Consider the following 57,671-nt stretch of genomic DNA (forward strand, 5'->3'; position numbering starts at 1 on the left):
GCAGTCAACTATAAAGGCTCTGTCCGGCTGACGAAGGAAGATGCGGAAGGCAAGAAGCTTGAAGGTGCAGTCTTCAAAATCGTCGACCGTGATGGAAAAACGGTTAAAGAAGATCTGGTTTCAGATAAGGACGGAAAAGTAGAAACATCCGGTCTTACACCGGGTCATTACGCCTTCATTGAAACGAAAGCACCCGACGGTTATGTGTTAAATACGGAGAAAAAAGAGTTTACCATCTCAGAAACAGCGGAAGGAAAGCCGGAGTCAACTGACGCAGGAACGGCAGTCAACTATAAAGGCTCTGTCCAGCTGATCAAGAAGGATCAAGACGGAAACGTTTTAGACGGTGCAGAATTTAAAATCATTGACAGTGATGGAAAAACCGTAAGAGACGATCTGATGACAAAAGAAGGCGGCAAAATTGACGCCGGCGGTTTGGCGCCCGGAAACTATCAATTTGTTGAAACAAAAGCGCCGGATGGTTATCTGCTGTCAACAACCCCTGTGCCGTTTACGATTAAGGCTGAGAACAGCGGAAAACCGAATCAGGCTGCCCTGACTGCAGTTAACATCAAGAACAGCGTTGTTCTCACAAAATTGGATCAAGGTGACAAACGGAAAGTCCTGCAAGGTGCGAAGTTTAATCTGACAGATGCAAACGGCAAAGTACTGACAGAGGGTCTGACGACAGATGAGCACGGACAAATTATTGTACGGGGACTGAAAGCGGGCGAATATCAATTTATCGAAACAAAAGCGCCTGAACTTTACAGTTTGGATCAAACGCCAATATCATTCAAGATCACAAATACCGACATAAAACCAGTCGAAATCAGTGCGGAGAATACACTGACGCCTGGTGATGTCACACTGACAAAAGTGGATCATGACGATAAAAATAAGGTGCTGGAAGGTGCTGAATTCAAGATCACGGATTCTGCCGGACATCCGGTAAACACTGGCGGCAGCAAAGAACGGCCGGCGGTAAGGAAGACGGATCAAAAGGGCCGGTTTACGGTGAAAGGATTAGCGCCCGGGCAGTATCGATTTATCGAAACAAAAGCGCCTGACGGCTATCAGCTGAACGAAAAACCAATTGAATTCACAATTGAAAAAGGACAGTTAAAAGCCGTTGAGGTCGTCGTTTCTAATAAGAAATTAAAAAATCCCGCACCTGGGAAAGACACACCGAATCATCAAACGAATCAAGGCGGGCATCATCCTGATACCAATGGTAAAACCAATCACTCGGATACAGGCAAAAACCTGCCGAAAACCGGTGATACGGACGGTATGATGCCGGTCACGGCCGGTATTCTGCTGCTATTAGCCGGCGGAGCCGCGGCTGTTGTATCAAGAAAGAAGAAAGCAAGGAATAGATAGACGTTATCGCACCTGATCATGTAAGAATCGATCAGGTGCTTTTTTAAAAAGAGAATCATTTCTCACCAAATACTCACCGCATGACGTACAAGAAAGGAATTTTCTTCATGGTTAAAAAAATGATCATTGCCGTTCTTATTTTGTCCGGGCTGCTTCTCATTTCCTCACCTCTCATGAAAGGCTGTTTGATCGCGTACCTCAGTAAAAGCCAAATTGAATCGGAATTAACCGCAGAACAAGCGCGGAAAAATAACATGAAAAAAGCGGACTATGATTTTGAATCCATTCATCCGCCCGGTTTCAGGGAAACAGTTCAGTCAAGTTTTAATCGCAAACCAAAACCGATAATCGGACGGATAACCATCAGCAGCATCGATTTAGACCTTCCGATTTTAAAAGGCACAACCAATGAAAACCTGCTGATCGGCGCGGCAACTATGCGTCCGGATCAGAAAATGGGCGAGGGAAACTACCCGTTGGCAGGCCACCATCTGAAGCAGGAGAACCTATTGTTCGGCCCTCTTTTACACATAAAAAAAGGCGCGCAAATCGTGATGACCGACTTTAGAAAAGACTATATTTATTCTGTAACATCAAAAACCATGATTTCAGAAATAGAAGCAAACGCAATTCAGGAGACAAAAGATAAAGAGATTACATTAATCACATGCGACAAGGCGATAAGAACCGAAGGACGCCTGGCCGTCAAAGGAAAATTGATTGATATTTCCGGTCATTCAAATGTATCTCGGCCATCATAGAGAAACACTTTTTCAACTGAATATACGTCCGCTGTTAAACATCCCGAGACTGGCTTCTGTCAGTCTTTTTTTGCGCAGCGATTATAAAAAGTTATCCTTCTTATCTCTCTTGAGGGAAATTATACCAGACTGCACTTTTTGAAAGAAATGACAAGAGAAAAAGATCACGAAAATTCTCAAAAATGAGAAATAAAGATTTAAAAAATGGTATGATTTTAGGAGGAAAGGACGGCTGGTGCTGTGTTGGAAGTGAAGCGGTTTTATGTCTCTCTGCAAATGAAAATCGCCGGATTAATTGCGGCTTTATTAATACTTGTCATCGGAACGCTCACAGTTATATTTGCCTTTCAGCAATTAAAGGAAGGCCAGAAGCAGGCTGAACAGCTGGCGGTGCAAACGGCAAAAACCATTTCATATATGCCTCCCGTAAAAGAGGCGTTCCGGCTTGCGGATCAAGAGGCTTTTACAAAGTTAGACGTCATTGAACAAATGAAAGAACAGGCAGGCGCGCACGCCGTCTACATCACTGATCAAAAAGGGCATGTTGCATTTCATTCGGCCCGAAGCAGTATTCCGAAAGAAAATCAAAATTTGCAAAATAAAACCGTCATGTTCGGCGGGTCACCGGTTTCCGACGGAATGAAGGCTGTCCGGGGGAGCGCCCCGGTTATTTTGGAGGAAAAAAATCATAACGAAGTCGTCGGAACGGTGACAGTCGAGTTTTTACAAGATGAGATAGAAAAAGATATGAAAGCGCATCTGCGGCATTTAGGCTATTTTGCATGTTTGGTGTTTCTTATCGGCATCGGGGGAGCGGCGGCGCTCGCAAAAAGCATTCGTAAAGATACACTCGGCCTTGAACCGCATGAAATTGCAGCACTGTACAGGGAGCGCAATGCGATGCTCCTTGCGATGAAAGAAGGGATTATCGCCGTAAACAAAGAAGGCGCGGTAACCATGATGAATTTATCTGCGGCTGATATGCTGAATCTGCCGGAACCGATGATCGGAAGGCATATAAAAGAAATCATGCCGGGCGCAAATCTCATGCCGGTGTTGGCAGGGGGAGAATTACCGCCGAACGTGGAGGTGCGTGCCGGAGATAAAGTATTTATCTTAAACGTGAAAGAAATGAAGCAGACCGGACAAGTATACGGAGCGGTGATCAGCTTCCGGGAGAAAACAGAGCTCAAGAAACTGATTAACAAGCTGACTGAAATGAAAAAATACTCAGAGGATCTTCGGGCGCAAACGCATGAATTCTCGAATAAGCTTTACGCGATCCTCGGTCTGTTAGAGCTGGGAGAATATAATGAAGCCATTGAACTGATAAAAGAAGAGTACGCCATCCAGAATGAACAGCATGAAATCCTCTTTCAAAACATTCATTCACAGCGGGTTCAGGCCATACTATTAGGAAAAATGGGAAAGGCGTCTGAGAAGAAAGTGAAGCTTTCAATAGATGAAAACAGCTTTTTAGAATCGCTGCCGGAGCATGTGGGTTCATCCCAGCTCATTACGATCATCGGAAATCTTATTGATAACGCTTTCGAAGCCGTCGCCGAAAAAGAGAAAAAAGAGGTCGCCTTTTTTATGACCGATATCGGCAGGGATATCGTCATCGAAGTGGCGGACTCAGGAGACGGCGTGCCTCAGGAAAAAACAAAAACCATATTTGAAAAGGGCTACTCTTCAAAGGGGACGAGGAGAGGATACGGCTTAGCCAATCTGAAAGAAGCCGTCAGTGAATTGCAGGGATCGATAGAGATTTCGCAGCAAAAGAGCGGCGGTGCCGTATTTACGGTGTTTATACCGAAAGAAACGCCAAAGGGGGAATCGGTGTGATTAACATCGCGATTGCAGAGGACGACTTTCGAATAGCGCAAATTCACGAAAAATTTATCGAACCTCTTGATGGATTCAATGTCATCGGCAAAGCAATCAATGCCAAAGACACCATATCGCTGCTTGAGAAACGGCAGCCTGATCTGCTGCTTTTGGATATTTATATGCCGGATGAGCTGGGAACAGATCTGCTTCCCCTTATCCGCGGCCGTTTTCCTTCTGTTGATATCATCATTATTACGGCTTCTGCCGAAACAAGACTGCTGCAGGAAGCGCTCAGATCAGGCGTTTCCCACTATGTCATAAAGCCGGTGTCGGCACATAAATTTACAGAAGTGCTTTTGCAGTACCGTGAAAAAAGAGAATGGCTGCGCTCACAGCCGGAGCTGAGCCAGTCCGTTATCGACATGTTTTTCGGAAGCGGTCAGAAAGAACAAAAACAGCTCAATGATCTGCCGACCGGGATTAATTCGATTACACTTCAAAAAATCAAAAACGCGCTCAGGGCAGCCCAAAAAGGGATGACGGCCGAAGAACTGGGCGAAAAAATGGGCGCCTCCAGAACAACGGCGCGGCGCTACGCCGAGTTTCTCGTTTCTCAGGAAGAAGCGCTCGCTGAATTAGAGTACGGCATTATCGGCAGGCCGGAACGGAAATATTATTTAGCACATGAATAAGGGATGGGAGAAATGAAGCGGTTGGGAGTGCTTCTTGTCATGCTGGCGGCGCTGGTTTCTTTTGACGGACGGCAGATGACGGGCATCCGTTCAGCCGAAGGGCCGGTTGAAATTGTCGTCCCGGCAGCGCCTCAAGGGGGCTGGGACGTAACGGCAAAAGCTTTGCAATCGGTAATAGAGCGGAAGCAAATATTAGGCCGGCCCGTAAAGATCGTCTATAAACCCGGCGGAGGCGGAGACAGCGGCTGGAAATATGTAAACGAACGAAAAACGGATGTCATCAGTATGAATTCAAGCCTGCTGTTAAGCAATGAAATTTTGGGACAAAGCCGGCTGAAGGCAGCTGATTTTACGCCTTTGGCCATTATCGCAAAAGAGTGGCAGACCGTCGCTCTTCCGAAGGATTCAAAGATAAAAAGCGGAAAGCGGCTGCTCGGCGATATTAAAGCACATCCGGGCGGCATAAAAATCGGATTTGCGCCCGGCCTCGGAAATGATGACCAGCTCTCCTTTGCGAGAGCGGCGGAAATGGCCGGAATTTCTCCGTTTGATATCCGCTTTTTTCAATACGGGAGCAGCAATGAAGTCATTGAAGCTCTTATCAGCCACGAGATAGACGCCGCCTCAATGACCATTTCAGAAGCGAGAGACGCCTATCGGAAAGGGAAAATCACATTGGCGGCCGTTACGTCGGACAAAAGGCTCTCCGGCTTCAGCGATGTGCCGACATGGAAAGAGCAGGGGGTGCCGTTTGTCTTTGCGCACTGGAGAGGCATCATGGGGCCGAAAGACATGACCGAAGGCGAGATCGCCTATTGGGATCAGGCTTTGAAACAGATTACCTCATCCGCGGAGTGGAAGCAAATGTTGAAAAAACGGGATTGGGAGAGCTTTTATAAAAACAGCAGCGGCGCAAAACGCTTTTTAGAAGAGCAGACCGAGTTTTATAAAGAGATGATGAGCAGCGAAAAATAAGCCTTCCGCATATTTGCGGGAGGCTTTTTATTTATAAATGAACAAAATGAACGAAAAGGTTATAAAAAATTAAAAATCTTTAAAATCCAAAATATTTACTTCAATATCCAATTCTCATAAGATAGCAAAAAGGCGGATAAAGGGGATCGGGCCTTTAAAATGTAAGCGTATTCATGATAAGGGGGACATACTGTGTTAGCAATCTTAGGCTTTCTTATGATGCTTGTTTTTATGGTACTGATTATGACAAAACGGCTTTCAGTGTTAACGGCGCTCGTATTAACGCCGATCGTGTTTGCGCTGTTTGCCGGGTTTTCTTTTAACCGGGTCGGCGAGATGATGATTTCCGGGATTGAACAGGTGGCGCCGATTGCAGTCATGATTATGTTTGCGATTCTTTATTTCGGCATTATGATTGATACCGGTTTATTTGATCCGATGGTGTCGCGTATTTTAAAGCTGGTTAAAGGCGACCCGCTCAAAATTGTAGTCGGAACAGCCGTTTTGACCATGCTTGTCGCACTGGACGGAGACGGCTCAACGACGTATATGATTACGACAAGCGCAATGCTGCCTTTGTATATCATGCTCGGAATCCGTCCGATTATTTTAGCGGGAATCGCCGGTGTCGGCATGGGCATCATGAACACGATACCATGGGGCGGCGCGACGCCGCGTGCGGCGAGTGCGCTCGGCGTTGACCCGGCAGAGCTGACGGGGCCGATGCTGCCTGTCATTGCCAGCGGAATGGTGTGTATGATTGTGGTCGCTTATGTACTCGGAAGGATGGAAAGGAAACGGCTCGGGGTGATCGAATTAAAGCAGCCGTCCCATACAAATGAAACGGCTGCGGCTGCGGAAGATGAATGGAGGCGGCCGAAACTGTGGTGGTTCAATTTACTGTTAACGCTTTCTTTAGTGGGATTTTTAGTGTCAGGAAAAGTGAATTTAACCGTGCTGTTCATCATTGCGTTTTGTATCGCGCTGATTGTCAACTATCCGAAGCTTAACGATCAAAGGGAGCGTATTTCAGCCCATTCGAGCAATGTGCTTGCGATCGGTTCGATGATTTTTGCCGCAGGCGTGTTTACCGGAATTTTAACGGGGACGAAGATGGTTGATGAAATGGCCATTTCCCTCGTATCGCTTATTCCGGAACAGATGGGAGGTTTTATTCCGGCGATTGTTGCCTTAACGAGCGGTATCTTTACGTTTCTGATGCCTAATGACGCCTATTTTTACGGCGTGCTGCCCATTTTATCCGAGACCGCCGTGGCGTACGGTGTAGATAAGGTGGAAATCGCCCGCGCTTCGATTATCGGCCAGCCGATTCATATGTTAAGCCCGCTCGTGCCGTCGACGCATTTATTAGTCGGGCTTGCCGGGGTCACCATTGATGAACACCAGAAATTTGCGATGAAATGGGCGGTTCTTGCCGTTATCGTCATGACGGCCTTTGCGCTCATCATCGGCGCAATCACGATTTTTTAACATAAAACACCCGGTTCGTCGCACACTAAAGGCATCAGAGGAGGTGCCATGATGAGTGATCCGTTTATGCCGCTTTTTTCAGTGAGAAGCGGCGCCGGTTTTAAAGCGGCGGACGGCGTTTACGGACTGACCGTGCAGATTGCGAATGTTTACTTTATCGAAAATCCCTCAGCTCCGCGGGAAATCATTCTGGTTGACGCGGGAATGCCTCAATCGGCGGAGATGATAACAGAAGAAATGAAACGCCGATTCAAAGAGGGGTATCAGCTGAAGGCGGTCATTTTGACACACGGCCATTTTGATCATGTCGGTGCGATTGAAGAGCTGCTTGAGCTTTGGGATGTGCCGGTTTACATTCATGAAAAGGAGCTCCCGTACGTCACGGGGAAAGCGGATTATCCGCCTGCCAGGCCCGATGCGAAAAAAGGGCTTGTCGCAAAGCTGTCACCGCTGTTTCCGCGCCATACGATCCGCATTCCGTCCGTTCAGGCACTGCCTTCAGACGGTACCGTTCCGTTTCTTGAAGAATGGAGATGGGTGCATACGCCCGGCCACACACCCGGCCATATTTCATTATTCCGGGATAAAGACCGCGTTCTGCTTGCCGGTGATGCCGTGATCACTGTTGAACAGGAATCGCTTGCGGACGTTGTCATTCAAAAGCAAGAGCTTCACGGGCCGCCCGCTTATTTTACAGCGGATACGCAGACGGCGGCCGCATCCGTTCAGAAACTGGCCGAACTGGAGCCGGAAGCGCTTTTGACGGGTCACGGAATTCCGATGACGGGAAAAAACTACCGTGAGGATTTGCTTACACTGGCTGAAAAACTGCATTCCGTTTTGTAAAACACCTGCGAACATCACAGGTGTTTTTTCTTTGCAGTTTCCAGTATGATACAAAAAAACCATTGTGTTCACTCCTAAAAACGATACAATGGGAAACAGATGTAAATTGAAGGAGAGAGTTTTTTGAAACATACGGAAATACTTTGGGATGAGGCGAAGGATTTTATTGATGTCTGCTATCAGGAACTCGGAATGGAATCGCAAATCAACGCTCGTCTACACGCGATAAAAGATGAGATAGATCGGACGGGAAGTTACGTCCATACGGCGGAAGAGCTTGAACACGGGGCGAAAATGGCGTGGCGCAACAGCAACCGCTGTATCGGGCGTCTGTTCTGGCAATCGCTGAACGTCATTGACCGGCGCGGTGTGAACACGAAAGAAGAGGTGCGCGACGCATTATTTGAACATATCGAAATCGCCACGAACGGCGGAAAAATTAAACCGACGATTACGATTTTCCCCCCTGAGAAGAATGGGGAGAAACAAGTGGAAATCTGGAATCACCAGCTCATCCGCTATGCGGGATATAAGACTGAAAAAGGAAGAGTCGGTGATCCGGCATCATATGAGCTGACGGCTGTCTGCGAAAAACTCGGCTGGCGCGGGAAGCGGACCGATTTTGATATTCTGCCGCTGCTTTTCCGGATGAAAGGGGACGGGCAGCCGGTCTGGTATGACCTGCCTCAGACGCTCGTGAAAGAAGTGCCGATCACCCATCCGGATATTGAAGAGTTTGCCGATTTAAATCTCAGATGGTACGGGGTTCCGATTATCGCCGATATGAGGCTTGAAATCGGCGGGCTGTCGTACAACGCGGCGCCTTTTAACGGATGGTATATGGGAACCGAAATCGGCGCAAGGAACCTTGCTGACGAAAAACGGTATGATATGCTCAAAAAAGCCGCTGCGGTCATGGGGATTTCCGCCAGCCTGAATACCGACCTGTGGAAAGATCAGGTGCTGGTGGAACTGAATAAGGCAGTGCTCTATTCATACAAAAAACACGGTGTCAGCATTGTCGATCACCATACGGCGGCGAATCAATTTAAACGCTTTGAAGAACAGGAACAAGACGCGGGCAGAAAGCTGACGGGCGACTGGACCTGGCTGATTCCGCCGATCTCGCCGGCTTCCACCCACATTTTCCATAAATCATATGACAATACGATTGTGAAGCCGAATTATTATTATCAGGACAAGCCTTATCAGTAACTGATGGTAAAAGTGCGGTACCCTTTCAGACGGTGTGATTCTTCGATGGTTACGCCTGTGACATTTGAGAAGGGGCTGCCTTTTCTGACTGCTTCGGCAAATTGTTTTAACGACTCTTCAGGACCTTCGGCAAGGATTTCCACCCGGCTGTCATCACGGTTTTTTACCCAGCCGGCTACCTTATGTCTGTCGGCTTCCATCTGGACGAAGTAGCGAAAACCTACGCCCTGAACCCGGCCGTCTGCAATCATATGATATTGAAGCATGGAAAAACCACCTTTTTCTTACTATGATAAAGGAAAGATATGAGATTTCGCAAAGGATGTGAACGAGGTGACGCAAGACTATTCTGTCTTATCTATCAATCTCGGAAAGCCCGCAATTCATGAATTTGCCGGCAGACAAATCAATTCCGGCATCATAAAGCGGCCCGCAGATTCTCCCGTCATGCTGTATAAAACCCATTTTGACGGGGACGGGCAAGCCGACTTGAAGCATCACGGAGGCCCCGATAAAGCGGTGTGCGTGTATCCCGCCGAGCATTATTCATATTGGGAAACAACGCTCGCGAGAAAACTTCCCGCCGCCGCGTTCGGGGAGAATGTAACGGTCAAAGGACTTGCCGAACAAGACGTGTGGATCGGAGACGTCTTTCAGCTGGGGGAAGCCGTCGTTCAAGTAAGCCAGCCGCGCCAGCCCTGCGTCAAACTCGCGCTCAAATATGGCATCAAAGATATGGTGCTCCGTGTACAGCAGACGGGATTTACCGGCTTTTATTTCAGGGTGCTTGAAGAAGGATATGTCGATCCGCGTCCCGTCCTCAAGCGTCTGTCGAGAGGAAAAGAAAGCATTTCCGTCTGGTATGCGAATGAAGTGAAATATCGTGATTCCGGCAATCTGTCAGCGATTGAAGAAATACTGCGGGAAGAAGCGCTGTCAGAAAGCTGGAGGGAGTCCTTCCTTAAAAAAAGAGACAGGCTCACTAATGTATAGAAAAAAAGCCGTGCTGCACTGACAGCACGGCTGATTTACGTTATGCTTGTTTTTTTGTTTCCAGCAGATTGGCAAGGAAGTACTTTTTGAAGCTTTGAAGCTTTCTTCCTTCATAGTGGGTAATTCCTTTTTTCTTTAACTCTTCTACATACCAGCCTTTACTGCCATAATGCATGTCAGAAAACTCCTTTCTCCGTTCTCCCGCTGGGGAGGTTTCTTCAGTTTTTGCCAAACTTTTGGCATTGTAACATCTATAAAAAGACGCTGAAAAGGGATAACGCAAAAACTGAGACTTTCGATTCAGAGATGTAAAGCTTTCTTACATATATATGTAAAGGGCGGTCTTTTCATGCTTAATGGCCGGTTAATTTTAACAGCACCGTTCCGAGTGTCATGATTCCGAAAACGACGCCGAAATAAATCAGCATCCCCTTCTTTTTCTTCACTCCGTAAACGGTGAGAATGATGCTTTCAATAAAGAAAATAAACCCGAAGATAATAAACCACATGTTGAAAAATGGCTCCTTTCACAGACATATGTCCAGTGTAGCACAACTCTTATAACGGAGCATAAAAAAGCCGGGCACTGTATCAGTGTCCGGCAAGTTTGACGAGAAGCTGGGCCAAATGCTGTTTTTCATTGTCATCCGCAATGTCCCACAGTTCTTGTAAGAGTTTTTCTTCCGCATTGCGGGGCTCCTCGTGTTTGGCGAGATAGTCCCCGAGGATGGCGGCGCTTTTGATGATTTTGCTGTCATCCAGACCCAGTTTTTTTCCGGCGGAAATTTTCTGATGAAGGTACGCCTTAAATTCCTCGAAATCCTCTAAAATCTGCTGTTTCGTTACGCCGTGCATGGCGTGTATTTCGTTTTCGATTTTGATTTTTTCTTTATCTTTTTTCATGCGTCTCCCTCCTTCGGGTTAGTTGTTGTATACCTGTTTGGAAGGGAGATGAAACATTACAATGCAGTTAAAATAATCGGTTTGTCTTTTGTGATCACGATGGTATGTTCCACTTGGGCGACAAGGCTTTTATCCGGCGTTTTAAACGTCCAGCCGTCTCCCGCTTCAACAATCGTTTCCGCTTTCGTGGAAATAAACGGCTCAAGCGCGATCACGGTTCCGTTTTTAAACAGCGCGTTATCAAACGGATCGTAGTAATTCATGATGTGGTTCGGCGCTTCATGGAGGTTTCTGCCGATTCCGTGGCCCGTCAGCGTTTTAATGACGGTAAATCCGTTGGAGCGGGCTTCATGGTAGACGGCTCTGCCGATCTGGTTTTGGCGTTTGCCGGCTTTTGCCTGATCCAATCCTTTCTGAAATGCCGATGCTGCGCAGTTACAAAGCTTTTGCAGACGTTCATCGCCTTCTCCGAGCACAAATGAAATTCCCGTATCGGAATAAAAACCGCCGAACTCCGCCGAAATATCGATATTTACAAGATCTCCGGCTTTTAAGATTTTAGAGGCGCTCGGAATGCCGTGAGCGACTTCGTCATTTACGCTGATGCATGTCACGCCCGGGAAATCGTATTCCTTCTCCGGAGCGGAAGCGGCTCCGTGCTCGTCAAGCACCGCCTTTCCGATCAGGTCAAGATCTTTCGTGCTCATGCCGGGCTCGGCTTTTTTCTTCATTTCTTCACGCGCCAGCGCGACGATTCTGCCGATTTTTTTAAGGCCTTCTAATTCTTGATCGTTCGTTACAATCATTGTCATTCCCGCTTTCTATTTTTAATCATCTGATTCAAGCTTACCACAACTGGTTTATAAATAGAAAACCAACAAGCCTTATGTGAATAAATGAAGGAAAATTGGTATAGATCACTAGATAACTTATGTGGTATATTTAAGAAAAAAGAAGGGGGATGGGTAAAATGCTTCAATTTTTGCAAAAACTCGGAAAATCATTTATGCTTCCGATTGCCGTTCTGCCCGCCGTTGGTATTATTTTGGCCATCGGCAGAGAGGACTTATTAAATATTCCGTTCATTTACGCGGCGGGGACCGCGGTATTTGATCATCTGCCGCTGATTTTCGCGATCGGAATCGCGATCGGGATTTCGAAAGACAGCAACGGGGCAGCCGCTCTGTCGGGAGCAATTTCTTATATCATGCTGGACGCGGCTGTAAAATCAATCAATTCGACAAATAATATGGCCGTGTTCGGAGGGATTATCGCGGGGTTAATTGCGGGATACACGTATAACCGCTTTAAGGATACGAAGCTGCCCGAATACCTCGGGTTTTTCAGCGGACGCAGGCTCGTTCCGATTGTAACGGCGCTGATTACCATTATTTTGGCGGGGATCTTCGGATTTGTGTGGCCGCCGATTCAGTCGGTGATTACGTCCTTTGGGGAATGGATGATCGGGCTTGGCGGGATCGGCGCGGGGATTTACGGAATTTTTAACCGGCTTTTGATTCCATTCGGTCTTCATCATGTGCTGAATAATATTTTTTGGTTCCAGTTTGGCGATTTTCACGGAAAAACGGGAGATCTGGCCCGCTTCTTTGCGAAGGATCCGACGGCGGGAACTTATATGACGGGATTCTTCCCGATTATGATGTTCGGGCTTCCGGCCGCATGTCTGGCAATGATTGCCGCGGCTAAGCCAAGTAAGCGCAAAGCGACGGCCGGAATGATGATCGGTCTCGCGCTGACGGCATTTATTACCGGAATTACAGAGCCGATTGAATTTGCATTTATGTTTTTATCACCGCTTTTGTACGGGGTTCATGCTATATTAACCGGGTTCTCTTTATTTTTCGTGAATGTTCTCGGAATCAGGTCAGGTTTTTCATTCTCGGCGGGGGCGATCGATTATCTCCTCAGCTACGGCATTGCCGAAAAACCGCTTTTGCTGCTCGTTGTCGGGCTTTGTTATGCGGTGATCTATTTTGTCGTCTTCTATATGCTCATCAAAACGTTAAACTTGAAAACGCCGGGACGGGAAGATGATGAGGAAGAGGAAGAAGTGCTTAGTGAAGATACGGCCGGTTCCGTCGAAGAACATGCCATGCTCAAGGGGCTCGGCGGCAGGCAAAACCTTGAAACGATTGATCACTGTGCGACCCGCCTCAGGCTGACCGTGCAGGATACGTCTCTCATTAATGAAGCGGCGCTTAAAAAAGCGGGAGCAAAAGGGGTTATCAAAACGGGGAATAAAACGGCGCAGGTCATTATCGGGCCGAACGTCGAATTTGTCGCGGAAGAGCTGAGAGAAGCCGTCCGCCGTGACGACCAGAAGCAGACTTGAAAAATCCGGATCACCTAGGTGATCCGGATTTTTTTTGAACATATATCAAGTTTCACATAATGTACAAAAAACAACGTTTTCTTCTATGTTAAGATTCATGTAGAACAAGTATGGAGATGATGTAAGGTGACATGGATTGCAGTTGTTTCAATTGTTGTCATAAGCCTGATTAAGATTGTGCTGACATGCCTTCCTACCGGAGCGGTGGAATGGATCCTCCGCAAGTTTGAAACCCATTCAAAGCTCAGTGACGCGTCCGCTGCCGTTTCCCTCGGCGGAAAACGTCTGGAAGGCGAAGACAAACGCCGGGTGATTGATGATTTTAACGAAGCCGTGTTTATCGAACGGCATTATATATACCCAGGGGATGAAGAGCGTTATCTTCATCCGCAAAACGGAGCCGATCCGCTTGTCATTAAGACGAGAAAAGGAAAAAAAGATATGACGGTGTTTGTATACAGCTACGAAGATCATGTAGATGTCGTCAAACAGCAGAAAAAGAAAGTCGTCGCTTATTCAGTTCTTTCCGGCAGCCTGCAAAAGCGCTCTCTGGCCGCCGCCGGGAGCTGAACATAAAAAAGCCAGATCATTGATATGATCTGGCTTTTGTTTATTCTTTTTGATCATCTGCTGAGGAATCTTCACGCTTCGTATAATCGAATTGTGAAGGGTCCACTTTCTTAAAGCCTTTCGGCTGATAGAAACGAAGCAGATCGCCGTTGATGATCTTATCAGACATTTCAAGCTCAGTCTTGACGAGAGAGTCTTCTTTTTTGTCGACTTCTGAATCATCTAAGAGTCTTCCGGTTTTCGTATCGTAATACTTGCCGGACACTTTCGTATAGTTCGGTGAGATGAAGTCTCCGTTACGGAACGGAATGACTTCTCTGTGCTCTTTCGATAAGATATCTGAACCTGACATGAGATAATCTTTCGTATCGACGCCGAGCAGATGAAGAACGGTCGGCGCGACATCGACTTCACCGGCAAATTTATGATTACGGCCGCCTTTCACGCCGGGAGCGTGGATAAAGAGCGGCACCCGCTGAAGCTGGGCATTGTCGTATTCAGTGATCTCATCTTTGCCGAGCACTTTCGCCATCGCTTTATTATGGTTTTCGGAGATGCCGTAGTGGTCTCCGTACATCACGATAATCGACTTATCGTACAGGCCGTCTTTTTTCAGGTCATGAAAGAACTGTTCAATTGATTCATCCAGATAGTTCGCGGACTGGAAGTAGTTATTGACGACTGAATCGCCAAAGTCTCCCGCCGGGAAGTCCGTGTCTTCTTTATCCATTCCGAACGGGAAGTGATTGGACAGCGTAATGAACTTCGTATAGAACGGCTGCGGCAGGCTCTTTAAGAGCGGCATGGATTCTTTGAAATACGGTTTGTCTTTCATGCCGTAGTTTTTCGTATTTTCTTCGCTCATGTCATAATAAGCGGAATCGAAAAACTTATCGATGCCTTCCGCTTTGTACATTTCGTTACGGTTCCAGAAAGTCTGCGTATTTCCGTGGAAAGCGGCAGACGTGTACTTTTTGCCTTTTAGGATCGCAGGAACGGACTGCAGCGTGTTTTGCGCTTTATTGACGAAAACCGAACCTTGCGAAAGCGGGTACAGAGAGTTCTCCATCATAAATTCCGCATCAGATGTTTTACCTTGTCCCGTTTGGTGGAAAAAGTTATCAAAGTAGAATGTTTGATTATCGTGCGCCAGTTTGTTTAAAAACGGCGTCACTTCCTTGCCGTTAATTTTGTAATCAATGATAAAGGACTGCAGAGACTCTAATGAGACGTAGATGACGTTTTTTCCTTCGGCTTTTCCGAAGTAGACGTTATTCGGCACGTCATAGTTGGCCTTCATATAGTTTTCCACATCCGTTACATCGCTTGAATCGGCAAGCGCGCGCTGGCTGTTTGATTTCACATTCTGCACGGCATCGTAAATCGTAAAGTTGTACGTGCCCAAGTATTTCACCAGATAGTTTCGGTCAAATGAGCGTGTCAAAAGCTCAGGACGGTCGGATTCCGCGACGGCGAGGTTGATCAGGAACATAAGCACGGCGGAAGCCAAAACGATTCTGAATGATTTCTTCGCCGGTTTTTCAGCCGGTTTTTTCATCTTAAGGGCCAAAATAATCAAAATGACGGTATCCAGGAAGTAGAAGGCGTCTGTCCATCTCATTAACGAGAACGCGCTGTCTCCGAGCTGGCCGCCGTTTGTCTTTGCCTGCATCATGACCGGGATGGTAATGAAATCATTAAAGAATCTATAATAGACGATGTTTGCAAAAAGCAAAAAAGACAATAAAAAATGAATCACAATAATGGCTGTCTGCTGTAATTTTTTCTTGAAAAGAAGCCCAAATCCAAGAAAGAACAAGCTGGAGCTCAGCGGATTCACAAAAAGCAATATTTTCTGGATCGTGTTGTCTATGCCGAGGTTAAAGTTTAAAATATAAGCGACATATGTTTTCACCCACAATAACACGACCGCTATCAAGAAGAAGGCAAGTCCTCTTTCTTTTATAAATGTTTTCATTGTTACACTCCTTTTTTCCGATCACGGTTTACACGGAACGATAGAAAAAACGAACGTAATCAATATACCATGAAACCAGCAAATAGAAAAGGTGGAAAAGGCTCATCGGAAAAAGGGCGAAAAACGCTGTCGCAACGGGGGTTGATCTGTTGAATGACAGCTTTAAAACATATAAATGGCACAAACTGGGCTTTGTGTTTCCCTTTAATCATACCCGGTTCTATTGAAAAAAGGAGGTGAACAGTGATGGATATCGCCCATATCGTGGCTGAAGATAAAATCAAGCGCGCCATTAAGGATGGAGAGTTCGCCGGCATCAACGGAATGGGAAAGCCCCTGCCGAAAGACGATGCCGCACATCTTCCGGAGTCGCTCAGAATGGGCTACCGCATATTAAAAAACGCCGGGATCGCCGAGGATGAGGGCGCGCTGAAGAAAGAGCTGATGACGCTCGATTATTTGATCGCCAAGTGCCGCAATGAACAGGAGCGGGATCACTTGCGGAACAAACGGACGGAAAAACAAGTCAGACTCGACAAACTGACGGAGGAGAAAGCCATGTTCTCAAAACCCGCATCTTCTCATTATAAGGAGAAAGTGTACAGACGGCTGGGCCGCCCGTAAGCCGGCTCTTTAGATTTTTTTCTGAAAAGGAATGTGCTCCATAAGGCGCGGGTAGGAAATGTGGAGCAGGCCGTTTACGCACTGCGCCTGTAACAGGTGGGGCTCAGCCGGTTCAGGAAGCTCAATCGTCTCATCGATTTCCCCGTAATACCGGTTTTGGCAGACGCCCATGTTCTTTGGAAAAAGGGGTGTGATGTTTCCTCTTATATGCAGCCGTGTTCTTGACAGCAGCCTCAATGTCAATTCTTCTTCGTAAACGCCGGGCATTTCCACAATGACAAATGTGTGCTGTTCATCCTGATAAATATCATAAGTCAGGGTGTTTTTTTGTAAGGAGAAAAAATCTTCGGGAGATTTCCGTTTCAGGACATTGGTCCAAAAGTCGCTGGGCTTGTGCTCGTTCGTAATCTCAAGCCACTTTCTCATTTTTTCGATATCCACTTCGGCAGAACCTCCCTATATTTGATTTGCGATCGGCATTGACGGGTTGGCGATCTGATCCTGATCGCTCACGTCAGGGTCAAGATGGCCCGAATTCAAACATCCGGCGGCCGGCGAAAAATCCCCTAAAGAAAAGTTCGCGCCGACAAATTTGCTGTTGGCGGTGTGGCTGTTTTGCACGGTCTGACCGATATCGACGTTTCCGTTTTGCGTTGCTCCGTTTACTTTTATATTGACGACGTTAATTTGGTAAGGCATTCATAAAAACCCCTTTAATCTATAATGGGCGGCACCGGCGTAATATTTGCGGTATCTGCGGTTCCGATGGCTGTCTGGTCGTTGACATCAGGATCATTTAACAAGTTCTCCATCATCGATTCTATAGGTGACGTATCGCCGAATGAAGAGTTCAGTCCTTGTGATTTGTTATTTGTGGTGGGACTGTTGTATGCCGCTTCCCCAATCGTAATAGATCCGTTGCCAGAAATACTGTTAATCTTCAAATAGTACAGGTTGATAACAGTGGATGGCATCTCTTCACACCTCTTTAACTTAGTTGTACAGTACTGTATGCTTTTTGTGCTCCTGTTGTGAATTCCGCCCGGACATGTTCCCGATAAAACAAGAAGTCAAGGCCCGGTTCCGGCGGGGCCTTTTTTGTTTCAGGGTCTTTCGCAGTATATTTGTGATGAAAGCGCTATAAAAATAGATTGACGACATGTATATACATCATTACAATAGAGTCATAAACATGTATATACAAGTTTGTAAGACAAAATGAAAACGGTTACGGAGGGGATGGCATGGGTGAGTTTAACCGGGCTGCGCGGCAGATCGCTGAAGCTGTCGGCGGAATCGAAAATATTGAGGCGGCGACTCATTGTGTGACGCGTTTGCGGTTTGCATTAATAGATGAAACCAAAGTAAACCAAAAAATGCTTGATGCAATAGACATTGTCAAAGGATCTTTTGCGGTAAACGGGCAGTTTCAAGTCGTGATCGGGCAGGGGACGGTCAACAAAGTATATGCGGAATTAGTGAAGGAAACGGGGATGGGTGAAGCGTCCAAGGATGACGTGAAGAAGGCGGCGGCGCAAAACATGAATCCTTTACAGCGTGCTGTGAAAACGCTTGCGGACATCTTTATTCCGATCTTGCCGGCGATCGTCACGGCCGGGCTGTTAATGGGTCTGAACAATATATTAACGGCGGAAGGCATTTTCTACAGCGCCAAATCGATTGTCCAAGTGTATCCGCAATGGGCGGATCTCGCCAATATGATTAATCTGATCGCGGGGACGGCCTTCGCTTTTCTGCCGGCTTTAATCGGCTGGTCAGCAGTGAAGCGGTTCGGAGGAAGCCCGCTCTTGGGTATCGTGCTCGGGCTGATGTTGGTGCATCCTGATCTGTTAAACGCATGGGGCTACGGGGCTGCCGAGCAGAGCGGCGATATTCCGGTGTGGAACCTGTTCGGCCTTGAGGTGCAGAAAGTCGGATATCAAGGTCAGGTGCTCCCGATTCTGCTGGCGTCTTATTTACTTGCCAGGCTTGAGCTCTTTTTGACGAAACGGACGCCGGAGGGCATTCAGCTGTTGGTCGTCGCGCCGGTGACGCTTTTGGTCATCGGTTTTCTATCCTTTGTCATCATCGGTCCGATTACCTTTGCGATCGGTAACGCGCTGACGGCGGGATTGATTGCCGTTTTCGGCCAATTCTCCGCCATCGGAGGCCTGCTGTACGGAGGGCTGTATTCGGCGCTTGTAATCACGGGGATGCATCATACGTTTCTCGCGGTCGATCTTCAATTAATCGGATCAAAGCTCGGCGGCACATTTTTATGGCCGATGCTCGCATTGTCAAATATCGCTCAAGGATCGGCGGCTTTGGCCATGATGCTGATTACAAAAGATAAAAAACAGCGGGGGCTTTCACTGACGGCCGGCATTTCCGCATATTTGGGCATTACCGAGCCGGCGATTTTCGGAGTGAATCTGCGTTACAAATTTCCGTTTGTGATCGCCATGATCAGTTCGGGAATCGCGGGGATGTTCATCTCCGTCAAAGGCGTTCTCGCAAGCTCGGTCGGAGTCGGCGGCGTGCCGGGGATCTTCTCCATTATGAGCCGGTACTGGGGTCCGTTTGCGATCGGAATGCTGATCGTGCTGATTCTCCCGTTTGCGGGAACATACGGGTATGCGCGGCTGAAACGGCAAAAATAGAAAACCTGCGGGGCGCCTTCTATCAGGCTGTCCCTTTTCCATTTCAATTCAAAACATTACAGGCGGTGAAGAAAAATGAAAACAGACAGCACACCATGGTGGAAAAAGGCAGCGGTATATCAAATTTATCCGAAGAGCTTTAATGATACGACGGGAAACGGGATCGGTGATCTGAACGGTATTATCGAGAAGCTTGATTATTTGCAGAAGCTTTTGATTGATGTCATTTGGCTTACGCCGATTTACGATTCGCCGCAGAATGACAACGGTTATGACATTCGCGATTACTGCACCATTTATGAAGAATACGGAACGATGGAGGATTTTGAACGCCTTCTCGATGAAGCGCACAAAAGAGGAATCAAGGTCGTCATGGATCTTGTCGTAAACCATACATCAGTCGAGCATCGGTGGTTCAAAGAAGCGGTCTCGTCACCCGACAGTCCGTATCGGGATTTTTACATTTGGAAAGACGGAAAGGAAGACGGCCGGGCGCCGAACAACTGGGATTCAAAATTCGGCGGTTCCGCTTGGGAGCTCGACCCGGCGTCAGGCCAGCACTACCTGCATTTATTTGATGTGTCGCAGGCCGATTTGAACTGGGAAAATGAAGAGATGAGAAAACAGGTTTACGACATGATGCATTTTTGGTTCCGGAAAGGGATCGACGGTTTCCGGCTGGATGTGATCAACCTCATTTCTAAAGACCAATCGTTTCCTGATGCCGAGGATGGGCGTGACGGGCGCCCTTATTATACGGACGGGCCGCGCGTGCACGAATTTCTCCATGAGATGAACCGGGAAGTGTTTTCGAAATATGACAGCATGACGGTCGGTGAAATGTCCTCGACAACGGCTGACCACTGCATCCGGTACACAAACCCTGAGAATAAAGAACTCGATATGACTTTTAACTTTCACCATTTAAAAGTGGATTATCCGAATGGTGAAAAATGGGCGCTCGCTCCGTTTGATTTTCTGAAGCTGAAACGGATTTTAGCGTTTTGGCAGACGGAGATGCAAAAAGGCGGAGGCTGGAACGCATTATTCTGGTGCAACCATGACCAGCCGCGGGCCGTATCCAGATACGGAGACGACGGCGTATACCGGACGAAATCAGCCAAAATGCTGGCGGCGGCCATTCATATGATGCAGGGCACGCCTTACATTTATCAAGGTGAAGAGATCGGCATGGGCAATCCGAAATTCGATGACATCGGCTCATACCGCGATGTCGAATCATTGAATATTTACAAAAAGATGAAGGAAGAAGGCGTGCCCGAAAAAGACATTATCGCCATTTTAAAAGAGAAATCAAGAGACAATGCAAGAACCCCCATTCAGTGGAACAGCGGGCCGCACGGCGGTTTCACGACGGGCACGCCTTGGATTCCGGCGGCGGATGATTATCGGGACGTTAACGCGGAAGCGGCTTTGCGGGACCCGGATTCAATTTTCTACCATTATCAGAAGCTCATCATGCTCAGAAAGGAATATGACATCGTGACTGAAGGAACGTTTGAGCTGCTTGCTGAAGACGATCCGGCGGTTCTGGCGTACGTCAGACACGGCAAGGATGAAAAACTGCTGTGCATCAACAACTTCTACGGGAAAGAAGCGGACTTTACGGTTCCGTTTAAAGACACGGACGGCTGGCGGTTTACGGTGCTGCTGACGAATGATGAACCGAGGGAAGGGCGGCCGGAACGATTGACGCTCCGTCCGTATGAATCGATCGTTTATCATCTGACAAAAGCGTGATACACTAATCTGGGTGGTCAAATGAAAGTGAATAAATACATCACAATCTATAAAGATATGGTGCGGCAGATCGAAAGCGGCCAGCGGCAGGCTGAAGACGTTCTTCCGTCTGAAAATGATTTGTGCGATCAATACGGCACATCACGAGAAACCGTCCGCAAAGCGCTCAATATGCTGGCGCAAAACGGCTACATCCAGAAAATCAAAGGCAAAGGCTCCGTCATATTAGACAGAGAAAAAATGCGTTTTCCCGTCTCAGGCCTGATCAGCTTCAAAGAGCTTTCGGAAACGCTCGGAAAAGAGACGAGAACGACGGTTCACCGTCTCGGGCTGATCCTGCCTCCCTCAGAAGCCGCAAAAGAGCTTGGTACAGAAGCGGATGAAAAGGTGTGGGAAGTCGTCAGATCAAGACGGATTGACGGAGAACATATTATTTTGGACAAGGATTACTTTGTGAAAAAACATGTGCCTCTATTGACGAAGGCGATTTGTGAAGATTCGATCTATGAGTATCTCGAAGGAGAACTTGGCCTCTCCATCAGCTACGCGCAAAAGGAAATTGTCGTGGAGCCGGCGGGGGAGGAGGACCGGAAGTATTTGGATCTAGGCGGATTCAGCCATATGGCGGTCGTGAAAAACCGCGTCTTTTTGGAGGATACCAGCCTCTTTCAGTACACGGAAAGCCGGCACAGGCTCGATAAATTCCGTTTCGTCGACTTTGCGAGAAGAGAAAAATAAAAACGGACTGCCGCGGCAGCCCGTTTTTTTGTCAGTATCAAAATGAATACTATCCAACAAAAATGTGCGTACTGGTACTTTCAAAAATAATGGCTACAATAGTACATAACGATTGAAAAGGAGAGATCATGAATGTCAGATAAAAAACAGCAGATCATCGAAGCGTATCAATTCAGACACGCCACAAAGGAATTTGATCCTGAGAAAAAAATTTCAGAAAGCGATTTTGAATTCATTTTAGAAACGGGAAGATTATCCCCAAGCTCACTCGGTTTGGAGCCTTGGAAATTTGTCGTCGTTCAAAATCCGGAGCTTCGTGAAAAACTCCGCGAGTTCACATGGGGCGCGCAAAAGCAGCTGCCGACCGCAAGCCATTTCGTACTTCTGCTTGCCCGGACGGCAAAGGATATCCGTTTTGACGCCGACTATGTCAAAAACCACTTGCGGGAAGTCAAAAAAATGCCGGAAGATATGTATGAAGGCTATATCAGCAAAACGGAAGACTTTCAGAAAAATGATTTCAATCTGCTTGAATCAGATCGCGCGCTGTTTGACTGGGCATCCAAACAGACATACATCGCTCTCGGCAATATGATGACAGCCGCTGCGCAGATCGGAATCGACTCCTGCCCTGTAGAAGGCTTCAACTACAAAGAAATTCACCGGATTCTTGAAGAAGAAGGGCTTCTGGAAAACGGAAGTTTCGACATCTCTGTTATGGCCGCATTCGGCTACCGTGTCAGAGAACCGCGCCCGAAAACAAGATCTGCCTCAAAAGACGTTGTAAAGTGGGTATAAGATAAAAAAGGCTGCCGGGCGTGTCTCGGCAGCTTTTAACGTTTATTTGGTTTTGCTAAAAAACAGGCGGTAATCCAGGACGTAACGGGAATGATGATGCCGATCCCGATTCCGGCACAAAGAATGGTGACGGCTTCCGCACTGAATACTTTTGAGTTCACTATTTTTTCAGCTGAGTATGATAAGTCTTTAAACCAGATAATTAAAGCCAAATAGCTGCCGAAAAAAGCAAAGAATAACGTATTCGTATTCGTTCCTAAAATATCTCTCCCGATGCTTAAACCGAATGTGTACAGATCTTTTCTGCTCATGGACGGATTATGACTGTAAATTTCCCGCATGGGTGAAGTAATGGAAATCGCGACATCGGTAATCGCCCCTATCGTGCCCATGATGATCATGGCTGCGGTAACCTTCACAAAATCCACCCCGACAAACAGTGTGAATATGCCGATATCACCCAATTCTTCTTCACCGAATCCCTGAATCGAAGTATGTTTTGTTACAGACATAATAAAAAACAGCAGCAGTACAATCGTCAGCATTGCAGAAATAAAGGCGGTTACGGTTTTGACGTTTCCTCCATTAATATAAAAAAGAGTAATGCTGCAAATCACGGCGGAAGAGAGCAATGTTAAAACAATCGGATTGATATGCGGGTCTGTCATGAAAATGATGGTGAGAAAGAGAACACCGAAATTTAAGAATAACGCAATAAAAGACCTCGCTCCTTTTTTTCCGCCGATGATGACCATCAATAGAAATAAAATCGCCGCGAGAATTACGATGACATTCATGAGCTTGCCTTCTTTCGTTTAATAAAAAAGATAGAAGCATACAGACTGGCGGGTATGGCTAATACGATTCCGATCCCTCCGGCCAATGCTCTGGCTATTTCCAAGGAAATGTTCATAGAAAGAGTGAATCCTATCGGGGAATCATTTTTCAAATACAACAGCATCATCGGAATAGAGCCGCTTATATAAGCAAAAAACAGAATGTTGGTCATCGCCCCCATGATGTCTTTTCCGATCTCCATCCCGGAACGTCTGAGAGCTTGTAATGAGATACCCTTGTTTTCTTCATATAATCCGAAGACAGATGACGTCATGGTAATGGCTACATCCATGACCGCTCCCAGTGATCCGATAAATACCCCGGCCATGAACACCGTGTGATAAGGGCGGGTTAAATACTGCATTTCTTCATATCTGAGACCTTTCTCTCCGGTTGCCAGCATCACCAGATACGTAATCAGCAGGGAAACGAAAGTGCCTGCGAGCGTCGCGGCAATGGCAGCGTATGTTTTCGCGTGAAAACCGCTGACAAGCAGCAATGAGATGACAGTAAAGATGAGAATACAGACACCGCAGATGAAAATTAACCCTATATTAGGATGCTTCCTGTACAAATCTAATGCAAACGACAGTAAAACGGCGTTAAATATCAGGCTGACGATCGAAAAGAAGCCTTGTTTTTTGCCGACGATAAGCAAGGTGAAGATGAAAACCCAAGCGATCAGCAAAAGCTGCTTATCCCGTTTTTTATCTATAATGCTTCCCGATATATCCTTGTTTGATGGTTTCCCTTTATCAATAGAAACGAATACTTCATCGCCAATCGAATATTTCTGATCATTCGCTCCGGATGATGAATACTGATTGGACAAATGAATGAGCTGTCCTTTCTGACTGCCGTTTTCAAGTCTGGCTGTGATCGTCTGATTGAAAATCTTATCTTTGTTTTTATGCATGTCCTGTACGTCAGACTGATGTTCCAATGTTGTTTTCGTCACTTTGGCAATCGGCCGCTCATAAAAAGAAGCGTTGTGAGTGACGAAAATGAGCGAGCTGATAAAACAGAGCGCTGTTATCACGTAAAACAGCTTTTTCTTGTAAGACATGCGGTTTCGTTTGTGTCCTGTTATCTTCAAAAAAAGTCCTCCAAACAGGCGGCGCCGTATGAAAGAGAGGCCCTGCCGTGAAGTGTTAAACGATGCGGATGCAGTCTTTCGCGAATAACGGTCATATTTTATCACTCGGCCGTACGGCTGTCGACTCAGAGGGGGACCGAGAGAAAAAGCTCCCCTGAAATCAGATCAGGAGAGCTCTTGGGATGAACCGCCCGATAAAAGCGGTCTTTTTATGCTTCGTTCACTTTTTTTGCTTTTCTTCTTTGATACAGATACAGTGCGGTTCCGAGCGCGCTGATGAGAAACCCGGCAAGAAGGATGGAATACATCGTTGTGGCCGTATCAGGAAGCAGGCCGCCCGGCGATACTCCGTCCTGTGCAGGGCCGGATGACGGTTTTTGTCCGTTTGGCTGCTTTCCGGAGCCGTGGTCTCCGCTTGTCGGCGGCGCGCTCTTCGTGTTTGCGTTTAATATGGTGTATTCACTGAAATGATTTGTATAGCCCGTGACGAGATCGTGTGAAACCGAACCGTTGTCTGTTTTTGTATAGACGTTCTTTTTCCGGTCTACATGGTAAATGCCCGGCTGTTTCGCCTTTTTCGTATTCTCAATGCGCAGGGTGAGCTTTACCGGCGCTTTGAATGTTTTGATGTCTTTGTTTTTCTGCTTCATTGTAAAGTCGTATACATTTGAAAGCGCCCCGCTTACTTTTCCTTTCGGCGTCACGCCGAATCGTGTATCAGCTGAAGCAGCGTTTGCCATCGGCATTTTCATGCTGAACTTGTCATGCAGGATCGTAAGGGAAGAATCCGATGTTCTGTCCTTTAACAGGCCGATTTGTTTTTTGGTCACGCTGAGATCAATCGGCTTTTTGGCGCCGTCATTCTTATCGTAATACACGATCGGCGTGTTGGCGTTTTTGGCATAAACGGCAAATGCGCTGTCATCTTCAAGCGTCCACGAACCGTTTTTTTGTTTCGTCGGCAGGTACACTTCCTGCGCGCGGCCGTCAACTTTCGGTTCCACCGCTTTTCCCGCTTTTTCAAGCTGCTCGGTGAAGACCTCATAGTCGACAAAGCCAAGGTCTTCTTTATGGGACGCTTCGTTAAAGACGGAATATCCGTCTCCGCCTTCACCGACAAAGTTACTGGTGGCGACTCTGTATGTCTTCTTATCAGAAATCGGCTTTACGCTGCCGTCATCCTGTACGGCCGCAGCTTGAAGAACGCGGTGTCCCGGCTTTTTATTCAGTGTAAACGTGTATGTTAAACCGGCAACTTGAGGGAAGGCGCCGCCTTGAGCCTCAATTCCGCTTAACCCTTGTTCCAAGGCTTGTTTGATCTGTTTTCCGGTTAAATCCGCGACGTAAAGCGTGTTGCCGAACGGCATCACATTCAGCACATCGCCGAGTGTGATGTCTCCTTTATCAATGCCCGCGCGGATGCCGCCCCCGTTTGTGATCGCGATTTGGGCGCCGGCCGCTTCCTTCGCTTTTTGCAGCATGCCGTCTGCGATGAAGTTTCCGAGATTGGTTTCTTTGGAGCGGACATGCTCGCGCTGGCCGTCAAGTGCGACCTTTGTTGAGCCGACTTTTTCATTTTTGACGGAGACGAGCTCTTTTTTAAACGGATCAAGCTCTTTTTTCAGATCCGGGTCTTCTTTCGTCTGCTCGTTCACTGGCAGCGCCTGAAGAGAGGATTGTTCCGGCAGGACGATGCCGTTTTTGTCAAATGCGACATCGACACGGCCTAAATATTCGCCATATTCTTTTGCCTGGGCGACGATGGTCGGCTCTTCGTTCTTGACAACTTCCATTTTATCTACAAGCGTATGCGTATGTCCGCCGACGATCAAGTCGATGCCTTTTACCTTTTTGGCAAGATCGAGATCACGCTGATGCCCGATATGGGTCAGGGCAATAATTTTATTGACATGTTCATTATTCTGTATTTCTTTTACTGTATCTTGTGCGGATTGGAAGGCATCATGAAAGACAATGCTTTTTCCCGGGCTTGATGTGACGGACGTATCTTCTGTCGTTAAGCCGAATACGGCGACTTTTTCTCCGTTTACATCAAGCAGAATGTATGGATAGATGCCTGCTTTTTTCTTTTTCCCTGCCGTAAATGTGTCTGCTTTTTTCATGAATGGTCTGAGTTTTGACTCTTTGGACACATCGACATTTGAGCTGACGAGCGGAAAGTCAGGCGCTTGAAAATTGTATTTTCCGGACGGATCAGCCGCGCTTCCGTTCCCGCTCAGGAAGCTGGCGAGAGCACCCGGGCCTTTATCAAACTCATGATTTCCGAAAGTCATTGCGTCGTAACCCATGCTGTTCATCAATTTTAAATCAGCCAGCCCCTGCCACTTTGTGAAATAGAGATCGCCTGAGAAAACGTCTCCCGCATCCAGCAAAATGCTGCGGTCGGTTTCGCTTCTGATTTCTTTGATTTTCGCCATCCGCCTCGCCGCGTTATCAAGGTGGGCGTGCGTGTCGTTTGTATGCATAACGGTGAGTTTCCATGCGTCATCTTTCGGCGGATCTGTGCCCGGTTCATCATCTTTGAATTGGAGCTTGTACTGTCCGTAGCCCGCGTTTTGTGATTCACCGATATAGGCGACGTCATCTGCGCGGTCAGCAAACGGCTTTGCGGCCAAGGAAGATTCAAATGTCAGGTTTGTCCCTTTGACCGGAAGGATGGACCAGTTATGATCAGCCTGCGGATTAATCGTTTTCTGCTGGATGATGTAATCCATTAAGACCTGCCTGTTCTCATCGGCAGAAGAGTATACGATTTTATCATTGCTTAAGTGAGGGAATCCTCCGCCGCCTGAAGCGCGGTAATTATTTGTGACGATCAGAAATTCCTGCTTGGCGCTGACGGGCTTTCCTTGATAAGAAAGGTTGACGATCCGGCTTGCATCGGGATGAATGACTGTTCCGTTTTCGTTGTATTTCGCCGGTTTTGTGACATCGACCTGATAGGTGACACCGTCAATGACATCAAAATTGTATGAGCGGTAGGCGTCATTTAAAAGCGCTTGGCTGCCGCCTTTTGCCTGATCGATCTGATTAAATTGCCCTGCGGACATTTCGAGCCAGTCCTTCACTTCGCTTCCGTTCAGCTTGACGATCTGAACCGTGTTGTCATACAGGTACAAATCGCCGATATTTTTGATGGCGAGGTCGCCAGCGGAAATGTTTGTATAGTAGTTTGAGCCGTTCCGCCCGCCGGCTTTAAACGGGGCGCCCGCCGAGAGGATAGGCAGATCTTTGTATTCCGTATCCTTCATCTTATTTTCGGCGTACCATTTTTGCGCATCCGTTACGATTTGAATGGACGGATCATCTTTGACTTGGGCGAAGAAACTGTTGATATCGGCTTTTGTCTGGCCGACGGGTTCTCTGATGTATTTCAATGTGCCTTCGTGCGCTTTTTTGACGGTATTGACGACGGTTTCGTTTTCCGACGTCACATTGCCGGCAATCGGCTCGATGCTGCCTTTTGCATCTTCCACATGCCACGCGCTGTCTGTTTTTTCAAGCCGGAGGTCGATGACGCCCGCATATTTGCCCCAGCTGCTTGACATGACAACAGGGATGCCGTTAATCGTGCCTTTATCGACGTCAAATTGATCAGTGCCTTTGTATTCGGCATCAGGGAAAAGCCCGTGCTGATGGCCGGATACGATCGCATCAATTCCGCTGACTTTCGTTGCCAGGTCAAAAACGGCGTTTTCCGCTCCGGAAGACTGCGCTTTTTTTTCGATGCCGCTGTGGGCGAGGGCGATGACGATATCGGCTCCTTCAGCTTTCATTTTCGGAACGGTTTTCTTTGCGGATTCCACAATGTCTTCGACCTGAACGCGGCCTTCGAGATTTTTCTTATCCCACGTCATGATTTGGGGAGGAACAAAGCCGATGTAGCCGACTTTTATCTGATGCTTGCCGCCGTTTTCATCCGTGACGGTTTTGTCTTTTATGACATAAGGCGTATAACGGTTTTCGCCGCTTAATGTTTTCACATTGGCGTTAACGATCGGATAATCAGCGCCTTTGATTGTCCCGTCCAGAAATTCAAGCCCATAATTAAATTCATGATTGCCGAGTGTTCCTGCGTCATAATGCAGACTGTTCATCACTTCAATGATCGGATGGGTCTTTGCGCCTGAAATAATATCATTTTTCTCATATTTTACGGCGTATTCTCCGAGGGGATTCCCCTGAATCAGGTCTCCGTTATCGACAAGCAGCGTATTCGGGTTTTCGCGCCTGTGCTTCTCAATAAGCTGAGCCGTTCGGGCCAGCCCGAATTCCGTTGTCGGTTTGTCGCTGTAGTAATCGTAGTCCATCATGTTAGCGTGAACGTCAGTTGTGGCTAAAATGCTGAGATTCACACTGGAGGATTTGTTTTCTTCTGCTTTAATGGGTGATGTTGGGAGGATTAGACTAAGTATCATAACTAGGGGCAGCAGAATACGGAGTGTCATATTGACGCTGCATCGTCTTTTCTGTATTCTCACCTGTTCTCCACCTTTCAACAAATTTTGTCATGCAGTACCATTGTAAGAATATTTTGTGAAAGTTCATATAGATTTCATGATGATTCTTGTAAAAAGATGAAAAATGAGGATAATGACCTATGTAAAACGGATGAGCGGCAAACGCGTTACCTATGTTTGATGTTAGTGTGGCTGGGGTACATGGATTTATGTAGACTTCATCAAGCAGGAGGTAGTAACTATGGGTAAAAAAATTGCAGTTGTATTAACGGATTATTTTGAGGATGTCGAGTATACTGAACCTGCGAAAGCTTTTAAAGATGCAGGTCATGAATTAACCGTAATTGAACAGGAAAAAGGAAAAACAGTCAAAGGCAAACAAGGGGAAGCGGAAGTGAAAGTAGACGCGTCCATCGATGATGTAAATCCGAAAGACTTTGACGCATTGCTGATCCCGGGCGGATTCTCTCCTGACATGCTGCGTGCGGATGACCGTTTCGTCCAATTTGCCAAAGCGTTTATGGATGATAAAAAACCGGTGTTCGCCATCTGCCACGGACCTCAGCTTCTCATCAACGCGAAAGCATTGGACGGGCGCAAAGCGACAGGGTTTACATCAATCCGAATCGACATGGAAAACGCGGGCGCGAATGTTGTGGATGAAGAAGTCGTCGTCTGCCAGAACCAGCTAGTCACAAGCCGCACACCGGATGACATACCGGCATTCAACCGCGAATCATTAAAACTGCTTGCGTAATATAAAAGCGGAGCGCCGTATCAGGCGTTCCGCTTTTTTTGTGAAGATTCCCGGATAACCAGCTCAGGCGCCAGAATAATGCGTTGTTTTTTGTGCTGGGAACTGGTGATTTTATGATGCAGCAATTGAGCCGCTTCTTTTCCCGACTGCCGCGGAAAGGAAGAAACGGTTGTAAGCGGGGGATAAGAAATTTCAGCTTCCGGCACGTTATCAAAGCCGACAATGTCAATATCTTCGCCCGGAATGAGCCCGGCTTTTCTGATCCCTTGCATGACGCCGAACGCGACCAAATCACTGAAGCAGAATATCGCGGTCGGGCGCTCAGACCGGCGGAGGAGCTCCGTCACGGCTTCACAGCCTGCTTCGCGGGTCGGCGCGCTGTCAATGACATAGTCATTTTTTACTTCCAGATCCGCTTCACGGAGCGCTTTTTTAAACCCTTTCATACGCTTCGTCCATGTTGATGAGTGCTTCACGCCGCCCAGAAACGCAATCTCCTGATGGCCTTTCTCAATGAAATGACGCACTGCCTTATAGGTGCCTTCCTCATAATCGGCTCCGACAAAATCACAGTCGGCATCGGCAATCTCCCTGACGGCGAGCACGACCGGAATGTCAAGCTGCTCAAGGCGGGAAAGGGTTTCCTCAGCCGTACCTGAAACCGGACACAAAATCAATCCGCCGACCCTGTGCTCCAGCATGGTCGAGATCAGCTGCTCCTGCTTGGCGACGGAATCAAATGTCGTGCCTAACAGCACTGTTAATCCGACTTCCTCAAGCGTATTCTGAACGCCGATCAGAAACTCTGAGAAAAACGTATTGGAAATGTCAGTAATAATCAATCCTACCGTTGTGGACGTCTGTGATCGTAAATTCGCGGCGACCCGATCATATACGTACCCCAGCTCCCGCATGGATTGCAGCACTTTCTCACGGGTCGCTTCGGAAATTCGCGGATTATTGCGGACGATTAATGAAGCGGTGGATGTTGAGACGCCGGCATGTTCAGCGACCTGCTGCAATGTCACCCGGCGTTTTTTTTGCTGTTTCATACGTCGCATTCCTCACTTGGTTTTTATTCGTTACATCCATTATAAGCGTTTTGGCGCATGAGAAGAAAGAGAGAGGGGGAGAAAATGACAAAGCGCCGGAAGACGGATTGTCCTTCGGCGCTTCTGTCACAATAGGTTATTCAAACATTTGCTCTTTAATATACTGAACCGGCATTTCACGGCCTGTCCAATATTCAAACGCCATGGCGCCCTGCCAAAGCATCATGCCGAGGCCGTTAATGGTGTTGCAGCCGGCCGCTTGAGCTTGTTCAAGCAATTTCGACGTAACGGGGTTGTAAACGACGTCTGTCACAATCAAATCCGGACGGAGCATGGATGTATCTTCAATGACGCTCAAGCCTTCAAGCGGTTTCATGCCGACACCTGTTCCGTTTGTGAAAATATCGCTTGAAGCGATTTCAGCACGCAGCGCATCTTGATCTTCGAGCGGGAAGACTTTCGCTTTGCAAGAAGATCCCTTCATTTCTTCATTGATGATGCGGACGTTTTCTTCCGCTTTTTCGAAAAACGCGTCATTGCGGGCGAAAATAGAGATTTCTCCGAGGCCTTCCAATGCGGATTGAATCGCTATCGGAGTGGCGGCCCCGCCGGAACCGACCAGCGTCATTTTTTTGCCCGTGATATCGATGCCGTGTTCTTTTAAGTTGCGGACGTATCCCATACCGTCAGTGGAGTGTCCGATCAGTCTGCCGTTTTCATTAACGACTGTATTCACCGCGCCGGTGAATTTCGCTGAATCCGCGAGTTCATCGAGGTAAGGGAGAATGTTCATCTTGTTCGGCATCGAGACATTGAAGCCTCTGACGTTTAAGGCGCGCATTCCCGTTACCACATCTTCCAGCTGTTCATTGCCGACTTCAAACGCGAGGTAAGCGTAGTTCAATCCTAATTTTTTAAACGCCAGGTTGTGCATCGCCGGAGATAAAGAGTGTCCGATCGGTGTTGCGAATAATCCGATAAGCTGAGTTTTTCCGTTAATCCGTCCTAAATCTTTCTTCATGATGTATTCCTCCGTTAGTCCATTCATTTGTTTTTCAACCCGCTTTGAGGGCAGAAAAACGCTGATTACATATGTTTATTTAAAATGCTGAGTACGCTGCGCAATTCTTCAACGGGAATCTGTCCGGGCGCTGATGCTTCTTTGCCCGCTCCGAACGTGCACGCTGAACCGAAGACTTCGCCGGCCAGGCGGCTGATCAGACCTGTTCCCGCCATTGACATCGTGATGATCGGCCGGTCTGCGTATTGTGTTTTCATCGTGTGAGTGGCATCCAATAAGACGAAAACATCTTCAGTGCTTTGCGGCATCACCGCGATTTTCGGAATGTGCGCGCCGTACGCCTGCATGTTCCGCAGCCGAGAAATGATTTCTTCTTTTTTCGGTGTCTGATGAAAATCATGATTGGACATGACGACATATACGCCGTTGTCTTCAGCGGTTTTCACAATTGATTTGACTTCCGCTTCTCCCGTAAACAACTCAACGTCTGCAAGGTCAATGTGTTTTGTTTCGATGGCGGTTTTAAGCAATTCAATGTAAAAGCGGTCATCAATAACTTTATTTCCGCCTTCTTTATGAGTTCTGAATGTGAAAAGCAGCGGTGTTGCGCCTGCGGCTTTCCGCAGCTTTTCAAGCATGCCTTTTACGGCGTCCAGGCTGTCAACGTGCTCGTACACATCCGCCCGCCACTCAATGATATCCGGGCGAAGCCTGTTGACGGCTTCAATTTCTTCGAGCAGTTCTTTCTCTCCGGCCGCCATCAGCGGCACAATGATCTTCGGAAGCCCTTCGCCGATGACCGTGTTTCTGATCGTGATAGATTGCATGATAAATCCTCTCCCTTAAAAAATAGTCAGGCTTTCATCACTTGCTTAAAGCGGATTCCGATAAACAATGCGAGAAGGGCGCTGACGGCCGCAATTCCGATATCAAGCAGAAAAACAGGCGTTAGGCCGGCCGCTTTGGAGATCGCTCCCGTTACAAGCGGAATGACAATAAAAGATAAGCTTGATGCTATATTAACAAAAGATGTGATCGTACCTTTATTTTTAGGGAATAAAACAGCCATAACCGTCATCGCCAATTGCAGAATGCCCGCAGTTGAAAGTCCGATGACAAAGGAGCTGATGACTGATACGGCCGGCTGATGAATGAAAATCAGAGCAAGCAGCGCGATTGCCGCGATCACAGGGTACAGCACCATTACCGTAATCGGCTGAATCACTCTGTTTAACAGCACGGCCAGCAATAATACGGACACAAGCGCACCGATGCTGTAATAGCTCAGCAATTTGACAGCCTGCACCTCAGGCATGCCCAAAACGGTTTGCCCGAACTTAGGAAGCCATACTTGAACGAGCATAAACAGCGCCGTAGATGAAAAGCCTAACAGAATGATCGCAAGACCTTCGCGCCATATCGACGGCTGTGATGTGAACGCGTCATCAGACGGAGAGGCTTCCGTCCGGCCGCCGTCTTCTTTTTGCTTATGATTCGGAAACGGAACTTTTAACAGGAAAAAGCCGTTCAGGAAGAAAATAATGCCCGGTACGAAAAACGTCCAGCCGTAAAACAAATGCCTGTCCGCAATAAACGCGATGAAAAACGGAAGCACCGTCGCGCCGATGGATACAAACGCTTTGATTAACACGGTTGCAGAGCTTGCGTTTTTCGGAAATCCTTCAATAAGCGCCGGATATGTCCCGGAATCCAAGAAGGAATTGGCGATCCCTGCGAAAATGGCGAAGATAAACGCGGCCGTATAGTTTGTCGAAAGCGGAATTCCGATTAGGAAAATCAGATACAGAAAGGCGCCCGATACGATAAACGGCCGTCTCCCGAATGTATCCGAAAGCTTCCCGGCAAACAGAAGCGAAATCAGCTTCCCGATCCCGATGGCGGAGACCAAATAGCTGACCCCGGCTGCAGATGTATGAAGCTGTTTTGATAATGCCTCCATATTGGATGCGATAATAATATTGATCATGCCCAGCAGGAAATAATTAATATAAAGACCCGCTGCCATTTTGGTGTATATGTTTTTCATGATGACATCCCCTAATGCGGTTAATAAAGAATTAAATTAATTTTTAAATTAACAAAAGCGCAGAACCATTCCCCTTTATTGAACCACTGCCTTTCTTTGAAAACTGGTTTGATAAAACGGTTGAAAAACAAACTTGAATAACGCTGAGATCACAACGAGTATATCGTTCTACTAAATAAAAAAAGATAAGCGGCCCGCTCATTTAGTATATCGTTCTACCAAGTTCACAGTTACTATACTCCTTCTTTTTATATGTGTCAAACCGATGAACTTTTATTTTTCACTTTTTTAAATCAAAAAAAGACCCGCCGTTTTTCGGCAGGTCTGACATGGGTTTATTTTCTGAGAGAGGCGAGCTCCTCGGCAATGGCCTGCATTTCACTCGGGCTGAATGATGCTTTTTTCATGACCATTTGATGAAGGTATGTAAGATCTTCTATTTTTTCATCACTGAAATCTTCCGCTCTGATGACGCCGACATTGAGCATGTTGAGCTTTTGCGAAATGTCTTCAATCATTTTGTTTAACGTTTCTGTTTGTTGGCTCGGCAAATTCATGCATCCTTTCATGACCGTTTTCGTACCCTTTATTCTAACAGAATTCATTTAGAATAAAAGCTAATTTCCACAGCCGCAGAAAAGTTGCTAAGATGATGATAAGGTTTTTGATTCTCAAAATGCGGGGAAAGAATAGGGAGGTTATCGATATGATACATGTGCTGTTTGTCTGTCTGGGAAATATTTGCCGGTCGCCTATGGCAGAGGCGGTATTTTCTGATATGGTGAAGAAAAACGGGCTGAACGGGCAGATTAACATTGATTCAGCGGGAATCGGCGCCTGGCATGCGGGAAATCCGCCGCATGAAGGGACAAAGGAGATCCTAAAGAAGAAAGGGATCAGCGTAAGCGGCATCACGGCGAGGCAGGTGCGTGAGTCTGATCTGACCGATTTTGATTACGTCATTGCGATGGATGCAGAAAATATCGGACATCTGCGCAGCATGGCCGGTTATAAAAAAGCGGCGCCGCGTATTGCAAGGCTGCTTGATTATGTACCGGAGTCGGACCTTGCGGACGTGCCCGATCCGTATTATACCGGGAATTTCAGCGAGGTGTACGCTTTGGTCGAGTCCGGGTGCCGTCATTTGCTGGAGACAATAAAGAAAGACCATCATTTATAAGGGGGATTGACCGATGAAGCAGACACGCATCATGGCAAAAGCGATTCTGATCGGCGCTGCCGCCGGCGGAGCACTGTCCTTATTACATAAGCCGACAAGAGAGGCATGTTTCCGGAACATGGACGCGTGCAGGCAGCGTGCGGCATTCTACCGAAAACATCCTGAAGTGCTGAAACAGCAGGCATCTGCAAAACTTGATCAAGTGAAGACCATCGCCAATACCGTATCGGATGATCTGAGTTTTTTAAACGGCCAGATCACTAAGCTGAAGCAGACGACACCGCAGGTCATTGACCTGTTAAAAGAAACGAAGGAGCATTTTTCGAAAAACGATCATTGAGGTGGGATGTCATGAGTTTTATAAAGGAGCTGTTTGCAAGGTTTTCTCTCCATGAAGGACAAAGTAAATCGGCGGAGCTGGCGTATTTTTTCCTGCTGTCATTGTTTCCGTTAATGATTTTCATGCTGACGCTCACCGCCTATCTTCCCATATCGGCAGAAGACGTGCTCGGGGCGGTCGATCAATACGCGCCCGACAGCGCCATGTCTATGGTGAAATCCATAACGGAGCAAACGCTGAACAAGCGCAGCGGCGGGCTTTTGTCATTCGGGATTATCGCCGTCATCTGGTCGGCTTCGAATGGTATGAACGCGATTGTCAGAGCATTTAACCATGCCTACGAAGTCGAGGAAAACCGCTCATTTATCATCATTCGCCTGACCTCAATTTTTTTAACCATCGCGATGGTGGTTACGATTTTAATCGCATTGCTTCTGCCGGTGTTCGGCAGAGAAATCGGAATGCTGGCCGCAGATTTCATCGGCGCCTCCGGCCTGTTTTTGCAGGTGTGGTCGGTTGTCCGCTGGGGTATCAGTCCGCTTATCCTTTTAATCGTGTTTACCGCGCTTTACATTTTCGCGCCGAATAAAAGGCTTTCCCTCCGTTTTGTACTGCCGGGAGCCGTATTTGCGGCAGCCGGCTGGATTATCGTCAGTATGCTGTTCTCATTTTACGTCGGCACTTTTGCCAACTACAGCGCCACATACGGGAGCATCGGGGGAATTATCATCCTTATGATCTGGTTTTACCTTACGGGAACACTGCTGATTTTAGGAGGAGAAATCAACGCGCTTTTACATAAACGTAAAAAGCTTCCTGATGAAAATCCGTACCGCGGGAGCAAGCTATAGAGGAACGGAGACGTTCAAGCTGAAAAACGGAGGGGAATCGATTATGACCAAGCATACGAAAAAAGGCGGAAGCCATAATAAACAAAACTCCAAAAACGGCCCGAAGAATAAAACAAGCGGAAGCGCTAACGGGCAGAACGGATACCACTAGAAAGAAGCCGCCTGACTTAGATCAGGCGGCTTTTTTATGAGGCCGGAAAAGAATGGGATTCGGATGCGGGACTGTGCTTTGTTTTCCCGAAGACGAGCGCAAGCCAAATACAGACCAGAATCACCGTAATAAAGTAAAACAAATTGGCGTTTTCAAACCGCTGCATATACCAGCCGCCCGCCACCGGGCCGATCATGCTGCCGAGGCTGAAGGAAATGCCGCAGAGCAGATTGCCCGCCGGCAGCAGATGGGACGGCAGCAGGTCGCTCATATAGCTGATGCCGAGGGAAAACATACTGCCGACCGCCATTCCCGCCGTAAAAAAGCAGCAGCCGATGACAGAAGGCGAGGGAAACATTCCGGCCGTCAAAAAGCAAAGGGCACCCGTTAATAAGATGACGAGCAGGACACGTTTTCTCCCGAATCGATCGCTTAATAAACCGAGAGGGAACTGGAATACAATACTTCCGATGGCAAAAGCGGGCAATATCAGCGCGACGGCATCAACGGATATGCCTAAGCGCAGGGCGTACACGGGAAAGCTTCCGTTCAGCGCTGTTTCTAAAAAACCGTACCCGAAAGCCGGGAGAAAAGCGACCCAGCCGAAAAGAAGGGCGCGGTAAAACCGTTTTGCGCTGTTATCCCCGGATGTTTCATCCGGACCTTGCGCCGGGTACTCGTTACGTAAGACAAATACAAACAGCCAGGCGGCAAGACTGATACAGCCGGATACGATAAACGGAAGGGACGGACTTGTTTTCACAAGAGGGACCATGAACGGGCCGACAGCGAATCCGAGCCCGAAGGACAGTCCGTACAGCGAAATGTTTCTTCCTCTGTTTCGGGGCGTTGACTTTGACGTCACCCACGTTTGGGTTGAAAAATGCAGCATATGATCCCCGATTCCGATAAGCAGCCGAAGAAAAAACCATAACCATATGGATTGAAGCCAAATAAAACTGAATAAGCTGATGATAACAAGAAATCCGCCCATGACCATCAGAGGTTTGAATCCGAGCTTGCGCAGCGGGGCCTCCATAAACGGCGACGCCAGAAGCACGCCGATATAAAGGCCGGTTGCGTGAAGTCCGTTTATAGCGGCTGATTCCCCGTTCGTTTCAAAAATGACGGAGATCACCGGCAGAAGCATGCCTTGGGAAAATCCGGAGATGGAAACAAGCAGAACCAAAATAAAGAAGTACAGTCGTGACATCGCGTATTTTCTCCTTCGTCAGTATCTTTCTTGATCGTACACGGATTTGTCGCGTCCGGCAACCTGAAAATGCCAATTCGGGCTGCCGCGGAAGTGTAATTGAGGGAGTTTTTGAGAAGGATATAAAAAGACTCATTCGAAAAAAGGAGCCAGGCAGATATGAATCGGATTTTTTTCTTTACGGCTGCGGCGGGAGTGCCGCTTTCAGTCATCGGCGGCCTGATGCACTGGCCGTCAGCGGTTTTGTTTATTATTTATTGCTTGACGATTATTGCGCTTGCAAGTTATATGGGGAGAGCGACTGAATCTCTTGCCATTATCGCGGGACCGCGGATCGGCGGTCTGCTGAATGCCACGTTCGGCAATGCGGTAGAGCTGATTATATCGCTTTTCGCCTTAAAAGAAGGGCTAACGGGCATCGTGCTTGCTTCACTGACCGGTTCGGTGCTCGGCAATCTTTTGCTCGTCGCGGGACTGTCGTTTTTTATCGGCGGTTTGAAATACAAGCGGCAGGAATTCAATATTCATGATGCACGGCATAATTCAGGCCTGCTGATTTTTGCCATTATCGTTGCTTTTGTCATTCCCGAAGTGTTTTCCATGGATATGGGGGAAAAAAACAAGCTTGATTTGAGTGTCGGCATCAGCATCATCATGATCCTTTTGTACGTGGCAGCTCTTTATTTCAAGCTCGTCACCCACCGCGGTGTTTATCAGCCGAATCAGCCGGAGGCAAAGGAAGAAGAGGAGCAGCCTGAGTGGTCGGGGAAAAGAGCGACAGCCGTCTTATTTATTTCAACCATTATCGTCGCCTACATATCTGAAAACCTTGTCCATACGTTTCATGCGGTGGCTGAACAGTTCGGCTGGAGCGAGCTGTTTATCGGAGTGATTATCGTCGCAATCGTCGGAAATGCCGCAGAGCATGCGTCGGCGATTATTATGGCGTACAAAGACAAGATGGATGTCGCCGTTGAAATCGCGGTAGGCTCGACTTTGCAGATCGCCATGTTTGTGGCTCCGGTTCTTGTGATCTGTTCCATCTTTTTTCCGGTCAATATGCCGCTTGTATTCACATTGCCCGAGCTTGTCGCGATGATCTCATCCGTCCTTTTGATGACAATGATTTCAAATGACGGTGATTCGAACTGGTTTGAAGGGGCTACGCTCCTTGCCGCTTATGTCATTATGGCGATCGGTTTTTTCCTGCTTTAACCTGTAAAAAATGCGGATAACAACGATTGCGGAGGAAAAGACTAAAGGAAAATGCTATAGAAAGAGTGATATGATGAGAAAGCTGTTTCATGCCACACTGATTCTGCTGTTATCCTTTAGTTTTTTCGCAACGCCGTCTGCCGGTGCAAAAAAACCGTTTAAAGTTCCCAACTCTGTCGTAAGCATTTCAAAGGAAAATACGTATCCGAATGCTTCACAGGACCAGCCGATGCTTCAGCCGAGCAAACTGGCGAAGGAATTGTTAGATACATCAGAGATCAACATCGAAAATCCGCATCTGATAAAGATGCTGAATGAATCCTCGGTTTCCGGTTCACCGCTTGCCATCGGATACCGGGCGACAATATTTCTCGGGAAATGGGCGCTCGGCTATCAGTCGAACGAAACGGTCGCCAACTGGGAATATAAAAAAATCAATACGAACAGAGCGGATAACCGGGGCGGGCAGCAAACCGCGGTTATCTCATACGCCCAAGAACAGCAATACAAAATCAAAGGCGGGCTCACAGCGAAGGTGCCGAACGCAGAAGACGTAAAAAGCATGATGATGCAAAAAGCGATGAAGAAAACAAAACTGCCGCTCGCGTTTGAAACGGTTATCGGCGCAGGCACAAAACGCGATCAAACCTACAAAATTTCTCCGCAGCGGCTCGGCTACCTGCATGCCTACGCTCCGGCCGTTAATGAAAAAGGAAAAGTAACATACGGTGAAGTGTATTTGGTGCTGAAAGGCAGCAAGCGGAAACTTGTCGTCAAAAATGTGACTTCGCAAGGAATCGGGGCTTGGATTCCGGTGCAGGATCACGTCACATTCGGTTTTCAAATGACAGCGCAGCCGAGATAAATCAAAAAAGCTGATTCCGGTTCGGGAATCAGCTTTTTTGTGTGTGATACATTTCCTCGAGCAATTGCACATTGTTGTTGTACAGCTCCCGGGCAAGAACGCGTCTCACCGCAAGGCTCGCCGAGAAGTATTCTGTGTCTTGAACCATGCCTTTGACGGTAAATTCTATGCCTCTTGTCAATTTGTTCAGGCTCATGATTCCATGCACTTGAAACGGCTCCGTCGCATTGAGAAATTCATCCCGCTTCAGTGAATCGCGAAGCTCATCATTGAGCATGTCGCAGGCTTTTTCTAAGACGGCATAGACCCGCTCGGGATCTTCCTTGTAACTGATCACGACGGACTCGGTAATCCGCATAAAATCAATGTTATAGTTTTGAAGCTGTCTGACCTCACCGTTAGATATGGTAAGCAGCTTGCCGGTCCACTCACGGATCTGGAGGGAACGGAGTCCGATTTCTTCGACTGTGCCGTTGAACAGATTGTTAATCGTCACGTAATCGCCTTTATGAAGCTGGCGTTCGTATATTAAAAAGACACCGGCCAATATGTCCTTGATTAACGACTGGGCGCCGAAACCGATGACGATACCGGCAACACCCGCCCCGGCTAAAATTCGGCCGAAATCATGAACGAATAAAGAAATGACGTAAAAGATAAAACCGATCGTCGCCGTATACTGGGTGATGGATCGGACGAGGCTTTCAATCGTTTTCCCTTTCCGTTCCTCCAAGAAATCCGTGCGTTTAAATAACACCTGGACAAAGCGGTTGATCAGAAAAACACCGGCGTAAAGCACGAGAGCGACGATGATGATCTCAACCACTTTGCTTTTCAAAATGTCCGTAAATGTCGTTTCCATCTTTTGTTAACCTCTGGCTTTTCGTAATGAAAAATCTGTGTCCTGATAATAACTGTTTTTGACAAGGACGTTCGGGCCGAGGCACCGGACGTTTGTGCAGCGGCAGTTCAGCTCTTTGCTCAGCTTCGTCTGTCTCCACTTGTCATATGCTTCGGGAAGGCTGTCTGTTTTAATATTGCCGAGCGGCGGTGTATCGCCGAAATCCGTGACAATGATATTTCCGTCAAAAATGTTGACATTCAGGCGGGAGCGGCCGTCAGGGTCGTTTCGCACCGTAACGTTTTTCGCTTCCCGCAGGCGGAGGAGGAGCTTCTGATCTTCTTCATCAGGGCTGCATGCGTAAAACGGGAGCGTACCGAACAGCATCCATGTCTCTTCATCGCGAATGTCGAGCAGATGATGAATGGCCTGTCTCATGTCCTTCAGGCTGAGTGATTCAAGCGCGCTGGCGAAATCACTCGGATACATCGGATGGACTTCGTGCCGCTGGCATTTCATTTCTTCCGTAATCTGCCGGTGAATATGTTCAATATGCGGCAGCGTCCGTTTGTTCAGCATCGTTTCCGCTGAAACCATTACGCCTGCTTCGACCAGCGTGCGGCTGTTTTCAATCATTTTGTCAAAATAGCGCGCCCGCTGTTCAAATGTCGGTTTCTTCTCCATCATCGCAAATCCGATGTCGGCAAAGTCCTCGACCGTTCCCCAATTGTGAGAAATGTGAAGAACGTCCAAATAGGGAATAATCCGTTCGTAGCGCCCGATATCAAGCGTCAGGTTTGAATTGATCTGTGTGCGCACGCCGCGTTCATGGGCATATTTTAAAAGCGGGACGACGTATTCCTTTACCGATTTCAGCGAAAGCATCGGTTCGCCGCCCGTAATGCTGATAGAGCGTAACAGAGGAATTTCATCAAGCCGCTTTAATAAAAGGTCGATCGGCAGCGCATTCGGGTCTTTCGGCTGGAGCGTGTACCCGACGGCGCAGTGCTCGCATCTCATATTGCACAAAGTCGTCGTTGTGAATTCAACGTTCGTCAGTTTCATATCTCCATACTGGTCGACATCCATGTACGCTTCCCAAGGATCGTACTCCGGTGTGATCGGACGCAGTGTTGTGTTTTGTGTCATGACTATCTAACTCCTTTATAAATGGGGCATACTAACGTCTGCCAACTGTTAATTTTAGACCTGATCTGCCAAGATCGCAAGTAGCGGAACCATTGAAAAACGGCAAAAAATACGCTACCATTATAAAAAATGAATGGAGTGGAAGTATGGGGAATGCAGTAAACAGCAAAGATCAGCAGCTCGATTACCTGAAGAACAGACTCGATATGTTTATGAATGTCATTGATTCATTAGACCCTGAATCAACGGACGTTGAAGATATAGACCGGCTCATCGGCATGCTTGATGATCTGGAAGCAAAATACGAACGCTTTAAAAAGGATTGGGAATAAACCCCGGCGGATGCCGGGGTTTTTCTTTTTCCATAATGCGGCTGTATAAAAGGGCAGAGCCTACTGCAAAATAAGGAAAAATGCAGAAGGAGTGCTGGTCATGAAATGGTTTTGTTCAATTTGCTGCATGGCCGTTTTACTTGCGGGAGGCATCAACAGCGCAGAAGCCGTGCCGAATGAACGGATAAACTGGGGATTTAAACGCAGCGTCAATCATCAGCCGCCGGATGCCGGCAGACAGCTAAACAATCTGGTCAAAAAATATGATGCCTTTTATTTGGGCAATACGAAAGAAAAGACCATCTATTTAACGTTTGATAATGGATATGAAAATGGGTACACCCCGAAAGTGCTTGATGTGTTAAAAAAACATCACGTCACGGGCACTTTTTTTGTCACGGGTCATTTTGTGAAAGAGCAGCCTGATTTGATTAAACGGATGTCAAAGGAAGGCCATATCATCGGCAATCATTCTTTTCATCATCCTGATCTGACGACAAAAACGGGCGATCAGATTCAAGACGAACTCGATTCCGTCACGGAAGCTGTGTACAACATTACCGGAAAACGGGACAACCTGTATCTCCGTCCGCCGCGCGGCGTATTCAGCGAATATGTCCTCAAAGAAACGAAGCGCCTCGGCTACCAAACCGTTTTCTGGTCCGTCGCATTTGTCGACTGGAAGGTTAACGAGCAAAAAGGGAAACAATACGCCTATGATCACATGATAAAGCAGGCTCATCCCGGCGCGATCTACCTTCTCCACACCGTTTCAAAGGACAATTCAGAAGCTCTGGACGATGCGATTACCGATTTGAAAAAAGAAGGCTACACGTTTAAAAGCATTGATGACCTGATGTTTGAGAAAGAAATGAAGCTGCCGCGCCTGTAGAAAACACCTCTCCTGGTAATGGAGAGGTGTTTTGTTATTTCAGGCATTTAATCAAAGCGGCCCAATCCAGATCCCCGAAGCCTTGTGCGATCCCGCTTTCAAAATGGCTCTTGGCCAGTTCGGCAAGAGGGAGTTTTGCGGAAACCTGTTCTGCGGCGGCGAGCGCCAGATTGGTATCCTTCAGCCCTAAAGACATTTTGAAACCGGCCGGCTCAAATTTCTCCTCAGCCATGATCGTGCCGTAATTTTGATAGACGGGAGAGCCAAAGAGCGCGCCGGCGATTTCTAAAAATTGTTTTTGTTCTAACCCGTACTTCTCCATCATTAAGAACGATTCAGATAACGCCTCAAGCATGGACACGAGCAAGAAATTGATGCTGATTTTCGCGGCATTGGCCGTTTTTGTTTCTTCACCAGTATCAAATACTTGCTGACTCAGGATGTTAAGCAGCGGTTCGGCCTTTTTCTTCGCTTCCGCCGGTCCGGCTGTGATGATGCGAAGCTCGGCCTTCTCGGCGGCATCGGGGCGGCCGAGGACGGGAGCGGCAATAAAGGACTGTCCTCTGCCCGAATGTGCGGCGGAAAGCTGTTCTGACAGCGCCGTACTGATCGTGCTCATTGAAATATGAATGCCGTTTTCAGATAACCCGGCAATAATGCCGCAAGCTCCGAACGTTACGTCTATTACGGCGTCATCGTCTGACAGCATGGACAGCACGATGTCCGCATGTTCAGCTGCCTGTCGGGGCGTTTCGGCATATTCTGCCCCTTTATCCAGCAGGTCAGCCGCTTTTTCTTTCGTCCGGTTATATACAGTCAGACTGTATCCGGCTTTCATAATATTTTCGGCGATGGGGCGGCCCATATTGCCGAGTCCGACGATGGCGATCTTCATTTGACAGTCCCTCCAATGAAAAGTTTTCCACCATTATACATGCAAAATGGTTAATCTGCTGTGTACAGGATTGTCACTTTCAGTTCAGGTTCTGAAGACCATCCGGAGTCTGAGGCGGCTTTCCCCTTATAAAATCCGGTAAATCGGGTTTTGATGATTGTTTTTGAACGGGGTTTTACAGTGAACGTTTTTGATTTGAATGTGACGTCCTTTATGTTTTCTGATAAATCCGGGGTGACAGAAATGGTTTGTTCCCCTTTTCCGTAATGATTGATATAAAGTGTGCAGCTCATGCCTGCTCTTTTTCGCTCAACCAGATGACTGCATTCGCTGCGGTGCTTCACATATTCGACAGCCTCTTTTTCGGGCGCGAACTGTTTTAAGGAAAAAACGGCATATTCGGTGGCAGGACTGATACCGGAAGCGGCCCCCATACTGAGAAAGAACAGAAACAGCCCCGCCGCGGGAAGCGTCCGCCTGAACGCGGCGGCACACCAGATTAACGCCGCAAAGTAAAGCACGACCCCGGGAATGACGGAGATATGGGCTCCATCTTCCAGCCAAGAGGAAAAGCCGAGCGACTCAAAGATGTAATCAGACACCGTACGGCCGTTATACAGCGGGGCAATGGACATGACACTGAAAGCCAGGAGGACAGAAGAAATGATTTTGTGAGAAAGGATGGTAACGGCGCACACCTCTTTACGTTTTTTTCCAGACTATCATGTTTTCTCAAAAAAAAGAACAGCCGGCAGCCGTTCTTACTTGAAAATATTAAACCAGCCTTTGCGGGCGAACCAAAACAGCATGGCGGCCACAAGAACGGCCATTACGCCCAAAACGATAAAATACCCGTATTTCCAATGAAGCTCAGGCATGTTATCGAAATTCATGCCGTAAACCCCCGCGATGAACGTCAGCGGGATAAAAATGGTCGAGACGATGGTTAATGTCATCATAATGGCGTTCATCCGGTTTGAATTCAGCGTCACATAGCTGTCCCGCAAATCTGACGTCATATCACGGTTTGACTCGATCAGCTCAGCCAGTTTTAACAGGTGGTCATAAATATCGCTGAAATACGCTTTCGTTTCACGGCTTTCTTTTACATGGTCAAGGCTCAAAATCCGGTACATTAAATCGCGCATCGGAATGATCGTCCGCCTCAGGTTCAAAAGATCAGTCCGCAATTCAAACACTTCATTCATTAAAGTGCCGTAAGATTTATGGGTTCTGCTGTCTTCAATTTCATTCAGCCGGTCTTCAATTTTGTACAGCACGGGGAAATATTCATCGACAAGCTGATCCATAATCATATAAGTGATGTGCCCGGGCCCTTTTTTGGCTAATCCCGGAGAAGCGAAAAACCGTTCTCTCACCTTTGAGACGCCGGGCGATTCGTGCAAATGGAAGCTGACGATGAAACGGTCGGACTGAAAAATGTCCACCTCTTCCATTTCCAGTGTGTCCGGGTTCAAGGCGTGGAGCACATAAAAACGGTAGCCGTCATAATGGTCGATTTTCGGCCGCTGCATATGCTGAAAGCAATCCTCGATCGCAAGCGGATGAAAGTGAAAATAATCACGCAGCAGCTCGGTTTCATGCATCTCAGCGCCGAAAAAATCAATCCAGTACCATGCGATGTCCGGTTGTTCTGTACGTGATAGGGGGATATTATCTAATATCTCATTATGTGTTGTGATTGCGGTTATATGTATCATAAACAACCCTCCGCCTGCCATTATATCATGCGGCGTTATGAAGAAAAGTATACGAATTGCCGCCCGGCCGCTTCATGATATACTTGGACAAAAAGGGGTGGAGCATATGTGGAAGGAAACGGTTTCGGTCACACCGCCGTATCATTTTGATAAAGTCCTTGAAAGGCTGTCGCTCGATCCGCTGAATGCGGTCGATCTTCATGCAAGATCAATCAAAGTGCCGCTCAGAACACGGGACGGCAAACTGTCCGTCATCACGGTTCAAGCGGAAGGCACCGCCGCAGACCCGGTCTTCCTCGTCAGCGGAGAAACGGACCGCGAGGAGATGATTGAACGGATCAAACACATTTTTCAGTGGGAGCAGCCGCTTCAGCCTGTGCTTGATCATTTCTCAAAAACAAATCTGTCGGCGCTTTTTGAGGAGCATGCGGGAACCCCGCTCGTCTTGGAATATGACGTCTACAACTGTCTCATGAAATGCATCATCCACCAGCAGCTCAACCTGTCCTTCGCTTTTACTTTAACGAAACGGTTCGTCCATGCCTTCGGTGAACAAAAAGACGGCGTCTGGTGCTATCCCGAGCCGAAAACGATCGCGGGGCTTGAGTATCAGGACTTGCGGGAGCTCCAGTTCAGCATGAGAAAAGCGGAATATGCAATTGACATTTCACGGATGATTGCAGAAGGAGCGCTCAATCTGGCGGAACTTACCCATTTATCGGATGAAGACATTATGAAAAAGCTGATCGCCATCAGAGGCATCGGCCCGTGGACCGTCCAAAACGTCCTCATGTTCGGCCTCGGCCGCCCGAATCTGTTTCCTTTGGCGGACATCGGCCTGCAAAACGCCGTCAAACGCCGCTTCGCCCTTGAGGATAAACCGTCAAAAGACGTGATGCTCCAGGTAAGCAGCGAATGGGCGCCGTATTTAAGCTATGCGTCCTTGTACTTGTGGAGAAGTATTGAATGATGAGGATTTTTGGAAACTTCCAGTGAAAAACATGAAGGAACCGCCGGCTGCATGTTATACTGAAAAGATGTGATATTTCAAATCAGCCGTTTTCCCATGAGAAAGGCTTTATATAGAAACGGAGAGAAAAAAACGTGAATCAACATCAAAAAAAGGCGCCTGCCGAATTGAAAATCGGACAGACATTTCCGCTGACCATCAAACGTCTCGGCATTAACGGAGAGGGCGTCGGCTATTTTAAGAAAAAAGTTGTCTTCGTTCCCGGCGCTCTGCCCGGTGAAGAAGTCGTTGCCGAAGCGACAAATGTGCAGCCGAAATTTTCAGAAGCACGCGTCAAAAAAATCCGCAAGCCGTCTGAACACCGCGTCACGCCGCCATGCCCGGTCTACGACCAGTGCGGCGGCTGTCAGCTTCAGCATCTGGCATACACCCAGCAGCTTCGCGAAAAACGCGACATCGTCATTCAGTCTCTGGAACGTCATACGAGATTCAATGTCGAAGAAATGAACATTAAAGATACGATCGGAATGGACAACCCTTGGAATTACCGGAACAAAAGCCAGTTCCAAGTCGGACGCTCGCAAAGCGGCAGCATCATTGCCGGCTTATACGGACTTGATTCCCATAAAATCGTTCCGATTAAGGAATGCATTGTCCAGCATCCGGCGACAAACAAAACAACGGGTATCGTCCGCCGTATTTTGGAAAAACACAACGTATCCGTTTATAACGAACGGACCAAAAAAGGCGATGTCCGCACCATCGTGACGAGAGTCGGTTTTGAAACAGGCGAAGTGCAGGTCGTGCTTGTCACCGCGAAAGAGACACTGCCGAATAAAGACGAAATCGTCAAAGCCATTCAGAACCGTCTGCCGGAAGTGAAATCGATTATTCAAAACGTCAACGGCGCGCGCACATCCGTCATTTTCGGTGACAAAACAAAAGCGTTGGCCGGAAGCCATGCCATTCAAGAAGTGCTCGGTGACGTGTCATTTGAACTGAGCGCCCGCGCCTTCTTCCAGCTCAACCCGGAGCAGACGGTCAAGCTGTATGACGAAGTGAAACAAGCGGCTCAGCTGACAGGAAAAGAAAAAGTCGTAGACGCGTATTGCGGCGTCGGTACGATCGGCATGTGGGTTTCAAGCGGCGCAAAAGAGATCCGCGGCATGGACGTCATTAAAGAATCAATTGACGATGCGAAGAAAAACGCCAAGAAACACGGCATCAAAAACGCGGCATATGTCACAGGAACAGCCGAACACTGGCTCCCGAAATGGACGAAAGAAGGCTTCCGCCCTGACGTGGTCATCGTCGACCCGCCGAGAACGGGCTGTGACAGAACATTTTTAGATACCATCAAAAAAGTAAAACCGAAACGCTTCGTCTACGTATCCTGCAATCCTTCCACACTGGCGAAAGACTTGCAGACGCTGTCGAAGGACTATCGCGTCGAATATATTCAGCCTGTTGATATGTTTCCGCAGACGGCTCATGTGGAAGCCGTGGCGAAGCTTGTATTAAAATCGTCTAACTAAAATAAACAATTCGTAATCAGACCTGGATTTCGGTAAATTAAACAATTCCGATTTCCGGGTTTTTTTATGTTTTGTGCCCTTGTCCTATCTGTCTTTTGTCTTTATTTAACTGATAAAAAGAGTTGAAAAAACGTATGGAAAAGCAAGTGAAAAACAGCCAAGTAGGCTGCTTCACTTTCTTTTTTTCGTTTGGAAACGGCATTACAGACAAAATATGAAGATCTTGTTGTGAACCAGAAGCAATAACAAGTCGTTCATGTTCCGTGAATACTTGTAATCTCAGTTAATATTTTGTAAACTTCTTTCTTAAAGAATAAAGTCCCCGACACTCATCGGCACTTCTACTATTGGCGATAGTTGTAATAAATGATAAAAAGGAGGTGAAACCGAATGAGAGATATTGGAACCTCAACCACTGAACGAAGGTTCTGAAGCAGAAGGTGTAAAAGGCAAGGTTGCTTACTTACACTAATCACAACGGCAGTTGGAACATCTACTATTAGCAACAACTGTGGATAAAAGATCAAACACACTAAAAAAGCATGTTTGGTCGTTATACATGATATGAAAGCCTAAACAGGAAAAAAGGACCCCGATTATTTTCCTTATTCCCAAAGAAGAAATAAATCCGAGGCGGAAACGCAAGTGATAACAACTATTACAGTAATACCTGCGATGGTTATATCCTTAATAAGTAATTATTGCGACAATCATGCTTCATCATATAATGATGTTAGATTGACACTTGGCTAAAAAGTATTGCAGAAAAGGAAACGGATAATGAAATGGATAAAGTAAACAAAAAACGACCGTTGTATAAAAAAAGTTGGTTTCTCACGGTTTTGGCATTTTTAGTTTCACAGCTTTATTTTAATTTTGCAGAATTAACGGGATGGGGTCCTAATTATAGAGAAATGAATGGATTCCCAGCAAACATAGTTGAGCTGGATTTCTTTCAAACATATCTTTCATTCTATGATAATCCATGGTTTAATATTGTCACTGTTTTCTTGGGGGTTTTCACTGTTATACAAATCATCACAGGTATAACAAAGGATATTCGAAATGAAAGCAATAACTTCTGATGCCTTATTTAATGATGAAAGAAAATGAACACTTTCTTATTAATCTTATGAATGAAGACTGCGGCACTTAGTCAGCAGTCTATTTTATTGGTTTTGGATCAGGATTACCGAACCGTAACCTTATACAAACATATATAGGTGATTGTATAAAGATATTAACATATGGCCCTCTTTACTCCATGTGATTCACAAGCGGTAAGTTAAGGCTTTTTCTTTTACATTCTCTTCAGTACCCAGATATACCACCCCCAGCCCCATTTGCTTAATCAAATGATTTTTTCGCAAATGATATTGAGATACGGATATGGTGCAGCGTTAAATATTTTATCTTCGATAACAGGACAATTATTTTGCATTGGTAATAGGGAGAACTCATATGATATTCTATTTAGGTTGGAATCCTTTTTGTCCAAAAAGAGCAAAAGTAAGGCCGCTAAGAAAGATGAAGGTCAGCGCTACTATTAATAAACCACAATATAAATAAAAAAATAGGTGTAGATAATCATCACACTTTTTTCTCTCAAACCCTTTTAAAGGTGGTTAACTCAATTAAGGCGTTCTGCTTCAGTTTGCTTTTCACTTTTTCACGTGTAAAAAGTGAAATGTTCAAAATTTACTATCGTTTGATAAGAAGTGCTGACACATGCTATAAGTGTAAAAGAAGCATGGTCAGTTTTTAATTTTGGGATCAAGGTTTGGCTGTATCCCATCATGAAAGGATTTGGATTTGTTATGACAGATAATTTCTGGCGTGAATTACCACGGCCATTTTTTGTACTGGCACCAATGGAAGATGTGACGGATGTCGTTTTTCGCCATGTTGTGAGTGAAGCCGGCAGACCTGATGTGTTTTTCACAGAGTTTACAAACTCAGAAAGCTATTGTCACCCGGATGGGAAGGATAGTGTGCGCGGCCGTTTGACTTTCACGGAGGATGAACAGCCGATGGTTGCCCACATATGGGGAGATAAGCCTGAAAACTTTCGCCAAATGAGTATTGGGATGGCGGAATTAGGGTTTAAGGGCCTGGATATCAATATGGGCTGTCCTGTACCTAATGTGGCGGGGAATGGAAAGGGAAGCGGCCTGATTTGCCGTCCTGAAGTTGCAGCCGAATTAATACAGGCGGCGAAAGCAGGAGGTCTGCCGGTAAGTGTGAAGACCAGACTTGGCTACACGGATATAGACGAATGGCGCGGCTGGCTGACACACATACTGAAACAAGACATTGCGAATCTTTCCATTCATCTGCGTACAAGAGCGGAAATGAGTAAAGTAGATGCGCATTGGGAGCTCATCCCGGAAATCAAGAAACTTCGTGATGAGATAGCGCCGGATACCCTATTGACGATCAATGGGGATATTCCTGACCGTGAAACCGGCTTGAAACTCGCTGAACAATACGGTGTTGACGGGATTATGATTGGACGAGGCATTTTTACTAATCCATTCGCCTTTGAAAAGGAGCCGAGAGAGCATAGCAGTAAGGAATTGCTTGATCTTTTGAGATTACACCTGGATCTTCATGATGAATATTCAAAAGCAGAAGCTCGAGCATATAAACCGCTCCCTCGCTTTTTCAAGATATATCTTCGCGGATTCCGTGGAGCAAGTGAATTAAGAAATCAATGCATGAATACAAAGTCAACAGATGAAGTGCGTGCATTGCTCGATGACTTTGAGAGAAAGTATCTTGATGGGATGGAGCAAGAGTGACATAAATAACTCTTCATCCGGCCCGGATTTCGGTTTGAATTCCGGGTCTTTTTGTGTGCAGTTTTTACCCAGACAGACCCATGGCCAGTTTCGTCATGCAGAAATAAACGAATCATGGTACATTGATAGGACATACATCATAAAGGGGAGAGAAAAATGAAACGACTGTGCATCATCCCCTGCGGCAAGAAAAAAATTTGGGATGTCCATTCAGATACAGGTCCGGTAAGGGCGGAAGACGCTTATCTCAGCCCGTTTCATCAGGCGTGCGAGCGATATGCGAAAGCATTTTTCGATGAGTGGGTAATTTTGTCGGCAAAGCACGGATTCCTTCGTCCGGATGATATGGTTCCCGGAAATTACGATGTCACTTTTGGAACCGGTCATCCGGAGATCATGGCAGCGGACGAGCTGCGCCGTCAATTTCATGAAAAAGGCTTTTCCGACATCGAAGAGCTTGTCATGCTTGGCGGGAAAAAATACCGAAGCGTCCTAAACGCCGTCATCGGAGAGCATCAGCATATCACCTGGCCTTTGTCATCGTATAAAGGCATTGGCTACATGCTTCAAGCGCTGAATCGGGCTGTTGAAGAAAAGCATGAACTGAAGCACGTGGATAAAAGAGTGTAACCACTCAAACGCCACGATAGACTGTATGCAGAAGCATGAAGCAGTTAAAAGATTTCCGAGGAAATAAATACGTCGATCATTGTCAAAGACAGGGTGATGCCCGGTCTTTTTTGTATGCCTTAAAACGAGACAAAGGGAACAGATCGAGACAAAATGAGACACCTGTCTCAAACTGTCTCCATTGTAAAAATAAAAACATTCATTTTACGGGCTTCAAAGGCTGGCATGCTTCTTGCATTTATAAGTGTGAACCCTAAATAGAAGGAGGCGCACAAAATGGAATTGTTAAAACGAGAAGGCTTGTCATTAACTGAGGAAAAAGCGCTGTGGATGTACCAAAAGATGCTGGAAATCAGGGGCTTTGAAGACAAAGTGCATGAACTGTTCGCGCAAGGAGTGCTTCCCGGATTCGTCCATTTGTATGCCGGTGAAGAAGCGGTAGCTGCGGGGGTGTGCGCTCATTTAGATGATGGCGACAGCATTACAAGCACACACAGGGGACATGGCCATTGTATCGCCAAAGGCTGTGATCTGGACGGCATGATGGCGGAAATATTCGGAAAAGCGACCGGACTGTGTAAAGGCAAAGGCGGTTCTATGCACATTGCGGATCTTGATAAAGGCATGTTAGGCGCAAATGGAATCGTCGGGGGCGGATTCACGCTCGCATGCGGATCAGCGCTCACGGCTAAATATAAACAAACTAAAAATGTAAGCGTTTGCTTTTTTGGGGACGGAGCCAATAACCAAGGGACCTTCCATGAAGGGCTGAACTTAGCGGCAGTATGGAACCTTCCTGTCGTGTTCATCGCCGAAAACAACGGCTACGGCGAAGCCACGACATTTGAGTACGCATCAGCCTGTAATTCAATCGCCGATCGGGCGGCTGCCTACAACATGCCGGGGGTCACGGTGGACGGAAAAGATATTTTAGCAGTTTATCAGGCAGCCGGGGAAGCGATAGAAAGAGCAAGAAACGGCGGAGGCCCATCTTTGATTGAATGTATGACTTACAGAAACTACGGCCATTTCGAAGGGGATGCCCAAACTTATAAAACAAAGGATGAAAAGACTGAGCATCTTGAAGAAAAGGATGCCATTCAAGGCTTTAAAAACTATCTTCTAAAAGAAACAGATGCAAATAAACTGTCAGACATCGAACAGCGTGTCAGCGAATCGATTGAAAAAGCCGTCTCGTTCAGCGAAAAGAGTCCATATCCGAAAGAGTCTGAGCTGTTGACAGACGTCTACGTGTCATATGAAAAAGGGGGAATGTGAGATGGCGAGAGTCATAAGCATGTCGGACGCGCTCAATGAAGCAATGAAGCTTGCGATGAGAAAAGACGAAAATGTGCTTTTGATCGGTGAAGATGTCGCCGGGGGAGCGGCGGTCGATCACTTGCAGGATGATGAAGCATGGGGCGGTGTACTGGGGGTCACAAAGGGGCTCGTACAGGAATTCGGCAGAAGCAGGGTGCTGGACACACCAATTTCTGAGGCGGGCTACATGGGTGCGGCCATGGCTGCGGCATCCACGGGGCTGAGACCGATTGCGGAACTGATGTTTAACGATTTTATCGGAACGTGCTTTGACCAAGTGATCAACCAAGGGGCGAAATTCCGCTATATGTTCGGCGGTAAAGCGCAAGTGCCGATCACCGTCCGCACCACATACGGAGCCGGATTCCGGGCAGCCGCTCAGCATTCGCAGGCGCTGTATGGCCTGTTCACCAGCATCCCGGGTCTGAAGACGGTTGTGCCGTCCAATCCATATGACGCCAAAGGTTTGCTGCTTTCGGCAATAGAAGACAATGATCCGGTATTCTTTTTTGAAGATAAAACGTCCTACAACATGAAGGGCGAGGTGCCGGAAGATTATTATACAATTCCGCTCGGAAAAGCGGATATCAAACGCGAAGGCAATGATGTCACGCTCTTTGCAGTCGGCAAGCAGGTCAATACTGCGCTTGAAGCGGCTGCGCAGCTTTCTGAGAAAGGCATCGACGCCGAGGTGCTTGATCCCCGGAGTCTGTCTCCTTTAGATGAGGAAGCGATTTTCACATCGTTAGAAAAAACAAACCGGCTGATCATCATTGACGAAGCCAATCCGCGCTGCAGCATCGCCACGGATATTGCTGCGATTGTCGCCGATAAGGGCTTTGATTTGCTTGATGCACCGATTAAACGGATTACAGCGCCGCATACACCAGTGCCGTTTTCGCCGGTGCTTGAAGATCAATATTTGCCGACACCAGACCAAATTGTCAGCGTCACGCTTGAATTGCTTGGCGAGCCGGCAATGAATTAAAGGAGGGATATAGAATGGCTGTAAAAGTAGTAATGCCGAAGCTGGGAATGGCGATGAAGAAAGGTGAAGTATCCGTCTGGAATAAAAAAGTCGGCGACCCGGTTGAAAAGGGAGAAAGCATCGCCAGCATCAACTCGGAAAAAATAGAAATGGAAATAGAAGCGCCTGAAAGCGGCACGCTTCTCCATATTAAAGTCAAAGAGGGAGAAGGAGTCCCGCCGGGAACGCCCATCTGTTATATCGGGGAAAACGGCGAAGAAGTGCGGGAGAAGGAGGCGCCGGCTCCTGAAAATGCAGGGAAACCGCAATCTGAACCTGAACATATTCCCGCTCCCAAAGCCGTGCAAAAGCGTAAACACCGCGTGAAAATATCTCCCGTTGCCCGAAAAATGGCGGAGAAAGCCGGGTTGAAAGTTGATACGCTGAACGGGACGGGGCCCGGAGGCAGAATCGTAAAAGCTGACGTCATCAAGGCCATGAAGACGGAATCTGAACCGCAGTCTTCGGTTCAGACGGCACAGCCGGAGGGAAAACCGGCTTCAGCGATGAGAAAAGTGATTGCAGACCGAATGCACAAAAGCCTGCAAAACAGCGCCCAGCTGACGCTGACGATGAAAGCGGACATTACGGAGCTTGTAAAATGGCAGCAGCAGCTCGCCGACAGCGCGAAAAAGCGGAGCGGTGTTAAACTGACGGTCACACATTTCGTATCCCGGGCCGCGGTGCTTGCGCTGAAACAGCATCCTGAGCTGAACAGCTCTTATCAAGAGGAGCGGATCATCACCTATCCATATGTCCACCTCGGGATGGCGGTTTCTCTTGAAAACGGTCTCGTCGTGCCGGTGATTCGGGATGCGGAAAAGCTTTCATTCCTTGAGCTTGCGGATCACATCAGCACATCGGCACGCCGGGCGCGGGAAGGCAATGCTTCCGGAGATGACCTGCACGGATCGACATTTTCTATTACAAATCTCGGGGGTTATGGAATTGAGCATTTCACCCCGATTCTTAATCCGCCTGAAGCCGGTATTCTCGGAGTAGGCGCAAGCTATGAAACGCCTGCGTTTAAAGGAGATGAACTTGTCAAAAGCACCATGCTGCCGCTGAGCCTTACCTTTGATCACAGAGTATGTGACGGCGCACCGGCTGCGGACTTCCTGAAAACGGTCAAAGCGCTGCTTGAAGAGCCGGCCGGATTGATTTTATAGAGAGGGTGAAGAGATTGACACTAGCCATTATCGGCGGCGGGCCTGCCGGATATGCAGCTGCCGTGACTGCCGCGCGGAGGGGAGAAGAAGTCGTTCTGATTGACAAAGGGCCGCTCGGAGGCACTTGTCTCAATGAGGGGTGCATCCCGACAAAGTCGCTTTTGGAAAGCGCGAATGTGCTCGATAAAATCAGGCACGCAGATACATTCGGCATCGAACTGCCGCAAAACATTACACTCAATTGGGCCCGCATGCAGGGGCGCAAACGGCAAATCGTCAGCCAGCTCGTGCAGGGAATTCAATACTTAATGAAAACAAATCAGATTAAAGTCATCAGCGGGACAGCTTCATTTCTCACAGAGCAGACATTGCTTGTTGAAGAAGAAGGAGGCGCAAAAGACATTCTGGAAGCGGACCGGATATTGATTGCATCCGGATCTGAACCGGCGGAGCTGCCGTTTGCCCCGTTTGACAGCGATTGGGTGATCGACAGCAAAGATGCGCTTTCTTTACAGCAAATTCCTTCTTCTCTGCTTATTGTCGGGGGAGGTGTGATCGGCTGTGAATTTGCCTCTTTATTCAGCCGGTTTAAAACGAAAGTGACGGTGATTGAATCGGCTGACCGACTGCTCCCGGCAGAAGACGGGGAAATCGCCGCCGTTTTCGAAGACTCTTTAAGAGACAGCGGGGCTGATATTCAGACGAAAGCCGCTCTTCAGCGGATTGACAAAGAAAGGAAAACCGCCGTGTGGACAAAAGACGGCAAAGAAATTGAGGCTCAGGCTGATCACGTTTTGGTTGCAATCGGGAGAAAGCCGCGTTTGCATGGCTTGAATCTGGAGCAGGCCGGCATCCGGTATTCTCCGCGCGGCATTGAAGTCAATGACCATATGCAGACCAATGTGCCTCATATATACGCATGCGGCGATGCGGCCGGAGGAATGCAGCTCGCGCATGCCGCCATTCATGAAGGAATCACAGCCGCCGCGCATGCCTCGGGAAAGGACAGCAAAGTCAATATGCGGGCGGTGCCCCGCTGTATTTATACATCGCCGGAAATGGCCGCTGTCGGGCTGACGGAAACACAGGCGAGAGAGACATACGGAGATGTGAAAATCGGAGAATGCTCATTTTCTGCTAACGGAAAAGCGTTAATAAAGCATCAGCATGGCGGCAAAATGAAAATCATTGCCGAACCGGAATTCGGAGAAATCGTCGGCGTGTCAATGATCGGGCCGGACGTGACGGAATTGATCGGTCAGGCGGTCATGATGATGAACGGTGAAATGACGGCTGATATGTCGGAGCACTTTATCGCGGCGCATCCGACTCTGTCAGAAACGCTTCAGGAAGCCCTGCTGAATGTCACCGGACTTGCGGTGCATTCCGTATAACCGGAATACCCTTTCTCAGATGAGAAGGGGTATTTTTCGTTGAAAGCGCTTTATTTTTCCCCTACAATATATGAAAAGATGGTCTGAACAGGGGGGAGCGAATACAATGAATGTCATTCGGAATGATTTTAAAACCTGGAAGCGCTTTGTGAAAGAAGGCGTGCTTGATGAATCCCGTATTCAGAAGCGGGTGGCCGCCTCATGGCACCGCTGCAAAAAAGCCGACGTCAACCCTTATCTCGAAAAGGGGCCGAATGTAATGCCGGCAGATCATTTAGAAAGGCAGGCCGAAAAGCATGCGTTATTTTTAGCGGCCTCAACGCCGTATGCAGAAAGAATGAAAACGGCGATGCGGGAAATGGAAATGATGGTTCTTCTGATTGATTCTGACGGCGTTGTCCATTCAGTTGACGGCCACCCGCGCACCATTCATGAAGCGAACCGCATCAATTTCTTAAAAGGCGCCCGCTGGACGGAAACGGCCGTCGGCACGAATGCGATCGGGACGGCTCTTTATACAAATGAGCCGGTCATGATACACGGCTCTGAACATTATTCGCTCGCTTCTCATCAATGGAGCTGTTCCGCCGCACCGATCCGTTATGAAGACGGGCGGCTGGCGGGTGTCATTGATATTTCCTGCCCCGCCGCCCGCGCTCAGCCTTTTATGCTCGGAATTGCCTCCTCCATTGCTTATACGGCGGAACGGGAGCTTGCCCTAAAGATCAAAATGACAGAACTTGACATGATCAGCAAATTCGCCGGGCTTACCCGGTCTCACGATCCGATCGTGCTTTGCAATGAAATGAGCCGGGTTATCGCCGCAAGCCGTCCCGTTCAGCATTTTACCGGACATATGCTGCGCGAGCTTGAGGAACAGGGCTTTCACATCAAGCAGGCGAAGCGGGAGGAGAACGGCTACACATGCGTTTATTTATCCAAACGAGAAGAAAAGCCGTCTTTTATATTCCATGGTGCGGCAGGCAAAAGCCCGTCATCCCGACATATGCTTCAGCAGCTGGAGCTTGTCGCCCGAACGGACGCGACCGTTTGTCTTACGGGAGAAACCGGGACGGGAAAGGAGGTTGCCGCCCGGGCGATTCATAACAACAGCTCCAGGAAAAACGGCCCGTTTATCGCCGTCAATTGCGGAGCGGTCCCCGAAAAGCTGATTGAAAGCGAACTGTTCGGCTACTCGGAAGGCGCCTTCACCGGGGCCAAACGGAAAGGACATAACGGCGCTTTGCAAAAAGCCGATAAAGGCACGCTTTTCCTCGATGAAATCGGAGAAATATCACACTCCATGCAGGTCGCTCTG

57 protein-coding genes (1 of these 57 running past the window's edge) are annotated in these 57,671 nt (G+C 47.5%); 34 read left to right on the forward strand and 23 right to left on the reverse strand.

Annotated elements, in window-relative coordinates:
- The 8 genes from AC1RRX_RS13740 to nosA form a co-directional block, all read left to right on the forward strand.
- Nucleotides 1–1,383: MSCRAMM family protein (locus tag AC1RRX_RS13740; RefSeq protein ID WP_492870926.1), on the forward strand; the 1,383-nt coding region annotated here is incomplete at its 5' end.
- Nucleotides 1,384–1,490: 107 nt separating this feature from the next.
- Nucleotides 1,491–2,144: a class A sortase gene (locus AC1RRX_RS13745; protein WP_144464585.1), complete on the forward strand. Its 654-nt coding sequence runs from the start codon at nucleotides 1,491–1,493 to the stop codon at nucleotides 2,142–2,144.
- Between the two features lie 240 nt (nucleotides 2,145–2,384).
- Entirely contained in the window at nucleotides 2,385–3,989 is a 1,605-nt protein-coding gene (locus tag AC1RRX_RS13750) for a sensor histidine kinase (protein ID WP_144464583.1), read from the forward strand.
- Nucleotides 3,986–4,666, forward strand: a complete 681-nt coding sequence (locus tag AC1RRX_RS13755; protein WP_061581205.1) for a response regulator — start codon at nucleotides 3,986–3,988, stop codon at nucleotides 4,664–4,666. The genes AC1RRX_RS13750 and AC1RRX_RS13755 overlap by 4 nt, the downstream gene beginning before the upstream one ends.
- 12 nt (nucleotides 4,667–4,678) lie before the next feature.
- A complete protein-coding gene (locus tag AC1RRX_RS13760; protein ID WP_061581204.1) occupies nucleotides 4,679–5,641 on the forward strand; it encodes a tripartite tricarboxylate transporter substrate binding protein in 963 nt (320 codons plus the stop codon).
- Nucleotides 5,642–5,833: 192 nt separating this feature from the next.
- Nucleotides 5,834–7,132 (forward strand): Mg(2+)/citrate complex secondary transporter CitM, encoded by a 1,299-nt coding sequence (citM, locus tag AC1RRX_RS13765; RefSeq protein WP_007408485.1) that lies wholly within the window; start codon nucleotides 5,834–5,836, stop codon nucleotides 7,130–7,132.
- Between the two features lie 51 nt (nucleotides 7,133–7,183).
- Nucleotides 7,184–7,978, forward strand: a complete 795-nt coding sequence (locus AC1RRX_RS13770) for an MBL fold metallo-hydrolase (protein ID WP_015239382.1) — start codon at nucleotides 7,184–7,186, stop codon at nucleotides 7,976–7,978.
- Nucleotides 7,979–8,101: 123 nt separating this feature from the next.
- Nucleotides 8,102–9,193: a nitric oxide synthase gene (gene nosA, locus AC1RRX_RS13775; protein WP_144464581.1), complete on the forward strand. Its 1,092-nt coding sequence runs from the start codon at nucleotides 8,102–8,104 to the stop codon at nucleotides 9,191–9,193.
- On the opposite strand, the gene AC1RRX_RS13780 is transcribed toward nosA, so the two are convergent.
- Nucleotides 9,187–9,459: an acylphosphatase gene (locus tag AC1RRX_RS13780; protein ID WP_144464579.1), complete on the reverse strand. Its 273-nt coding sequence runs from the start codon at nucleotides 9,457–9,459 to the stop codon at nucleotides 9,187–9,189. The genes nosA and AC1RRX_RS13780 overlap by 7 nt on opposite strands.
- A gap of 67 nt (nucleotides 9,460–9,526) precedes the next feature.
- Here AC1RRX_RS13780 and AC1RRX_RS13785 point away from each other — a divergent pair, with 67 nt between their 5' ends.
- Complete coding sequence (locus AC1RRX_RS13785; RefSeq protein ID WP_015239385.1) at nucleotides 9,527–10,186, forward strand: MOSC domain-containing protein; 660 nt, start codon at nucleotides 9,527–9,529, stop codon at nucleotides 10,184–10,186.
- 40 nt (nucleotides 10,187–10,226) lie between these two features.
- Here the strand turns inward: AC1RRX_RS13785 and AC1RRX_RS13790 are convergent, their stop codons facing one another.
- The 4 genes from AC1RRX_RS13790 to map form a co-directional block, all read right to left on the reverse strand.
- On the reverse strand, nucleotides 10,227–10,361 hold the full coding sequence (locus tag AC1RRX_RS13790) for a YflJ family protein (RefSeq protein WP_003155609.1): 135 nt from the start codon (nucleotides 10,359–10,361) through the stop codon (nucleotides 10,227–10,229).
- Between the two features lie 178 nt (nucleotides 10,362–10,539).
- Nucleotides 10,540–10,695 carry a hypothetical protein gene (locus AC1RRX_RS13795; protein WP_003155608.1) on the reverse strand — a complete coding sequence of 52 codons (156 nt, stop codon included), beginning with the start codon at nucleotides 10,693–10,695 and terminating at the stop codon, nucleotides 10,540–10,542.
- Between the two features lie 82 nt (nucleotides 10,696–10,777).
- Nucleotides 10,778–11,089, reverse strand: coding sequence for a DUF3243 domain-containing protein (locus tag AC1RRX_RS13800; protein ID WP_003155607.1), 312 nt, complete (start codon nucleotides 11,087–11,089; stop codon nucleotides 10,778–10,780).
- A 56-nt stretch (nucleotides 11,090–11,145) separates the two neighbouring features.
- Nucleotides 11,146–11,895, reverse strand: a complete 750-nt coding sequence (gene map / locus AC1RRX_RS13805) for a type I methionyl aminopeptidase (protein ID WP_007408490.1) — start codon at nucleotides 11,893–11,895, stop codon at nucleotides 11,146–11,148.
- Between the two features lie 164 nt (nucleotides 11,896–12,059).
- Between map and nagE the strand changes: the two genes are divergently transcribed.
- Together nagE and AC1RRX_RS13815 are read left to right on the forward strand one after the other, a co-directional pair.
- Nucleotides 12,060–13,442, forward strand: a complete 1,383-nt coding sequence (gene nagE / locus AC1RRX_RS13810) for an N-acetylglucosamine-specific PTS transporter subunit IIBC (RefSeq protein ID WP_061046503.1) — start codon at nucleotides 12,060–12,062, stop codon at nucleotides 13,440–13,442.
- 126 nt (nucleotides 13,443–13,568) lie between these two features.
- On the forward strand, nucleotides 13,569–14,012 hold the full coding sequence (locus AC1RRX_RS13815) for a YfmQ family protein (protein ID WP_144464577.1): 444 nt from the start codon (nucleotides 13,569–13,571) through the stop codon (nucleotides 14,010–14,012).
- Nucleotides 14,013–14,052: 40 nt separating this feature from the next.
- On the opposite strand, the gene ltaS is transcribed toward AC1RRX_RS13815, so the two are convergent.
- Nucleotides 14,053–15,990 carry a lipoteichoic acid synthase gene (gene ltaS, locus AC1RRX_RS13820; RefSeq protein WP_020955498.1) on the reverse strand — a complete coding sequence of 646 codons (1,938 nt, stop codon included), beginning with the start codon at nucleotides 15,988–15,990 and terminating at the stop codon, nucleotides 14,053–14,055.
- A 246-nt stretch (nucleotides 15,991–16,236) separates the two neighbouring features.
- On the opposite strand from ltaS, the gene AC1RRX_RS13825 reads away from it, so the two are divergent.
- Nucleotides 16,237–16,614, forward strand: a complete 378-nt coding sequence (locus tag AC1RRX_RS13825; RefSeq protein ID WP_003155597.1) for a DnaJ family domain-containing protein — start codon at nucleotides 16,237–16,239, stop codon at nucleotides 16,612–16,614.
- 9 nt (nucleotides 16,615–16,623) lie between these two features.
- Here AC1RRX_RS13825 and AC1RRX_RS13830 read toward each other — a convergent pair whose 3' ends face one another.
- The 3 genes from AC1RRX_RS13830 to AC1RRX_RS13840 are packed head-to-tail and all read right to left on the reverse strand — an operon-like array spanning nucleotide 16,624 to nucleotide 17,588.
- The gene (locus AC1RRX_RS13830) at nucleotides 16,624–17,055 is read right to left on the reverse strand and encodes an Hsp20/alpha crystallin family protein (RefSeq protein WP_003155596.1); all 432 of its coding nucleotides are present in this window, start codon (nucleotides 17,053–17,055) and stop codon (nucleotides 16,624–16,626) included.
- Nucleotides 17,056–17,070: 15 nt separating this feature from the next.
- The gene (locus AC1RRX_RS13835; RefSeq protein ID WP_003155595.1) at nucleotides 17,071–17,313 is read right to left on the reverse strand and encodes a spore germination protein; all 243 of its coding nucleotides are present in this window, start codon (nucleotides 17,311–17,313) and stop codon (nucleotides 17,071–17,073) included.
- A 14-nt stretch (nucleotides 17,314–17,327) separates the two neighbouring features.
- Complete coding sequence (locus AC1RRX_RS13840; RefSeq protein ID WP_007408496.1) at nucleotides 17,328–17,588, reverse strand: spore germination protein; 261 nt, start codon at nucleotides 17,586–17,588, stop codon at nucleotides 17,328–17,330.
- 270 nt (nucleotides 17,589–17,858) lie between these two features.
- Between AC1RRX_RS13840 and treP the strand changes: the two genes are divergently transcribed.
- The 4 genes from treP (at nucleotide 17,859) to AC1RRX_RS13860 (ending at nucleotide 22,571) form a co-directional block, all read left to right on the forward strand.
- Nucleotides 17,859–19,274 (forward strand): PTS system trehalose-specific EIIBC component, encoded by a 1,416-nt coding sequence (treP, locus tag AC1RRX_RS13845; protein ID WP_032872301.1) that lies wholly within the window; start codon nucleotides 17,859–17,861, stop codon nucleotides 19,272–19,274.
- A gap of 75 nt (nucleotides 19,275–19,349) precedes the next feature.
- The gene (treC, locus tag AC1RRX_RS13850) at nucleotides 19,350–21,035 is read left to right on the forward strand and encodes an alpha,alpha-phosphotrehalase (RefSeq protein ID WP_144464575.1); all 1,686 of its coding nucleotides are present in this window, start codon (nucleotides 19,350–19,352) and stop codon (nucleotides 21,033–21,035) included.
- A gap of 21 nt (nucleotides 21,036–21,056) precedes the next feature.
- Nucleotides 21,057–21,773, forward strand: a complete 717-nt coding sequence (gene treR, locus AC1RRX_RS13855) for a trehalose operon repressor (RefSeq protein WP_007408499.1) — start codon at nucleotides 21,057–21,059, stop codon at nucleotides 21,771–21,773.
- A 132-nt stretch (nucleotides 21,774–21,905) separates the two neighbouring features.
- Nucleotides 21,906–22,571, forward strand: coding sequence for an NAD(P)H-dependent oxidoreductase (locus tag AC1RRX_RS13860; protein WP_003155588.1), 666 nt, complete (start codon nucleotides 21,906–21,908; stop codon nucleotides 22,569–22,571).
- A gap of 35 nt (nucleotides 22,572–22,606) precedes the next feature.
- Here AC1RRX_RS13860 and AC1RRX_RS13865 read toward each other — a convergent pair whose 3' ends face one another.
- The 3 genes from AC1RRX_RS13865 to AC1RRX_RS13875 form a co-directional block, all read right to left on the reverse strand.
- Nucleotides 22,607–23,368, reverse strand: coding sequence for a YibE/F family protein (locus AC1RRX_RS13865; RefSeq protein ID WP_007408500.1), 762 nt, complete (start codon nucleotides 23,366–23,368; stop codon nucleotides 22,607–22,609).
- Entirely contained in the window at nucleotides 23,365–24,504 is a 1,140-nt protein-coding gene (locus AC1RRX_RS13870; RefSeq protein ID WP_144464573.1) for a YibE/F family protein, read from the reverse strand. Before AC1RRX_RS13870 ends, AC1RRX_RS13865 begins: the two co-directional genes overlap by 4 nt.
- Nucleotides 24,505–24,713: 209 nt before the next feature.
- Entirely contained in the window at nucleotides 24,714–29,006 is a 4,293-nt protein-coding gene (locus AC1RRX_RS13875; protein WP_144464570.1) for a multifunctional 2',3'-cyclic-nucleotide 2'-phosphodiesterase/3'-nucleotidase/5'-nucleotidase, read from the reverse strand.
- A 220-nt stretch (nucleotides 29,007–29,226) separates the two neighbouring features.
- Here AC1RRX_RS13875 and AC1RRX_RS13880 point away from each other — a divergent pair, with 220 nt between their 5' ends.
- Complete coding sequence (locus tag AC1RRX_RS13880) at nucleotides 29,227–29,742, forward strand: type 1 glutamine amidotransferase domain-containing protein (protein WP_003155578.1); 516 nt, start codon at nucleotides 29,227–29,229, stop codon at nucleotides 29,740–29,742.
- Nucleotides 29,743–29,762: 20 nt separating this feature from the next.
- Here AC1RRX_RS13880 and AC1RRX_RS13885 read toward each other — a convergent pair whose 3' ends face one another.
- From AC1RRX_RS13885 to AC1RRX_RS13905, 5 genes are all read right to left on the reverse strand, one after another.
- A complete protein-coding gene (locus tag AC1RRX_RS13885; RefSeq protein WP_015417030.1) occupies nucleotides 29,763–30,794 on the reverse strand; it encodes a LacI family DNA-binding transcriptional regulator in 1,032 nt (343 codons plus the stop codon).
- A 136-nt stretch (nucleotides 30,795–30,930) separates the two neighbouring features.
- Nucleotides 30,931–31,815 carry a shikimate dehydrogenase gene (locus tag AC1RRX_RS13890; protein WP_007408504.1) on the reverse strand — a complete coding sequence of 295 codons (885 nt, stop codon included), beginning with the start codon at nucleotides 31,813–31,815 and terminating at the stop codon, nucleotides 30,931–30,933.
- A 65-nt stretch (nucleotides 31,816–31,880) separates the two neighbouring features.
- Entirely contained in the window at nucleotides 31,881–32,642 is a 762-nt protein-coding gene (gene aroD, locus AC1RRX_RS13895; RefSeq protein ID WP_024085013.1) for a type I 3-dehydroquinate dehydratase, read from the reverse strand.
- Between the two features lie 26 nt (nucleotides 32,643–32,668).
- On the reverse strand, nucleotides 32,669–33,862 hold the full coding sequence (locus AC1RRX_RS13900; RefSeq protein ID WP_007408506.1) for an MFS transporter: 1,194 nt from the start codon (nucleotides 33,860–33,862) through the stop codon (nucleotides 32,669–32,671).
- 335 nt (nucleotides 33,863–34,197) lie between these two features.
- The gene (locus tag AC1RRX_RS13905) at nucleotides 34,198–34,413 is read right to left on the reverse strand and encodes a DUF1128 domain-containing protein (protein ID WP_003155571.1); all 216 of its coding nucleotides are present in this window, start codon (nucleotides 34,411–34,413) and stop codon (nucleotides 34,198–34,200) included.
- 155 nt (nucleotides 34,414–34,568) lie between these two features.
- On the opposite strand from AC1RRX_RS13905, the gene AC1RRX_RS13910 reads away from it, so the two are divergent.
- Genes AC1RRX_RS13910 through AC1RRX_RS13920 form a run of 3 tightly spaced genes read left to right on the forward strand, consistent with a single transcriptional unit; the run spans nucleotide 34,569 to nucleotide 36,233 of the window.
- Nucleotides 34,569–35,042, forward strand: coding sequence for a low molecular weight protein-tyrosine-phosphatase (locus tag AC1RRX_RS13910; protein WP_007408507.1), 474 nt, complete (start codon nucleotides 34,569–34,571; stop codon nucleotides 35,040–35,042).
- 13 nt (nucleotides 35,043–35,055) lie between these two features.
- Nucleotides 35,056–35,382 carry a hypothetical protein gene (locus tag AC1RRX_RS13915; protein ID WP_015239397.1) on the forward strand — a complete coding sequence of 109 codons (327 nt, stop codon included), beginning with the start codon at nucleotides 35,056–35,058 and terminating at the stop codon, nucleotides 35,380–35,382.
- 11 nt (nucleotides 35,383–35,393) lie between these two features.
- On the forward strand, nucleotides 35,394–36,233 hold the full coding sequence (locus AC1RRX_RS13920; protein ID WP_108725096.1) for a YihY family inner membrane protein: 840 nt from the start codon (nucleotides 35,394–35,396) through the stop codon (nucleotides 36,231–36,233).
- Between the two features lie 185 nt (nucleotides 36,234–36,418).
- On the opposite strand, the gene AC1RRX_RS13925 is transcribed toward AC1RRX_RS13920, so the two are convergent.
- Entirely contained in the window at nucleotides 36,419–37,597 is a 1,179-nt protein-coding gene (locus tag AC1RRX_RS13925) for an MFS transporter (protein ID WP_108725095.1), read from the reverse strand.
- A gap of 159 nt (nucleotides 37,598–37,756) precedes the next feature.
- Here AC1RRX_RS13925 and cax point away from each other — a divergent pair, with 159 nt between their 5' ends.
- Both cax and AC1RRX_RS13935 read left to right on the forward strand, forming a co-directional pair.
- Complete coding sequence (cax, locus tag AC1RRX_RS13930; RefSeq protein WP_007408511.1) at nucleotides 37,757–38,812, forward strand: calcium/proton exchanger; 1,056 nt, start codon at nucleotides 37,757–37,759, stop codon at nucleotides 38,810–38,812.
- Between the two features lie 70 nt (nucleotides 38,813–38,882).
- Nucleotides 38,883–39,677 carry a YfkD famly protein gene (locus AC1RRX_RS13935; RefSeq protein ID WP_094031586.1) on the forward strand — a complete coding sequence of 265 codons (795 nt, stop codon included), beginning with the start codon at nucleotides 38,883–38,885 and terminating at the stop codon, nucleotides 39,675–39,677.
- A gap of 28 nt (nucleotides 39,678–39,705) precedes the next feature.
- On the opposite strand, the gene AC1RRX_RS13940 is transcribed toward AC1RRX_RS13935, so the two are convergent.
- Both AC1RRX_RS13940 and yfkAB read right to left on the reverse strand, forming a co-directional pair.
- Complete coding sequence (locus AC1RRX_RS13940) at nucleotides 39,706–40,539, reverse strand: mechanosensitive ion channel family protein (RefSeq protein ID WP_108725094.1); 834 nt, start codon at nucleotides 40,537–40,539, stop codon at nucleotides 39,706–39,708.
- Between the two features lie 6 nt (nucleotides 40,540–40,545).
- Nucleotides 40,546–41,667: a radical SAM/CxCxxxxC motif protein YfkAB gene (gene yfkAB, locus AC1RRX_RS13945; RefSeq protein WP_015417036.1), complete on the reverse strand. Its 1,122-nt coding sequence runs from the start codon at nucleotides 41,665–41,667 to the stop codon at nucleotides 40,546–40,548.
- 146 nt (nucleotides 41,668–41,813) lie between these two features.
- Here yfkAB and AC1RRX_RS13950 point away from each other — a divergent pair, with 146 nt between their 5' ends.
- Together AC1RRX_RS13950 and pdaA are read left to right on the forward strand one after the other, a co-directional pair.
- A complete protein-coding gene (locus tag AC1RRX_RS13950; RefSeq protein ID WP_003155558.1) occupies nucleotides 41,814–41,999 on the forward strand; it encodes an SE1561 family protein in 186 nt (61 codons plus the stop codon).
- 100 nt (nucleotides 42,000–42,099) lie between these two features.
- Nucleotides 42,100–42,891, forward strand: a complete 792-nt coding sequence (pdaA, locus tag AC1RRX_RS13955) for a delta-lactam-biosynthetic de-N-acetylase (protein ID WP_020955506.1) — start codon at nucleotides 42,100–42,102, stop codon at nucleotides 42,889–42,891.
- Between the two features lie 34 nt (nucleotides 42,892–42,925).
- On the opposite strand, the gene AC1RRX_RS13960 is transcribed toward pdaA, so the two are convergent.
- From AC1RRX_RS13960 to corA, 3 genes are all read right to left on the reverse strand, one after another.
- On the reverse strand, nucleotides 42,926–43,786 hold the full coding sequence (locus AC1RRX_RS13960) for an NAD(P)-dependent oxidoreductase (protein ID WP_020955507.1): 861 nt from the start codon (nucleotides 43,784–43,786) through the stop codon (nucleotides 42,926–42,928).
- A gap of 50 nt (nucleotides 43,787–43,836) precedes the next feature.
- On the reverse strand, nucleotides 43,837–44,484 hold the full coding sequence (locus tag AC1RRX_RS13965; RefSeq protein WP_144464568.1) for a hypothetical protein: 648 nt from the start codon (nucleotides 44,482–44,484) through the stop codon (nucleotides 43,837–43,839).
- Nucleotides 44,485–44,547: 63 nt separating this feature from the next.
- Nucleotides 44,548–45,507: a magnesium/cobalt transporter CorA gene (corA, locus tag AC1RRX_RS13970; protein WP_007408518.1), complete on the reverse strand. Its 960-nt coding sequence runs from the start codon at nucleotides 45,505–45,507 to the stop codon at nucleotides 44,548–44,550.
- A gap of 106 nt (nucleotides 45,508–45,613) precedes the next feature.
- Here corA and AC1RRX_RS13975 point away from each other — a divergent pair, with 106 nt between their 5' ends.
- The 10 genes from AC1RRX_RS13975 to AC1RRX_RS14020 form a co-directional block, all read left to right on the forward strand.
- A complete protein-coding gene (locus AC1RRX_RS13975; protein ID WP_144464566.1) occupies nucleotides 45,614–46,477 on the forward strand; it encodes a DNA-3-methyladenine glycosylase family protein in 864 nt (287 codons plus the stop codon).
- Between the two features lie 134 nt (nucleotides 46,478–46,611).
- Nucleotides 46,612–48,012, forward strand: coding sequence for a 23S rRNA (uracil(1939)-C(5))-methyltransferase RlmD (rlmD, locus tag AC1RRX_RS13980; RefSeq protein WP_007408520.1), 1,401 nt, complete (start codon nucleotides 46,612–46,614; stop codon nucleotides 48,010–48,012).
- Nucleotides 48,013–48,797: 785 nt separating this feature from the next.
- Nucleotides 48,798–49,097: a YfzA family protein gene (locus tag AC1RRX_RS13985; protein ID WP_015417041.1), complete on the forward strand. Its 300-nt coding sequence runs from the start codon at nucleotides 48,798–48,800 to the stop codon at nucleotides 49,095–49,097.
- Between the two features lie 732 nt (nucleotides 49,098–49,829).
- Entirely contained in the window at nucleotides 49,830–50,813 is a 984-nt protein-coding gene (locus AC1RRX_RS13990) for a tRNA dihydrouridine synthase (protein ID WP_007408522.1), read from the forward strand.
- 156 nt (nucleotides 50,814–50,969) lie between these two features.
- A complete protein-coding gene (locus AC1RRX_RS13995; protein ID WP_032867775.1) occupies nucleotides 50,970–51,443 on the forward strand; it encodes a DUF6884 domain-containing protein in 474 nt (157 codons plus the stop codon).
- Between the two features lie 276 nt (nucleotides 51,444–51,719).
- A complete protein-coding gene (gene acoA, locus AC1RRX_RS14000; protein WP_007408524.1) occupies nucleotides 51,720–52,721 on the forward strand; it encodes an acetoin:2,6-dichlorophenolindophenol oxidoreductase subunit alpha in 1,002 nt (333 codons plus the stop codon).
- Nucleotide 52,722: 1 nt separating this feature from the next.
- A complete protein-coding gene (gene acoB / locus AC1RRX_RS14005; protein WP_094032635.1) occupies nucleotides 52,723–53,751 on the forward strand; it encodes an acetoin:2,6-dichlorophenolindophenol oxidoreductase subunit beta in 1,029 nt (342 codons plus the stop codon).
- Between the two features lie 14 nt (nucleotides 53,752–53,765).
- Nucleotides 53,766–54,959, forward strand: coding sequence for a dihydrolipoamide acetyltransferase family protein (locus tag AC1RRX_RS14010; protein WP_007408526.1), 1,194 nt, complete (start codon nucleotides 53,766–53,768; stop codon nucleotides 54,957–54,959).
- A gap of 14 nt (nucleotides 54,960–54,973) precedes the next feature.
- Nucleotides 54,974–56,353, forward strand: coding sequence for a dihydrolipoyl dehydrogenase (gene lpdA / locus AC1RRX_RS14015; RefSeq protein WP_144464564.1), 1,380 nt, complete (start codon nucleotides 54,974–54,976; stop codon nucleotides 56,351–56,353).
- Nucleotides 56,354–56,459: 106 nt separating this feature from the next.
- Nucleotides 56,460–57,671: the 5' portion of a sigma-54-dependent Fis family transcriptional regulator gene (locus AC1RRX_RS14020; RefSeq protein ID WP_144464562.1), read on the forward strand. It continues 597 nt past the right edge of the window; 1,212 of the gene's 1,809 nt are visible here — the first part of the coding sequence; its start codon is at nucleotides 56,460–56,462; its stop codon lies off the right edge, out of view.

It is taken from the genome of Bacillus sp. GW821-FHT11D08 (genome assembly GCF_058808515.1).

Coding starts and splice junctions, on each gene's coding strand:
- AC1RRX_RS13745 (WP_144464585.1), top strand. CDS start 1,491: ATGGTTAAAAAAATGATCATTGCCGTTCTTATTTTGTCCGGGCTGCTT.
- AC1RRX_RS13760 (WP_061581204.1), top strand. CDS start 4,679: ATGAAGCGGTTGGGAGTGCTTCTTGTCATGCTGGCGGCGCTGGTTTCT.
- AC1RRX_RS13770 (WP_015239382.1), top strand. CDS start 7,184: ATGAGTGATCCGTTTATGCCGCTTTTTTCAGTGAGAAGCGGCGCCGGT.
- AC1RRX_RS13780 (WP_144464579.1), bottom strand. CDS start 9,459: ATGCTTCAATATCATATGATTGCAGACGGCCGGGTTCAGGGCGTAGGT.
- AC1RRX_RS13790 (WP_003155609.1), bottom strand. CDS start 10,361: ATGCATTATGGCAGTAAAGGCTGGTATGTAGAAGAGTTAAAGAAAAAA.
- AC1RRX_RS13795 (WP_003155608.1), bottom strand. CDS start 10,695: ATGTGGTTTATTATCTTCGGGTTTATTTTCTTTATTGAAAGCATCATT.
- AC1RRX_RS13800 (WP_003155607.1), bottom strand. CDS start 11,089: ATGAAAAAAGATAAAGAAAAAATCAAAATCGAAAACGAAATACACGCC.
- map (WP_007408490.1), bottom strand. CDS start 11,895: ATGATTGTAACGAACGATCAAGAATTAGAAGGCCTTAAAAAAATCGGC.
- nagE (WP_061046503.1), top strand. CDS start 12,060: ATGCTTCAATTTTTGCAAAAACTCGGAAAATCATTTATGCTTCCGATT.
- ltaS (WP_020955498.1), bottom strand. CDS start 15,990: ATGAAAACATTTATAAAAGAAAGAGGACTTGCCTTCTTCTTGATAGCG.
- AC1RRX_RS13825 (WP_003155597.1), top strand. CDS start 16,237: ATGGATATCGCCCATATCGTGGCTGAAGATAAAATCAAGCGCGCCATT.
- AC1RRX_RS13835 (WP_003155595.1), bottom strand. CDS start 17,313: ATGCCTTACCAAATTAACGTCGTCAATATAAAAGTAAACGGAGCAACG.
- AC1RRX_RS13840 (WP_007408496.1), bottom strand. CDS start 17,588: ATGCCATCCACTGTTATCAACCTGTACTATTTGAAGATTAACAGTATT.
- treP (WP_032872301.1), top strand. CDS start 17,859: ATGGGTGAGTTTAACCGGGCTGCGCGGCAGATCGCTGAAGCTGTCGGC.
- treC (WP_144464575.1), top strand. CDS start 19,350: ATGAAAACAGACAGCACACCATGGTGGAAAAAGGCAGCGGTATATCAA.
- treR (WP_007408499.1), top strand. CDS start 21,057: ATGAAAGTGAATAAATACATCACAATCTATAAAGATATGGTGCGGCAG.
- AC1RRX_RS13860 (WP_003155588.1), top strand. CDS start 21,906: ATGTCAGATAAAAAACAGCAGATCATCGAAGCGTATCAATTCAGACAC.
- AC1RRX_RS13865 (WP_007408500.1), bottom strand. CDS start 23,368: ATGAATGTCATCGTAATTCTCGCGGCGATTTTATTTCTATTGATGGTC.
- AC1RRX_RS13880 (WP_003155578.1), top strand. CDS start 29,227: ATGGGTAAAAAAATTGCAGTTGTATTAACGGATTATTTTGAGGATGTC.
- AC1RRX_RS13885 (WP_015417030.1), bottom strand. CDS start 30,794: ATGAAACAGCAAAAAAAACGCCGGGTGACATTGCAGCAGGTCGCTGAA.
- AC1RRX_RS13890 (WP_007408504.1), bottom strand. CDS start 31,815: ATGAAGAAAGATTTAGGACGGATTAACGGAAAAACTCAGCTTATCGGA.
- aroD (WP_024085013.1), bottom strand. CDS start 32,642: ATGCAATCTATCACGATCAGAAACACGGTCATCGGCGAAGGGCTTCCG.
- AC1RRX_RS13900 (WP_007408506.1), bottom strand. CDS start 33,862: ATGAAAAACATATACACCAAAATGGCAGCGGGTCTTTATATTAATTAT.
- AC1RRX_RS13910 (WP_007408507.1), top strand. CDS start 34,569: ATGATACATGTGCTGTTTGTCTGTCTGGGAAATATTTGCCGGTCGCCT.
- AC1RRX_RS13915 (WP_015239397.1), top strand. CDS start 35,056: ATGAAGCAGACACGCATCATGGCAAAAGCGATTCTGATCGGCGCTGCC.
- AC1RRX_RS13920 (WP_108725096.1), top strand. CDS start 35,394: ATGAGTTTTATAAAGGAGCTGTTTGCAAGGTTTTCTCTCCATGAAGGA.
- AC1RRX_RS13925 (WP_108725095.1), bottom strand. CDS start 37,597: ATGTCACGACTGTACTTCTTTATTTTGGTTCTGCTTGTTTCCATCTCC.
- cax (WP_007408511.1), top strand. CDS start 37,757: ATGAATCGGATTTTTTTCTTTACGGCTGCGGCGGGAGTGCCGCTTTCA.
- AC1RRX_RS13935 (WP_094031586.1), top strand. CDS start 38,883: ATGATGAGAAAGCTGTTTCATGCCACACTGATTCTGCTGTTATCCTTT.
- AC1RRX_RS13940 (WP_108725094.1), bottom strand. CDS start 40,539: ATGGAAACGACATTTACGGACATTTTGAAAAGCAAAGTGGTTGAGATC.
- yfkAB (WP_015417036.1), bottom strand. CDS start 41,667: ATGACACAAAACACAACACTGCGTCCGATCACACCGGAGTACGATCCT.
- AC1RRX_RS13950 (WP_003155558.1), top strand. CDS start 41,814: ATGGGGAATGCAGTAAACAGCAAAGATCAGCAGCTCGATTACCTGAAG.
- pdaA (WP_020955506.1), top strand. CDS start 42,100: ATGAAATGGTTTTGTTCAATTTGCTGCATGGCCGTTTTACTTGCGGGA.
- AC1RRX_RS13960 (WP_020955507.1), bottom strand. CDS start 43,786: ATGAAGATCGCCATCGTCGGACTCGGCAATATGGGCCGCCCCATCGCC.
- corA (WP_007408518.1), bottom strand. CDS start 45,507: ATGATACATATAACCGCAATCACAACACATAATGAGATATTAGATAAT.
- AC1RRX_RS13975 (WP_144464566.1), top strand. CDS start 45,614: ATGTGGAAGGAAACGGTTTCGGTCACACCGCCGTATCATTTTGATAAA.
- AC1RRX_RS13985 (WP_015417041.1), top strand. CDS start 48,798: ATGGATAAAGTAAACAAAAAACGACCGTTGTATAAAAAAAGTTGGTTT.
- AC1RRX_RS13990 (WP_007408522.1), top strand. CDS start 49,830: ATGACAGATAATTTCTGGCGTGAATTACCACGGCCATTTTTTGTACTG.
- AC1RRX_RS13995 (WP_032867775.1), top strand. CDS start 50,970: ATGAAACGACTGTGCATCATCCCCTGCGGCAAGAAAAAAATTTGGGAT.
- acoA (WP_007408524.1), top strand. CDS start 51,720: ATGGAATTGTTAAAACGAGAAGGCTTGTCATTAACTGAGGAAAAAGCG.
- acoB (WP_094032635.1), top strand. CDS start 52,723: ATGGCGAGAGTCATAAGCATGTCGGACGCGCTCAATGAAGCAATGAAG.
- AC1RRX_RS14010 (WP_007408526.1), top strand. CDS start 53,766: ATGGCTGTAAAAGTAGTAATGCCGAAGCTGGGAATGGCGATGAAGAAA.